The sequence below is a fragment of the Microbacterium psychrotolerans genome (assembly GCF_031085295.1).
Taxonomy (GTDB): Bacteria; Actinomycetota; Actinomycetes; order Actinomycetales; family Microbacteriaceae; genus Microbacterium; species Microbacterium psychrotolerans.
On record NZ_JAVFWO010000001.1, the window covers coordinates 910,277 to 967,443 of the forward strand.

A 57,167-nucleotide genomic window follows, 5' to 3' on the forward strand; every position below is an offset into this window, starting at 1 on the left:
AGCGAACCGGTTGCGGGCGGTTCGGCCGTTGATCGTGATCGGGGTGAAGAGGGGGTCGGGCGATGCGACGCCGTCGAGGACGGGGCTGGCGGCGGGGTTCTCCATGCGTGCTCCTGAGGGTTCAGGCGAGGACGCGAGAGGAGTCGCGGCCGGTGCCGATCTGCTTGTCGGGTTCTGCGGCGATGCTCTGGGCGGCGATGTAGCCGAAGGTCAGGTACGGACCCCATGTGCACCCGGCCGACCAGTAGGCCTGGCCGGACGCGGATGCGACGCAGTTGCCCACTCCGTAGAGGCCGGGCACGGGCCGCCCGTCTCCGTCGAGCACCTGCAGCGTCGCGTTCACCTTGGGTCCGCCCTTGGTGTCGAGAACCCCCGGTGCCAGGATGATGCCGTAGTACGGGCCCTCGTCCGAGAGCGGGTGCAGCGTCGGATCGAGCTGATCGCTGGCGCCGTCGGGATCGGCGTCGGCCGGGCGGAGCTGGTTGTCCAGTCCCATGAAGAACTGCTCGATCGCCGTCTGACCGCGATGGAAGTCGTCGTCCCGACCCTGGCGGGCGAAGACGTTGAACCGCTCGATCGAGGCCCGCAGCGTGGCGGCGAAGTCGTCGGCCAGTCTGGTGCCCACGGCGTCGTCGGGATGCAGCGCGAGCCGCTCGGTGAACCGCTCCGCCAGCTCCTCGAGGGTCTCCCCCTCGAGGAAGTACGGCGAGGTCTCGCCCACGCGGGGGATGAAGTTGCCGGCCGTGAGGTCGATGAAGCCGTCGTAGCCGTAACGGTCGCGGCAGCGCTTGTCCATCACGACGAACTGCAGGAAGTTCGGGTACTCGACGAGCGTCGGGTCCCACAGGAAGTGCGATCGCGTGCGGTCGTGATAGGTGACCTTCTCGTTGGCGATCCGGTGCCCGTACTTGTTGACCACGAGCATGCTGTCGCCCGCGCAGTTGAAGTTGGCGATGAGGGACGGATCGTGCGCGAGCGCCTGCTCCCACACGACCGGCGCCCAGAAGGCCTCGTCCATCTGGTGCAGCGGAAGTCCCAGGCTCTTGGCGATCGGCAGGAAGTCGCCGGTGTTCGTGACGGCGGCGCAGCCGCCCACGATGCGCCCGTTCATGTACTCGCGGGTGTAGGGCGTGTTGTGGGTGAAGCCGCCGCTGGCGAACACCACGGCCTTGCGGGCGCGGATCGACCTCGAATCCGTGCCGTCATGACCGCGGACCCCGACGACCTCGCCCGCGTCGTTCAGGTAGACGCCGTCGACGCGGAATCCCAGACGCACCTCGACGCCGAGCCGGTCCAGTGTGCGCATCATCCGCTCGATCGCGTTGCGCCCGTTGGACATCTCTCCCGCGTCGTCCTGCGGCACGACGTAGCGCCCCCGCGGCATCCGATCTTCCGGGACGTCGCTGTAGCTGGGCCAGCCGGCGATGTGCATGACCCGCAGCGCGCCGAGCTCCTCCAGGCGCGCGAGCGCGTCGCCGGCGTGGTCGAAGTAGGCCTCGATCAGGTCGTACTCCCACTGCGGCAGGCCGAATGTCGGGTCGGTTGCCGAGTACAGCAGGGGTCGCCCGACCCGGGCGAGGAACGCGATGAAGTCCTCTTTGGTCTCCACGTCGCCGAGCGCCCGCTGATAGCTGTTGTTGGGCACCATCATGCCGCCGCCGGACTTGGCGCTGGTCCCACCGGGAGCGACGGACTTCTCCAGCATGATCACGGATGAGCCGAGGTCGGCGCAGTGGGTGGCTGTCGTGTCGCCGGCCACGCCCGTGCCGATGACGACGACGTCGGCCTCGGCGTCCCACGTCTGGTCGTCCGCGGGTCGGAGGACGGCGGGCTCGGAAGACTGCGGTGTGCTCGCGGACATGTCGGTCTGCTCCTGGAGACGGTTCATCGGATCGCTTCGGCGGCGGTCGCGACGGCGTCCGTGGAGGACGACGCGGCGATGTGCTGTCCGGCCAGCCACGCGAACGTGATCATCGGTCCGAGTGTGCCGCCGGCTCCCCAGTACGCGTGCGCCGACGGCGAGGCCGCGCAGTTGCCGACCGCGTAGAGGCCGCGGATCGGCCGTTCGAGGTGATCGAGCACACGACCGTGGACGTCGGTCTTGGGTCCGCCCTTGGTGTCGAGCGTTCCCGGCACCAGCAGTGCGGCGTAGTAGGGACCCTCGTCCGCGAGCGGCGCGAAGGTGGCGCTCGCGAGCCCGGCACCGGGGATGCGCTCCGCGAGGCGGCCCTGCGGTGCCTCCTGCCCGTCGACCGTCCACGACTGCGACTGCAGCGACGAGTTCGCCTCCATGAAGCCGGCGCCCTCGCCGATCGACGCGGCCGCCTCCTGCAACGATTGCAGGTACTGCTCGATGGGCGCCTCGCCGCGGTGGAAGTCCTCGTCGCGGCCGTTGCGCCCGAACTCGTTGAACCGCTGGATCGTCTCGGCCAGGCGGTCCTCGAAGTCAGCGGCGGGGGCGACGCCGCCGATGTGGTCGGCGTACGTCGCGAAGCGCTCCCGGATGCCCTGTGCGAGCTCCTCCAGCGTCGCGCCAGAGATCACGTGCGCACGCTCGGCGTCGCTTGCGCCCGACGCCGGCATCATGCCGCCGTCGAGCATCAGGCCGCCGAACTCGTCGGCGTTGGTCTGGTCCCACACCGCGATTAGAGGCAGGTTCGGGTACTCGGCCCGCGTGCCGTCCCATTCGGCGAGCACGGCGCACGATTCCGAGTAGACCTGCTTCTCGTTCGCCACGCGTCTCCCGGCGCGGTTGACGAGGAGGATGCTGCGCCCGACGATCTCGAACGTGGCCACCATGATCGGGTAGTCGGTGACCGCGTGCTCGAGCAGCACCATCGAGTTCCACGCGTTGTTCATGTTGCGAAGCGGCGCGCCGAGACTCTCGGCGATCGGGATGAAGTCGCCCTCGTTCGTGGTCACCGCGCACCCGCTGAAGACCGGGTGCGGCAGGAAGTTGTCGCGCAGTTCGGCGTTGTGGGTGAATCCGCCGGAGGCGAAGACGACGCCCTGGCGCGCGCGCAGGGCGACCTCTCCTGCTGGCGTGGTCGCGATCACGCCGACCACCGCGTCGTCGTCCACGACGGCGCTCACCACCCGGTGCGCGACCCGTATCTCACCGCCGCGCTCGGTGAATGCGGCGCTCAGCTGACGGATGAGCTCGATGCCCTGGCCGGCGGCCCCGTCGGGCTGGATCGGCACCAGCACGCGGCCCGTCGTCAGGTGTCCGTCGACGAGCTGCGGGTAGTAGTCCGGGAAGGCGGGCATCCACATCGTGTGCATCGCCCCCATGTCTTCGAGCGCGTCGAAGGCCTTGCCGGCGTGGTGGGTGAAGGTGTGGAGCAGGTCGTACTCCCACTGCTCCAGGCCCAGTGTCGGGCTGGACGGTGCGAAGCGGTGCGGCCGCGACGTGCGGGCCTGGAACACCAGGCATCGATCGAGCGGGTCCTCGATGCCCGCCGCGCGCATGTGCCGGTTCGCCGGCACCCACATGCCCGCGCCCGACTTCGCCGACGTGCCGCCGATCGCGTCCGCCTTCTCGAGGAGCAGGACGCGCGATCCCGCGTCCGCGGCGACGAGTCCGGCCGTGAATCCGGAGGCCCCGCCGCCGACGACGATGACATCGGCCTCGCACGTCCAGGACTCGACCGCCGACGCGGCCACCACGGGCGGGTGGGTGGGTATGGACATGGACGACTCCTCTTCGAGTTGTTCATCGACGTGACCTGCGGCGAGGCCGCATAAGAAACGATACGTTTCGATTATATTCGTGGGCCGGCCCCGTGCGTCAACCCTCGGACTGCGAGAGGAACGCCTGGACGGCGTCGAACACATCCGTCGTCGCCGCCCCTGCGTAGACCGAGGTGGCGCCGCCGTCGACGGGCAGGACGATCCCCGTGACGAACGTCGAGGCGTCGCTCCCGAGCCAGAGCGCCGCCTCCGCGATGTCGCTGGGGAGGCCCAGCCGCCCGATGGGCTGCAGTCGCCCGTGGCGGGCGTTGAGGAACTCCGCGAACTCCTCGGCGCGCTCGAGGGGCACCCCGAAGCTGCGCGCCATGATCGGCGTGCGGATGATGCCGGGGGCGATCGCGTTGACCCGGATGCCCAGCGGTCCGAGTTCGGCGGCCGACTGGCGCGTCGCGCCGATCACGGCGTGCTTGCCGATGGTGTAGCCGGCAGTGCTCCACCCGCCCTGGAGCCCGGCCGAGCTCGCTGTGTTGATGATCGCGCCCGCCGACTCCTGCTTCTGGAACTGCTGTGCCGCGAATCGCGTCCCCAGCAGGGCCGAGCGCGCGAGCAGGGCGAGCGTGCGATCGAATCCTTCGGCGGTGAGCTCGAGCACGGGCGCGGGGTCACCGGGGGCGCCTGCATTGTTGAACATGATGTCGAGCCGCCCATACTCCGCCGCCGCGGCGTCGACCGCTGCGGCGATGGCGGCTTCGCTCGTGACATCGACATGCCGATAGCGGAGTCGGTCCCCGTGCACGCCCTCGAGCTCCGCGCCGCGCTCGTCATCGATGTCGGCGGCGATGACACGAGCCCCCTCCGCCACGAAGAGGTCGGCGGTGGCACGACCGATCCCGCTCGCCGCGCCGGTGATGACGGCGACCTTTCCCTCCAGCCTTCCGGCCATGATCTTCCCTTCCGGTCGCCGCGTCTGTACCGACGTGCCGCGGGCGACCGCGCGACACCGGGGCTTCGCACGGGACGTCAGATCCGGCAGATCTCCCGAGTGAGGATGCCGGCCGAGAACTCCGGCTCGGTGAACGTGAGCTCGTCGTCGGCGACCTTGTCGCGGTAGTGCTCGGTCGCGAACTCCTCGTCGAGCGCGTCGAGCGACGCGAAGGTGAGAGCGCCGACGCCGTCGTAGCGGCTGTGCTGGAGGCGGGTGCTCACGCCCAGGGGTGCGGGAGTGTCCTCGAGGCGGAGCAGACGCTCACGGGTGCCCGGCCCCTCGAGGGCGAGCTGCGCGTGCTGTCCTGTCCAGTGGGAGCTGAACTCGACGAATCGCATGCGGCGTCGCGACACCGGCAGCGTGAAGACCTTGACGGCGTCGGGCGGGACGGGGGCGTCGCTCTCCCACAGGACCTGCGGGGCTCCTCCGATTCCCGTCGGTCGTGCCGCCAGGATCGCCAGCCGCCGGGGCAGCCAGTCGTCGCTGAAGGCGCGGGAGACGACCCAGTCGGCGGCGTCGTTCTTGCGTGCCCACCACGTCTCGAGCGCGGCGTCGAACGGCGCCGCACCGATGTGCGAGATGGGGACGCGACCGGCCACCGGCCCGTTGAAGGCCGCAGCGAGGAGGCCGGGGGCGTCGATGGGATTCTCGAGGTCGAGTCTCGTCCAGGCGTCGATGAACGAGCCGGTGTCGTGCGTGCCGCTCGAGCGGAGGAGCAGGACCAGCTTGAATGCGGGGGTCATCGCGTGTCCTCAGTGGGTCGGGCGCGCGGGAAGCATCCGCGCGGCGGTGTCGGCGATCTTCATCAGCAGGGCGTTGCCGGATGCCCAGATGAGCGCGTTCTGGGGCAGGGTCGCGCGCGCCGCGTGCGGATCCTCCCTCCCCATCTCCCGGTTCTTGTGGCAGGCGACGGGCACGTTCGTCATGAGACGCCGTAGGCAGGAGTTGCCGTGGTCGCACCAGACGATCTCGGACAGGCGATCGCCGAGCACCTTGTTCGCGTAATCCGGATCGGCGAGCAGTTGCCGCGCCAGCATGGTGGCGTCGGCATGACCGGCCGCGATCGCGTCGGCGGCTTGCTGGGGATCGGGCGTGCTGGAGAGGAAGAGCGGGATGTCGCCCAGGGCGGCGCGGAAGATCTGCGGCTCGTGGTGATCGAGCATCGTTCCCGATCTCGAAGGGACGTTCGCCGCCATCGACTCGTAGTTGGCCTCGCTCAGCGAGACGAAGTCGAGCCCGGCCGGCACGATGTGCGCGACGACCTCGGCGAAGCCTTCGGGTCCCTGACCGCCCGGCATGTGGTCGTTGACGCTCACGCGGATGCCGATCGGATAGTGCGGACCCACGGCGACGCGCGTGGCGGCCACGGCGTCCCTCAGCGCGCGCGCCCGGTTCTCAGCGCTGCCGCCGTACCCGTCGGTGCGCTGATTCGCCAGTGGCGAGAGGAACGACGAGTAGAAATAGCACATGTGAGCGCCGATCTCGATGCCGTCGAATCCGGCCGCCCTCGCCCGCAGCGAGGCGGCGACGGTGTCGGCCTGGATCTGCGCGATGTCGGCCGCCGTGGCCTCGTCCGGCACGGGCGTGGTCCTGCCGCCGGGGACGTAGACGTGGTCGGGGAGCCCCTGCGCCCCGAGCACGACGGGCTTCGGGCTCGCGGCGATGAGTCGTGCGCCGCCCCGGGGAACCCCCATGCGGCCGAAGCTCGGGAAGATCTGCGCGAAGACCTTCGCGCCGGCCCCGTGCACCGCATCGACCAGGCGGGCGAGGTCGGGAATGTACTCGTCGCCGTCGAACCGGAGGTTCGGCGTGAACGGCGATTCGTTCCAGCCTCGTGCGCTCGCGACCGCGCCGCCCACGATCACCAGTCCCACCCCGCCCCGCGCCCGGCGCTCGAGGAAGGCGATCGACTGGTCGCTGGCGCGCCCGTCGGCGGTCGGCCGCAGCACAGCCATGGGGCCGAGGACGATGCGGTTCTTGATCGTGACCGAGTTGACCCTGAGGGGGGCTCCGAGAGTGTCGGCGATGCCGGCGGTCGTCATCACGGCTGTCCCTTCGTCGGACGCGAGATGGTCTAAGCGTACGCTACGACCCGTATCGGATCGAGGTTCGCGTGCCGGGGTGGACACGCGGGATCACCTCACCAGGCAGTCGGGGGCGCAGAGGTCGGCCAGATCGACCGCGGCAGGGAGCAGGTCGAGGTCCGACCGCACGCTCGTGAGCACCTCGAGGCCGGAAGCGGGCACGCGCAACGAGCGCGGGCGGGTCGCCCACGCCGAGCCGGCAGCCTTGCCGAACCCGGCGGCGACCAGCAACTCGATGCCCTCGGCGACCTCGAGCCGGTTCGCGATCCTCGTGGCGACCTGCAGCAGCTCGAGGTACGCCGCCAGTTCCCCCGACCCGATCGCGTCGGCGCGCGCCACGAGCCCCTGCCCGGGGTACCCCGGGATCATCTCGGGCACGCTGCCGAGCAGCATCGCCTCGTTGTCGACCGCCATCGCGTCGAACGGCGGTCCGAGCAGAGTGGCATCGGCGCGACCTTCGAGCAGGGCGTCCAGACGCTCCTTCACCCCGCCGACCTCGAGGAATCGCACGTCGTGAACGCCCGCCTGCTCGAGCAGCCAGCGGGCCGCCAGCGCGAATCCGTTGGCGGCGGCATCCACCGCGAAGCGCCGGCCCGTCAGCTCCGCCAGCGTCGTCGCATCGCCGATCCCGAAGACGCTGAGCGGCGTGGTGCTCTCGATCTGCGCCACGAGCTGCACGTCGGCTCCCGCCGGAACCCAGGCGAACAGATTGTCGATGGCGGTCACTGCGAGGTCGATCTCGCCTGCGAGCAACTCGGCGAGCTGTTGCGGGCTGCCGCTCGTGCGCCGCGTGCTCAGCGCCACGTGGTCGAGCAGACCGTACGCCTCGGCGACGATGAGGGGGACCGGGGGAACGAACTGGCTCTGCCTGAGCGTCATCGACTCGCCTGCCAGGGCGGCAGCCGGCCGCTGGGGCCGCGCACCGCGTTGCGCTGCGTGCCCAGGCCCGCGATCTCGGCCTCCATCACGTCGCCGTCGGCGAGGAAGCGTCCCCAGTGGGAGCCGTTGCCCGCGGGCGAGCCGGTGATGAGAAGGTCACCCGGCTGCAGCACGGCCATCGAAGACGCGTAGCTGAGCAGCGCAGGGATGTCGAACGCAAGGTCTGCACTCGTGGCGTCCTGCATGACCTGCCCGTTGAGCCGGAGTCGCATCGTGAGCACGCCGGGGTCGGGCACGAAGCGGGCCGGCACCAGCCAGGGCCCGGTCGGGAAGAAGCCCGGCTGGTTCTTCGCGCGGAACCAGTCGGTGCCGATCTTGGCCATGTCGTCGCGAGGCACCAGCGAGCGCACGGTGAGGTCGTTCACGATCGTGTACCCGGCGACGTGCCGCAGCGCGTCATCGGCGGCCACGAGGTGCGCAGCGCGACCGATGTAGACGCCGAGCTCGAGCTCCCAGTCCACGTCGCGTCCGACGTCGGGAAGCACCACGTCGTCGCGGGCGCCCGATACCGCCGACGGCAGACCGGTCCAGATGTACGGGTCGCCGCTGCGCACGCGCTCGTCGATCTCAGCAGCGGCGTCGGCGCGCAGCGTCTCCGGCGAAGCGCCGTCGGAGCCGAGGCCATGGGCGACGCTCATCTGGATGATGTGCTCGCGATAGTTCGCGCCCGCGGCGAGCACCGGACCTACCGGCTGCACGGGCGGCAGCATCCGTCCTGCGCGATCGGCGAGGAGCGCCTCGGCGTCGCCGACGGGGTCGGCGCCGCGCTCGAGGTGCGCGGTCAGCACGTCGAGATTGCGGTCCCAGTCGGGGAACAGGTCGGCGGTGCGCGCGACGGCGGGGAGAGCGGCACGAATGTCGAACACGCGCTCGTCGTGGACGACGCTGGGGATGACCTCCCCGTCGAGCTGGAGCGAGGCGATCGCGAAGGAGGTCATCGCTCGCGGCTCACAGCGGCGGGGCGACGAAGAGGTGACGGTCATCGGAGTCGTTGAACATCTCCTTGGTGATGAACTCGTCCATGTCGCCACCGGTTCCCCACTGGTCGGACGTCTCGGGCTGCTGCACGTCGTAGATGTGCGGGTGCCACGAGTCCTCGTCCAGCTCTTCGAGCTCGGTCGTCAGCTCCATCGTGTTGCCGTTGGGGTCGATGAAGTACGTGAACGTGTTGTCGCCGGCGCGGTGACGGCCGGGTCCCCAGATCTTCCGGTAGCCGGCACGGATCATGCGGCCGCTACCGTACATGTACTCGTCGATGCCGCGCATCTCGAACGAGGCGTGCTGCAGCGACGCGTGCGGACCGCGGGCGATGGCCATCGAGTGGTGCTGGGAGCTGCAGCGCATGAAGTAGAAGAGGTCGCCGACGTGCGGGTGGTTGAGCGTGTCGGAGAGGCGGAATCCGAGGTGCCTCTCGTACCAGGCGCGCATCTCTTCAGGTCGATTCGAGTTCAGCACGACGTGGGACAGGCGCACCGGGATCGCCTCGCGCTTCTCGATCTTGCGGTGCCGGCGAACCTCGACATCGGTGGACACCTCGACCGTGCGGCCCTCCAGATCGAAGAAGCGGAACCCGTACCCGCCGCCGAGGGTCTGCAGATCGGTCGGCTCGAAGACCAGCTTCACGCCGGCCGTGGCCAGGGTCCCGGCGAGGCCGTCCACCGCTTCACGGTCGGCGGCGCCGAAGGCGATCAGGTCGAGGCGCTTGTCGGTGGCGCGGCGCACGCGGGTGATGTACTGCTCGGGCGAGCCTTCCGCAGCGAAGTAGACGACGTCGCCGTCGTCGTGCTGCACAGTCAGTCCCCAGTGGTTCTTGTAGAACTCGATCTGCTTCTCGAAGTCGGGGACGGCGATGTCGAAGTGGCGGATGTGGGTGATGGGGCTGAACGACATGATGTGCTCCTAACGCGATTCAGCGGTGAGATCTGCGGCGCCGGCGAGCGAGGGGATCATCAGCAGGAGCCGCTCGAGCTCCGGTGCGGTCCCGGCGGTGCCGAGGGTGTAGTGGTCGGGGCGCAGGACGGCGGCGCGGGCGCCTAGCGTCGCGAGCAGGTCCGACACCTTGGCCGGATCCAGCAGGGTCACGGTCTCGGCGTCGTCCTCCAGGGCCGCGCGCAGTGCCGGCGAGAGATCGTCGAAGAGCGCGCGCTCCGTGGCGACGAGGAAGTGCGATCCGACCATGTCGTCCAGCCGGATGCCGTCTGCGAGGATCGGCTGGGGTCCGAGCTTTCCGCCCCCGCCGTGCTCGCCGGCGTGAAGGCCTGGCCCGAGCGCCGGCGGCTCGGGAACCGCCGACGAGCCCGGGTGGGCACGGATGTACTCGTCGCGACCGCGAGCGACCTCGGGATCGGTCGTCTGGATGATGACGGCCTGGTTCGCAGCAGTCTCGACCCAGAAGGTGGCGTGCGGCTTGCGTTCGCTCTCGTAGGTGTCGAGCAGGCTCTCGTCCGCTGCGCCGCGCGCGACCAGATCGAGCTTCCAGACCAGATTGGCTGCATCGCGGATGCCGGCGCACAGGCCCTGACCGAAGAGGGGAGGCGCCTGGTGGGCGGCGTCGCCTGCGAGGAAGATGTTGCCGCGCCGCCACTCGCGTGCGATGCGCCCGCGGAACGTGTAGATGGCCTGCCGGTCGGGAGTGAACTTGTCGGCCGGCAGGGCGCCCCGGCTGATGCGCTCGACCGCGGCGGGCGTGACGATCTCGGCGGGGTCGTCGTCGGGCATCAGCATGAACTCCATGCGGACGCGGTCGCCGGGCAGCCGCAGCCACAGGGCGGGGCGCGTGTAACGGCCGAACTGGATCATGTCGGGCTCGTAGCCGGGCGCGTCCACGAGCTGGCCGTCGACGACGAGCCACGGTGTGTCTTCGCCGTACTTGTCGCTCGCGATGCCCAGCCGATGGCGGATCTCGGACCGCGCGCCGTCCGCCACGATCGCCCAGCGGGCCCGCGTTGTGTGTACCTCGCCACCAGCGGTGGACGAGACGACGAGGACGCCGTCCTCGGTGCTCTCGACGTCGGTCACGGTCTCGCCGCAGCGCAGCTCGATTGCGGGGGTTTCGGCGACGACCTCGCGGAGGAGCTCTTCGATGTCAGGCTGGTGGAAGCTGATGTGGTCGTTCCACCCTTGCTCGCCGATGCGGTCGGTCGGTGCGTGGACGAGCACCTCGCCCGCTTCGTTCAGGATGGCGACGTCGCGCATCGGGATCGTGACCCGTTGGAATCGATCGGCGACACCGAGGCCCTGCAGGGTGCGCATCGTCTCGCCGTCGAAGTGCACGGCGCGGGCTGTCGGCCAGAGCTGGGCATCCTTCTCGAAGGCGATCGCGCGTAGTCCTGCACGGCCGCAGAGGGCGAGGGCGGTGGTGCCTACGGGGCCGCCGCCGACGATGACGACGTCGACATCGTGTGTCACGGAAACACTCCTTCGTGTTCAGTACGATTCGTATCGAATTATAGATACGAAGTCCTGATCTCCACTATGGAGACCGTCGCATCATCGGGGAAGAGCCCCTTGGGCATAACCGTCATCCGATAATCAGATGATTTCCGCCGCCGCTCTTGCCAGCAGTTCGCGCAGCCAGATGTGTTCGGCATCGTGCTCGCGATCAGGGAGCCACCAGAAGGCGTCGTGCACCGGCGCGAGGTCCAGCGGCGGCACGACCACGCGCAGGCGCGGGAGCATGGCGACAGCCATCGATGCCAGCCCCTCAGGCACGACCGCGACGCGATCGGTGCCGACGACGAGAGACGGGATCACGAAGAAATGCGGGGTCACAGCTGCGACGCTGATCTCGATCCCGCGGAACTGCAGCTGTCGGCGGGCCGGGTTCATGTCCTCGCGTGCGGCGAGGTTCTGCACCCAGGGGCGCGTGAGCAGTTCGTCGGCGGTTGGGAATTCGGAGATCCCGGATGCTGCGTCCACGAGGCACACCCAGCGCTCCAGTGGCAGGTCGATATGCGGCTGGTCGACCGCGTAACCGTGGGGGAGGATGACGGCGTCGAGCGTGCGCAGGGAGTCGGGGAGCCTGTTGACCAGACGAGTGTCGACAGGAGGGAACTCGAAGCGGATGTTAGGGGCTTCGCGCGACGCGAGCGCGCTCAGGGCCGGGGCGACTCGGGCCACCGCGTAGTCCACGCCGGCGATCGTGAACGTGCGCGAGCTCGTCACCGGGTCGAACCTCGACTGCAGCCGGAAGAACTGCTCGGTCTCGGCGAGCACGTGCGGGAGCGCGGCGAGCAGTCGCTCGGCCAGCGGGGTCAGGCTGTGCTGATTCCCGCGCCGCACGAGCAGCACGTCGTCGTAGTGATCGCGCAGGCGTGCGAGGTGACCCGACATCACCGGCTGCGACATGTGGAGCCGTGCCGCCGCGCGGGTCACGTTGCGCTCCTCCAGCAGCGCGCGTAACGGCTTCAGAAGGTTGTAGTCCACCGGCGCCACCACGGCCTCCACCCCCCTTTTCGTGCGAGGCGGCGTCGGCCCGCACGGGTCTTCAGGCTATGCCTTCCACACCGTCTTCAGATTGCAGAACTCGCGCTGGCCAACGGCCGCGAGTTCGCGGCCGTATCCCGACCGCTTGATACCGCCGAACGGCAGCTCTTGGTACGACACCGTCATGCCGTTGACGAACACGGCCCCGGCGTCGATCTCCGCGATGAAGCGGGCCTCCTCTTCGGCATCCGTCGTCCAAACCGCGCTGGACAGGCCGAACCCCGTCTGATTGGCCAGGCGCAGGGCGTCCTCGTCGTCGCAGGCTCGGTAGAGCGAGGCCACGGGGCCGAAGGCCTCCTCCTGGATCAGGCGCGCGTCGTCGGGAAGATCGGCGATCACCGTCGGCAGGTAGAACCAGCCGTCGACGTCGGGGGCGCTCCCGCCCGTCAGGATCGAGGCGCCCTTGGCTCGCGCGTCCTCGACGAGTTCGGCGAGTTCTGCCCGACCGGACTCGGTGGCCAGCGGTCCCACCTCCGTCGCCGCGTCGAGCGGGTCGCCCACCGTGAGGCCGACCATCAGGCGCGTGAACTCGCGCGCGAACTCGTCGTAGACGTCGGTGTGGACGATGAACCGCTTGCCGGCGATGCACGACTGCCCGTTGTTGTTGATGCGGGCGCGTACGGCCGTCCGCGCGGCCTCCGCGACGTCCGCGGAGGCGAGCACGATGAACGGGTCGGAGCCGCCGAGCTCGAGGATGGCCTTCTTGATGTGCTGACCCGCCAGCGCGGCCACCGAGCGGCCCGCTGGCTCGGACCCCGTCAGCGTCACCGCCGCGATGCGGGGGTCGGCGATCACCGGCGCGACCTCGGATCCGCCGATCAGCAGGGTGCGGAAGGAGCCGGCAGGGAAGCCAGCGTTCTCGAAGAGGGCGTCGAGCGCCATGGCGCACTGCGGCACGTTAGAGGCGTGCTTAAGCACGCCGGCGTTGCCGGCCATGAGCGCGGGCGCAGCGAACCGGACGACCTGCCACAGCGGGTAATTCCACGGCATCACCGCGAGGATGACGCCGAGAGGCTCGTAGCGGGTCCACGCGCCGCTCGCCCCGACGGTCGTCGGATCCGCCAGCGGCGCATCTGCCAGGAACTCCTCGGCGTGATCGGCGTAGAACCGCATCGCCTTGGCGCATTTCGCGACCTCGGCGACCGACTGCCCAATCGGCTTGCCCATCTCCACGGTGATCAGCTCGCCCAGCCCCTCGGCGTGCTCGTCGAGGAACGCCGCCGCGCGATGCATCCACTCGGCGCGCTGGGCGAAGGTCGTCTGGCGCAGTACGGCGGCGGCGCGGTGCGCCTCGCCGATACGGGCGTCGACCTCGCCCGGGCTATGCGGCTCGAGGACCACCTCGGTCTTGCCACTGGTGGGATTGACGGTCGCGATCGTCATGCGGGAATCTCCTCCGGTCGGGTGTATCCGCTACCGTAGCGCGAATAGATACGAAACGTACCGTGTATGATGAGTGTGCCACGACGGCGACCACGAAGGAGTGACGCAGTGAGCCACGAGTCCGAAGTCCCTGCGCGGCCAGCGCTGTTCCTGGCGGACGCCGACGTGGAGCGGCTCGCAGACCTGCCCCGCGCCATCGCCGCGCTCAGCCGCGCTTACTCGGTCCCCGTCGACGAGCAGCGCAACCCCGGCCGCATCTTCGCCGATTCGGGCCGGGAGTGGATGCGCGTCATGCCCTCCGTGCCCGCCAGCGGCCGGCTGTTCGGCGCGAAGTCGATCAACGGCTCCTTCGCGGACGGCCTGCGCGTGAGCTACCTGATCTCCCTGTTCGACAAGGAGACCGCCGAACTGGTGGCACTCGTCGACGGCAACAGGGTGACAGGGCTGCGCACCGCAGCCACGACCGCCGTGGCGACCGAGCAGCTCGTGCCCGCGCGACCGTTGCGCGTGGGCATCATCGGCTCCGGATTCGAGGCGCAGTCGCACGCCGCTGCGCTGGCGCTGGTGGCCGAGTTCGCGTCGGTGACGGTGTTCAGCCCGACACCGGCCAATCGCGAGAGATTGGCGGCGGCGCTGTCGGACAGCCTCGGAGTTCCGGCCACGGCCGTCACCTCAGCCGAGGATGCCGTCCGACGAGCCGATCTGGTGCTGTGCGCCGCGCGCTCGCGCGACGAGAGACCGACGATCGCTGCGGAGTGGGTCCACGATGACGCGACCGTGGTTTCGATCGGCTCGACCACGCCCGCCCAGCGCGAGCTGCCGGCCGAACTCATCGCACGCGCCGCCGTGATCGTCGCGGACGGCGTGGACGAGGTCGTCCACGGTAGCGGCGACCTCATCGCCGCGCGCGCTGCCGGGGTCGATGTCGACGCGCTCACCGTGTCACTCAACGAGGTGCTCCTCGGTAAGCGATCTGTCGACCGCGGTCACGGCATCCGCGTCTACAAATCCACCGGTTCCGGCCTGCAAGACATCGTGGTGGCCGAAGCGCTCGTCGATCTCGCGCGCGAGCGCGGCGTGGGCACGCTTCTCCCGGTCGGCATCGTCACCACCCGCAAGTGAAAAGGAGCAAGGCACACATGGTCGACTACACGAAGAGCGAGGCCCGCGGCTGGGCGCGCGAGCACTGGAAGGGTGCGATCGCCGTCACGATGCCGTCGTACTCGGCGGATTTCGAGCGGGTCAACGACGACGCCATCCGGCACGACGTCCTCAAGCTCAAGGAACTCGGCTTTGCCGGCACGCTGCTGGTCACCGAGGTGAACATCACCCCCGAAGAGAACGCGCGCGTCACCGCCGTCGCGCGCGAGGCGGCCGGACCCGATTTCCAGCTCTTCTTCCACGCCGCCTTCAACACGCTCGAAGAGAACATCCACGCGCTATCGCTGGCCGAGAAGGCCGGTGTCGACAGCGTCCTTCTCTCGTACCCCACCGCCTTCTGGCCTACCTCGCTCGACGAGGTGTTCGACTACACCAAGCAACTGGCCGACTCGACTGACCTCGGCGTCATGCTGTTCGGACTTCCGGCGTGGGGTTTCGAACGTATCGACAACGCGGGGATGCCGGTGCCGTGGGTGCGCACCGTGCTCGACGAGATCCCCAACATCGTCGCCATCAAGGCCGAGCAGGGAAACCCGGGAATCCCCGGCGTGATGGAGATGTACCACCACTTCCGCGACGAGGTGGTGATCTCGTGCCCGATCGAGGGCGAGACCATCCCGCTCATGTCGGTGCTCAACTTCCAGTTCTCAGGCACGAGTAACACCAACTGGATGAGCGACTACTTCCCCCGCGCGTTCGAGCTCGCCCGCACCGGTCGCTGGGAGGAAGCCATGGCGCTGTGGTGGCAGGTGGCGCCGGCGCGCGCGGCCAACACGGCGATCCTCACCGGATCCGCGATCGGCACCACGGTCATCAACCGCACCGGATGGAAGTACCAGGAGTGGCTCGCCGGGTTCAACGGTGGAGCGCTGCGCGCTCCGGCTCCGCGCATCCCGGACCGCCTCATGAAGCAAGCACGCCAGGCCCTGATCTCGTCAGGGCTGCCCGTCACCGACCTGCCCGACAGCGAGTTCGTGCGAGGGCGCACGCGCGCGTGACGCCGGGTAGCCTCGCGGACGGCCCGCGAGGCTACCCGCGCCTGGTCGCCCGCGCAGTGCCGCGGTAGATAGCTACGACGCGGTCGGCGGTGACGACCTCGACGTCGACCACGGCGCGTCGATCGTCGTGGTACGTCGTGCGTGCGCGCGCGGTGAGGAGGTCGCCCGCGCGGCTCGGTGCGAGATACTGGATCGTCGCGTCGGCGGTGGCCGCGTAGTGCAGCAGGGTGTTGGCGGCCATGGCGAACGCCTGGTCGGCGACGGCGAAGACGACGCCGCCGTGGGCCATACGGTTGCCGTTCACCTGATGCGGGTCCACGGTCAGTGTGATCGTCGCCATCCCGGCGTGGGCTTCCACGATGGTCATGCCGAACCAGTTGAGCACCGGCTCGTCCGAGGTGAGTTCCCGGATGAAGGGATCGATTCTGCCCATCGTCAGTGGAGCCGCTCGACGACGAGGGCCATACCTTGCCCGCCTCCGACGCACAACGTGGCCAGGCCGATCTGGCCGTCGCGCTCACGCAGGGCGTGGATGAGCGTGCCCGCCAGTCGCACGCCGGTTGCGCCGAAGGGGTGGCCGATGGCGATCGCGCCGCCGTGAACGTTCACCCGCTCCGGGTCCAGCCCCAGCTCGCGCACGACGGGGACGACCTGCGCGGCGAACGCTTCGTTCAGCTCCACCAGGTCCACGTCCTCGACCGTCATGCCGAGTCGCGTGAGCAGTCGTCGCGTGGCCGCGATCGGGCCGAGCCCCATGATCTCGGGCGACAGGGCGCTCGCGGAGGCGCCGAGCACGCGGGCCAGCGGGGTCAGTCCCAGGTCCTTGGCGTGTTGCGCGCTCATCACCACGGCCGCCGACGCGCCGTCGTTGAGCGGGCTGGCATTGCCTGCGGTGACGGTTCCGGTCTCGAGGAACGCCGGGCTGAGCGCCGCCAGCTTCTCGAGTGTGCTGCCAGGGCGCGGTCCGTCGTCCTGGGTGACCGGAGTGCCGTCGGCGCGGGTGTGTGGCGCGATCTCGGTCGCGAAGAACCCGGATGCGATCGCGGCAGCCGCGCGCTGCTGCGAGTGCAGCGCCCATTCGTCCTGGTCGGCGCGCGACGTGCCGGTGGAGCGGGCGACGAGTTCGGCGGTCTTTCCCATGGCCACATAGACGTCAGGTGCGAGGCCGGATTCGCGCGGGTCCCGCCACCGCGTTCCGGAGGCGAGGAACGCATCCACTCGCCCGGCCGCGGCTTCGCCGCCGGGGTAGAGGTCGTGCGACACCGGGGGAGTGCTGCTGGTCGACTCGACCCCGCCGACCAGGTACGCGTCGCCGTCGCCGGCGCGGATGGCCTGCGCGGCGGTGGCGAGCGCCTGCAGCGACGAAGCGCAGAAGCGGTTGATGGTCGCTCCCGGCAGGCTGTCGTAGCCGGCCAGGATGGCGACTCGGCGGGCGACGTTGTCGCCCTGCGCGCCCTCCGGCACGGCGGTGCCCAGGAAGAAGTCCTCGAGGGCGGTCGCATCGACCTCCGGGACGTCGGCGAGGGCACCCCGCACCGCAGCCAGAGCCAAATCCTCGGGTCTCTCCGTGGCGAAGGAGCCCTTGCGGGCACGGCCGAACGGGGTGCGCCGGTAGGCGACGATCACCGCGTCGCGCGGTGCGGGGCGGGGCATCAGCGGACCGTACCATCCAGTATCATATCCGAATCGTACCGTATCGCTATTTGCGGAAGAAGTTGAGGGTCGACCCTGGGTGGCCCCGGCTCACCAACGGGCTCCTCGCCCCGACGAGGTCTCGCGGCCTTTCATGTCGGCGCAGACCGCAGCGGCGCGGGTGCGATCACGTAATCGGCTTGGTGATCCTTGTCTCGAGAGCTTCGAGCCGCAACGAGGGAGGTGCTGTGGTGGCCATACGACGTCGTGCCGGATGGAACCCCGGGCTACGAGAGAAGCCGCCGTGGGCACGCAACACTCGCCGGGTGCACATTCGGACTTGATTGGTCCGACTATTTGGCCACGAGCGTCGTTTCGAAGCTGTACATGTCGGGTCGATAGCAGTGGTGTCCGAACTCGACTGCGCGGCCCGAAGCGTCGAAGGCGACGCGCTCCATCGTCAGTACTGGACCGCCTTTGTCGACGCCGAGGAGCTCGCTCTCGTCGCCGTGGGCACGCCGGGCACCGATCCTCTGGTTGGCGATCCGAATCGCCACGCCGCGAGCGCGAAGGATCTGGTACAGCCCTCGCGTCTGGAGCTGTTCCGTGGTGATGTCGCCGAACTCTGGGGGGAGGTAGTTCTCGAGGACCGCGACAGCCACTCCATCGGTCAGGCGCTGCCGGCGTAGGTACACGATCTCCGAGCCGACCGGCACGCCGAGATGTTCGGCGACGCCGGCCTCGGCGGGACGTGTCTCGTGCTGCAGCACCCGGGTTCCCGGTTCGTGGGCCGCTGCGTGCACTTCCGCTACACCCGCAAGGCACGCCCGTCCGCCGCTGAGCCTGCACGCCTCAGGTGAGCACCATCTTCGCTAGGGATTGTCGACCCAGGCGGAGAGGGTGGTGACGGCTTTGCGGCCCTCGCTGGTGAGGACGTGGCGGTAGGGGTCGGATGCTTCGGGACTGCCGTGGCCGGAGACTCCGGCGGCGGCGGCCCAGGGGATGCCGGCGTGTTCGGAGAGTGTGACGTAGGTGTGGCGGAGCCAGTGGGTGGTCGCAGTGGGTTCGTCAATCCCCGCTCGGGTCAGCACAGCGCGGAGGTGGTCGTTGTCGTCGGTGTTCGTTCGCGGTGCCCCGTTGGGGCGGTGCCACACCAGCCCGTAGAGGTTCGTGCCGTCGTCGGTGTCGCGGAGCTTCCGGAGTTGAGTCACCACCGCAGGGGTGAGGGGGATTTGGCGGGGTGTGTCGTTTTTGGGGCGGACCAGCACGAGCCGGCCTTCGAGGGGGATGGCTTCGAGGGAGTCGGAGATCTCCAGGATCCGCTGTGAGCAGTTCCCGGCGCGGATCTTCCCGCAGGTCCCGCCGCAGCCGTGCTGGAAGGAGGCTTCGGTGAGCGACCAGGACAGTTCGGCGACGGCGTGGTCGAAGTCGATGTCCTCCCACCGCAGCGCCATCGCCTCGCCGCTGCGCAGCCCGGTGAGTAGGCCGAGCGTGACCCGGGCGTCCTCGACCCCGAGGAGCGTCCTGGCCTGTTCGCGGGTGAACGAGTCCTTCGCCTTCCCCACCCGGCCCCGGCGGGGAGGGGCGAGCATCGCCACGTTCTCGCCGCTGACCACTCGCTCGGACTTCGCGTACTCGAGCATGGTGACCAGGGTGCGGTGGGCGCTCGCGACGCTGGAGTACCCGGCACCCGACGCGCGGATCGCGGAGTGCATCCGCCGCACATCCGCCGGCGTCAACTCCGAGACCACCCGGCGGCCGAGGGAGGGGAGAACTTTGGTGCGCACGTTGGAGCGGTAGTTCGTGAGCGTCTTCGGCTTCGCCCGCTCGGCGACATCGGCCAGCCATGCATCGGCGAGTTCGGCGACCCGGGTGGAGCGGTCCATCACCATGCCGAGGGAGTCGCGCTCCCGGATCATGGCGTTGAGCTTCTTGACCGCCTCGTCCTTGCTCTTGGACATGCGGGCCTTCTGCAGCCGTTTCCCGGTGTGCTCGTCGAAGCCGACGTCGAGCACTGCGCGCCACATTTTGCGGGATTCCACCCAGTACAGGGCGCCCTGGCCATGCTCGCGGGACTTAGGCATGGCCGTCACGATAGCAACGGTGTACACAAACGTGTACACATAAGGGCGACGCCACAGCGCGCGCTGTGAGAAACCGAACGGCGGAGAACCGCGGAAAATCAATGCTCGTGAAACGCATCGAAGCCGCAGCGGTAGCTTGGGAAGCAGAAGTTCTGCCATTGAACTACAGCCCCGGACGCCGGATCCCGGCGCGTGGCAAGGATAACAGAGCGGATGCCGCAGGCACGAAGTCGCCGCATCCGTCGATCAGAGCGCTGCCTCGATGATGCGCGCGCTGGCGACCGCGCCGTCCTCGTCGGCATACGCCCGTTGCACGTCCCGGGCGACCGCATGGATGCCCGGGTCGGAAAGCACGCGGCGCACGGCGTCGAGGAACTCGGGCGATCCGACACGCTTCGGCGGGATCGCGATGGCGTGCCCGCGCGCCTCGCACATGCGCACATGCCAGGTCTGCTCGGGCTGCAGCCCCATTCCGACGAACGGGATGCCGGTGGCGCACGCCGTCTGGACGGTCCCCTGTCCGCCGTGGAGCACGGCCGCGTCGACGAGACCACCGAGCAGGTGAGCGGGGAGGAGGCCGGTGACGTGGACGTTCGGCGGGAGGTCGTCGCCGGGCTCGAGGTAATGGGCGATCGGCGCGACGACGTTCACGGGCAGCGCGCCGAGCGCGCGGGCCGCACGCAGCGCGAGTCCGCGGTGCGCCGGCGGCCGCAAGGGTACGGTGCACGCCGGGCTCCGGCATCCGTCATCGTCGTCACGAGCGTAAGGCCCGTCACGTTCGGTCAGTGAGGATGCCGCCCGGATAGGCTGGCTGCGTGCTGCTCAGTGACCGCGACATCCGGCTCGAGATCGACGCGGGACGCATCGGGCTCGATCCGTGGGACCCGGCGATGGTGCAGCCCTCGAGCGTCGACGTGCGGCTCGACCGGTACTTCCGTCTCTTCGACAACCACAAGTACCCGTTCATCGATCCGGCCGAGGATCAGCCCGAGCTCACGCGGCTCATCGAGGTCGACCCCTCCGAGCCGTTCATCCTGCACCCCGGCGAGTTCGCGCTGGGGTCGACGTTCGAGCAGATCTCGCTGCCCGACGACATCGCGGCCCGCCTCGAGGGCAAGTCGTCGCTCGGTCGCCTCGGCCTGCTGACCCATTCGACCGCGGGCTTCATCGATCCGGGGTTCACGGGTCACGTCACGCTCGAGCTCTCGAACGTCGCGACGCTCCCGATCAAGCTGTGGCCGGGCATGAAGATCGGGCAGGTCTGCTACTTCCGGCTCACCTCGCCCGCCGAGAACCCGTATGGGTCCGGCCCATACGGCAACCGGTATCAGGGTCAGCGGGGGCCTACGGCATCCCGCTCGTTCCAGAACTTCCACCGCACGAACGTGGGGGAGACGGATGCCGGGAGCCTCGGCGCCTGAACGCTCACGGCTCCTGAATCCTCAGGGCGTCTGCTCCACGATGCTCGGCTCGCGCGCGTAGACCTGCACGGTGGACCCCTCGAGCACGAACTGCAGCGACGTGCCCAGCGGGAACCGATCGCGCAGCGCTTCGGGCGACGATCTGACGACCTCCATGGATGCCGACGCCGGATACGACCGTGCGGCACAGCTCCCCGCGCCGAAACCGTCCGGCGGGGTCAGAATATAGAGACAGGTCTGCGCGCTTCCCTGTGCGACGGCCTGGGACAACGACAGCACGATGAGGCCGTGGAAGTCCTCGAAGACCCGGGCGTCGGCCTGCCGCGCCCCGAAGAACGTGTCCGGCCACTCGGCCCCGGAATCCTCGCTCAGGACGGCGACTCTGCCCGCCTCCAGGTTCTGGATCCAGAGCGACAGCCCCGCGCCGATGATCAGGGCGGCGACGACCGAGGCCGCCCACAGCACGGGCAAGCGGCGCCACCATGGCCGGGTGGGCGCGTCCGCAGACGCATCCGACGGTGGCGCGTCCATACCCGCGACGGGAGAGTCCGCCGCCGATGCGGCGCCGGAGCGCGCGGCCCCGGCGGCAGAACCGGCGGCCGGCACTCCGGCACCGGCCGGGGCACCCTCGGCAACGTCGTCCCGGTTTCCGGCCCCGGGCGTCATCGCCGCGCCGGCCATCGGAGCGGGTGCATGGGACCCCGGCGCCGGCTCGCCCGCGGTCGGGATGTCCGGGCGCACGCCGGCCCCGGCATCCCTCCCCGCCCCATTCCTCCCGGGGACCCCGGGCCGGCGGGCAGACGTCTCAGGCGGGCCAGCCTGCGCGGCCGCCGTCGCCGGCTCCGGCCGAGGAGCGGCGTCCGCTGTCGGCGCGGTCGACCCGGTACGCGCCGCCGAAGCCCGGGCCTCCAGCTCGTGCAGCCGCGCCAGCGCCGCGGGATCGGACTCGATGTCGGCATCCCGCCCGTAGGCGCGCGCCTGAAGAGCGCGAAGCTCATCCAGCGGCGGGTCGGTCGGCGTTGACATCGAGGCCATCCTTCCTCACGCCGGGAGCGAAGGCGATCCTGCGCCGACCAGTCGCGCATCGTGTCGGGCACCACGCTGGCCGGGGGATGTGCGGCGGGCGATCCCCAGATCGCCCGCCGCGAGACGAGCGCGCGCCCCCACGTCGCGCTCGTCCTGGAAACGGTCCCTGTCCCCACACGGGATTCCGCGCCCACGCTTACTGCATTCCGCAGTATAGGCTCGTTCGCGCCCCAAGCGGGATACCCTTTACGTCCCGTGACGGGAACCGATGCGAGAGGAAGGAGCACACCGTGGCCGACCGTGAACTATCGACCACGGGATACCTCATCCTCGGGCTGCTCGCCGACCACGACTGGTCGGCGTATCAGCTCGCCGAGCAGCTCGGTCGCGGTGTCGCGGAGCTGTGGCCGTCGGCCGATCGAGGCCGCTATGCCGTGCTGAATCGCCTCAGCGACGAACGCTACGTGCAGACCCGGCGGGAGCACACCGGCAAGCGGGCCCGGACGATCTACTCGATCACGGCGGCAGGCCGCGAGGCGCTCGCCGCCTGGCTGAGCACGCCCATGCGTCCGCCGACGCTGGAGTTCGAGGGCATGGTTCGGGTCCTGCTCGCGGATCAGGGGTCCGTCGACGACCTGCGTCGCACCCTCGCGCAGACGCGAGAGCAGGCGCTCGCGAACCGCGAGATGTTCGCCCGCTACGCCGCGTACATCAGCACGACCGGCGGAACCTTCCCCGAACGCCGTCACCTCTTCGCGCTGGCGAACACGTTCATGATCGGCCACTACGAGCACATCGTGGCGTGGGCGGAGTGGGCAGAGGCGCAGATCTCGTCCTGGCCCGACACCGTGAGCCCTGCCATCACGAACGGCGACCAGGTGCGCGAGATGCTCGCCCCGGGCCGCGACGCCCTGCAGGGCGACGCCCCCGACGCCTGAGGCCGCGGCGGACCCGGTACCACGCCGACCCGGTACCGTGCGGCGCACGCGGGACGCTGCGGCGCAGCCGGTACGTCGGGGACGGTGCGGCCCGGGCGGTACTGTGCGGCCCGGGCGGTACGCCCCGGACCGGTACGACCCGGCGCCGAGGACCGACGCCTCGGTCAGGGTCTGGCAGCGACACCCCGGAGCAGCATGCGAGCGCGCGGCCGACCCTGCGACTCACGGGTCGGAGCGCAGCGGCAGCTCCAGCTCGAACACGCATCCCGCGAAAGCGTTGCGGACGGTGGCGGAGCCCGCGTGCGCGTCGGCGACGCCGCGGACGATCGCGAGGCCCAGTCCCGCGCCGGCATCCGTCGGCCGGGCCGCGCTGCCGCGCCAGCCCGTCTCGAAGACGTGCGGCAGGTCGTCCGAAGCGATGCCGCCGCACGCGTCGGCGACCGCGATGCGGAACGCGCCGTCGCGCAGCTCCACGGTCGTCTCCACCGTCGTGCCGGGCGGCGAATGACGGATGCCGTTGGCCACCAGATTCGCCACGGCCCGCCGCAGCTCGGGCGCGGCGACCCGCGCACGCACGCCGGTCTCGGCACGCCCCGCCAGCGTGACGCCGCCGGCATCGGCGAGAGGACGCAGCGACGCCACGGTGTCGGACACGAGGTCGCCGACGTCGATGTCTGTGCGCTCCAGGGCGACCGACGGCGCCTGCAGGCGGGAGAGCGTGAGGAGGTCGTCCACCATGTCGCTCATCCGCTGGGCGTTGCGCTGGATCGTGGCGGCGGCGGCGGTGGTGTCGGGCAGCACCCCGTCATGGATGCCCTCGGCGGTCGCACGGATGCCGGCGAGCGGCGTGCGCAGGTCGTGCGAGATCCACGCGACGAGGTCGCGTCGCTGCCCCTCGACCCGGCGCTCCGTCTCGGCGGCCGCGGCGGCGCGCTCGGCGGCACGCGCGGCCGACTGGATGCGGGCGGCGATCACGATGCCGGCGGCGAGGGCGGCGGGCACGCTGGCCAGCAGCACGAGCAGCAGGCCGGTCATGTCGCCGGCGGTGAGGAGCATCGACGCGGCGCCCACGACGACGCCCACCGCGATCGACAGCACGACCACGAGCGGGGCGACGATGGCGGCGGCCGCCACGCGCACGCGGGCGAGCGCGAGCACCAGCGCCGCGCCCACGATGCCGGTCGCCGCCGCCGCGCCGGCGGAGAAGAGCAGTGCGTCGGTCGAGATGCTCATGAGGCGGCATCCCATCGATACCCGACGCCGAACACCGTCACGAGCCGGCGTGGCGCGGCCGGGTCGTGCTCGATCTGTCGCGCAGCCGACTGACGTGCACGGTCACGGTCGACGGATCGCCGAAGTCCCAGCCCCACACGTCCCGCATCAGGTCATCGCGGCGCAGGGCGTCGCCCGGGTGGGCGACCAGCCACGAGAGCAGGTCGAACTCGCGCACGGTGAGCGACAGTTCGGCGCCTGCCAGGTGCACTCGGCGGGCCCGCCGATCCACCACGAGGTCTCCATCGACCGCGACGTCGGGCAGCTCGGCGGGGGCGGACGCCTCCGCGGCGAGCGAGGCGCTGCGCCGCAGCACCGACTGCACGCGCAGCACCAGTTCCCGCGGGCTGAAGGGCTTGGTCACGTAGTCGTCGGCGCCGACCTCCAGCCCGCGGATGCGGTCGTCCTCCTCGCCCCGGGCGGTCAGCATGACGATCGGGAGCTCGGGCGACCTCTGGCGGAGCCGGCGACAGACCTCGAGGCCGTCGATGCCGGGCAGCATGAGGTCGAGCACGACGATGTCGGGACGATCCGCGACGACCGCCTGGAGCGCGTCGATCCCGTCGGCGGCTCGCCGCACGGTGAGACCGGCGCTGCGGAGGTACGCGGCGACGACGTCGCCGACGTCCTCATCGTCGTCGACGACCAGCACCGTGCTCACGTGGTCAGGATAGGTCTCCGTGAAGGCGCCTGCACCGGTCGAGGCCCCTTCCCGGCGGTGCGAAAGGACTTCGTAAGGACTCGGTGAGGACGCCGTCATGGAGTGCAGCGGAGGCCGCGCGTTGACTGGGCCCGTACCGGCCACCCGGCCGGGAGGAAGGTGGAATCCGATGATTCGCAGGAAGTTCTCGCGCGGCCGGCTGGCCGCCGCGGCGGTCGCGGTCGCGATCGGCGCGGTGTCGCTCACGACGGGAGGTGCCGCGTTCGCGGCGGGATCGGGCGGCGTCACCGACGACGGCGTCATCTACGTCGACCACGTCCTCTGGCGGACGGTCGCGACCCCGACCGACCTGTCGCACACGCGCGCGCCGGCGCAGTCGTGGGACGTGATCTACAGCCTCGGCGCCCTGCAGGCGAGTGTCGCCGAGGTTGCGCCGGGCGACCCCGGCTACAACGGCGGACGCTGGCAGGTGCATGCGGTGTCGGCACCCCACGGGTACGACGCCGCGCTGGCGTCGGGCGACCTCGACGGCGATGGCGTGCTGGATGCCGCGGATGAGGTGTGGGCGGCGCTGACCGCCGGCGACCTCGTCGACAACGGAGTCGTCAAGCAGTTCGTGTGCACGCTGAACCGCGTTCCCTAGCCACGGCGCCGGGCCGACCCCGAGACCGGCGCACCGTTCGACGCGGTGCGCCGGTCGTGCACTCCGCGGCACGCGGAGCACCAGCGTCAGGGTGCCGGGACGCGGAAGGCCGTCAGTGGGCGGTGCGGACGCCGACGAGGTCGTGCACGAGCACCGCGGCGGCGCGGGCACCCTGGCCGGCGGCGACGATGAGCTGCTGCGGACCCGGCGAGGCGGCATCCCCTGCGGCGTACAACCCCGAGACAGACGTGCGCCCGGAGCGATCGGTGACGAGATTGCCGAACTCATCGCGGTCGAGCTCGATGCCGCCGATGAAATCGAGTGCCGGATGCCACTGCGGCCGCACGAAGCCGCCGTCGATCTCGACGCGTGTGCCGTCGACGAGCCGCACGGCCGACACTGCGCCGCGGTCGCCTTCGAGGTCGTCGATCGCCCGTCTCTCGACCACGATCCCGGATGCCGCGAGCTCCGCCTCTTCGACCGTGTCGACGGCATCCGACCCGTTGGTGAAGACGGTGAGCCGGTCGGTCCAGCGGGCGATCAGCCGGGCGCGCGCGGCGAGATCGGGCGTCTCGCCGATCAGTGCCAGCGGACGGTCCTGCAGCTCCCAGGCGTCGCACGCGGCGCAGCTGAAGATCGTCATGCCGTAGAACGCGCGCAGGCCCGGGATATCGGGCAGGGTCTCACGGAGCCCTGTGGCCACGAGCACGGATCGGGCCGCGACGGCGGGCGGGATGCCGGAGCCCCGGCCGTGCAGGGCGGCGATGAAGCGCAGCCCGTCATCGCCCGCGTTCTCCAGCAGCGCCGTGACGACGGTGCGATCGAGCACGCGCACGTTCGGGTAGGCGGCGAGCTCGGCGCGGGCGAGCTTGCGCAGCTCGAGCGGCGAGACGCCGTCGCGGGTGAGGAAGCCGTGCGAGCGCAGCGTGGCGGCGTTGCGCGGACGCCCGGCGTCGACCAGCACGACCGAGGCGCGAGCGCGTCCGAGGTTGAGGGCGGCCGAGAGTCCGGCGGGTCCCCCGCCGATGATGACGACGTCGACCTCGGTGCTCGATGGCACCGTCGAGTCCGCCGCGGGAAGGGGGTCAGTCATGGCCGTCTCCTTGGGGAGGAAGCGCCGCGACGACCGGGTGGTCCTTCGCGATGACGCCGGTCTTGGCCGCACCGCCGGGCGACCCGATGTCGTCGAAGAACTCGACGTTCGCGGTGTAGTAGTCCTGCCATTCCTCGGGCAGGTCGTCCTCGTAGTAGATCGCCTCGACCGGGCACACCGGCTCGCAGGCGCCGCAGTCGACGCACTCGTCGGGGTGGATGTACAGCGACCGCTCGCCCTCGTAGATGCAGTCCACCGGGCACTCGTCGATGCAGGCGCGGTCCTTCACATCGACGCACGGCAGGGCGATCACATACGTCACCGGACGAGCACTCCCCGTGAGATGCCGACCTGCTCGTCGCGCGGCACGACTTTGACGCGCTCGCGCGTGTGCTCGTGGTTCGCGCCGAGGTCGCGCTCGTGCGCGTCGAGGGCGAGCCAGCCGTCCCACGTCGTGTACGCGACCTCGCGCTCGTCGAGCACCTCGAGCACGTCGCCGTCCACGGTCGGGGCCGAGAGGCGCCCGGCCTCGACGTCCGACACGAGGTGCGCGATCGTCTCCATCGCGTCGGACTTCGTGTGGCCGATGAGGCCGACCGGCCCGCGCTTGATCCAGCCGGTGGCGTAGAGGCCTGGAATCACCGGGGCCTCGATGTCGCCCGTGGTCGCGGCGTCCGTCACCCGTCCTTCGACGTTCGAGACGACGCCGGCCTTCTCGTCGAACGGGGCGTCGATCACCGGGGTGCCGTAGTAGCCGACGGCGCGGTAGACCTGCTGCACCGCGATCTCGCGGAACTCGCCGGTGCCGCGCACACGGCCGTCGCCGACGGGTTCGGTGCGCTCGAAGCGCACACCCTCCACGCGGCCGTCGCCGAGGACCTCGACGGGCGAGTGGTAGAAGTGCAGGTGCAGCCGGCGGCTCGCACCGGTCGACGGCCGCGTGCGCCAGCTGTTCAGGACCCGCAGCATGACCTTGAGCTGGTTGTTGGCCGCGTTCGCCGGGTCGGCGTCGACGAAGTCCTCGTCGTGCACGACGATGTCGACGTTCGGCACCTCGCCGAGTTCACGCAGCTCGATGGGCGTGAACTTGATGTGGGCGGGGCCTCGCCGGCCGAAGACGTGGACGTCGGTGACGGCGGATGCTTCGAGGCCGGCCAGTACGTTGTCGGCGATCTCGGTGGAGCGCAGGTCGACGGCGTGCTTCGCGAGCACGCGGGCGACGTCGAGCGCGACGTTGCCGTTTCCTATGACGGCGACCTCGCGCTGATCGAGGGTCCACTCGGTCGGCACGTCGGGGTGGCCGTCGAACCAGGCCACGAAGTCGGCGGCGCCGTACGAGCCCGGCAGGTCGATGCCGGGGATGTCGAGGGCGGCGTCGCGGATGGCGCCGGTCGCGATGATCACGGCGTCGTAGCGCTCCTGCAGCTCGGCGAGCGAGATGTCGCGGCCGACCTCGACGTTGCCGATAAACCGCGTGGTGCCGGCGTCGAGCATCTCGTGCAGCGAGTTGACGATGCCCTTGATGCGCGGGTGGTCGGGAGCGACGCCGTAGCGGATGAGGCCGTACGGCGCGGGCAGCGACTCGAACAGGTCGATCGACACGGATCCGCCGGCCTCGACGACCGAGTTCGTGAGGATGTTGCCGGCGTAGATCCCGGCGGGGCCGGCGCCGACGATGGCGACGCGGAGGTTCTGGAGGCTCGAAGAAGTCACAGTGGGGTTCTTTCGGGTCAGGCGGAGGGAGCGCGGGCGCGGTCGGTCAGGTGCGCGGGCTGCGCTCGGGAGTGAGCGGGTCGTACGAGGAGAGATCGAGCGTGGCCAGCGCCGCAGGTGCGTACGGGCTGAGCCGAACGACGTCGCCGACCACCACGACGGCGGGGGAGCGGATGCCGCGGGCCGCCGCCTGGTGGGCGATCGTGGAGAGCGTTCCCACCGTCACCCGCTGACGCGGGCCGAAGCCGTCCTCGACGACGGCGACGGGGCAGTCGCCGCCGCGCTCGCCACGGGCCAGCGTGATCGCGGAGTTCGCGAGCGTCGCGATCCCCATCAGCAGCACGACGGTGTGGTCGCGGCCGCCGCTGAGCGACTCGATCTGGTCGTGGGCGGTTGCGACGGTGAACGCGGTCGCCACACCGCGGTGGGTGAGCGGGATGCCGGCGATCGCGGGCACCGAGATGGCGCTCGTGATGCCGGGGACGACCTCGACGGACACTCCCGCGTCCTGGCAGGCGGCCAGCTCTTCGCCGCCGCGGCCGAACACGTACGGGTCGCCGCCCTTGAGGCGGACGACGGTCTTGCCGTCGTGGGCGAGCTGGACGAGGAGGGCGTTGATGGCGTCCTGGGGCACGGCGTGGTGGCCCGGCTGCTTGCCGACGTCGACGACCTCGCCGCGCAGCACCACGCCGTCGGCGGTGAGGCCGTCGAGCACGGCGCGGGCGCCCAGCCGGTCGGCCACGATGACGTCGGCGGCCTCGAGGGCGCGGAGCCCCTTGATGGTGAGGAGCCCCGCGTCGCCGGGTCCGGCGCCCACGAGCCACACCTTGCCGGCGGTGTCCGACGTGGGCTCTCCAGGCTTCGCAGAATCGCGTCGGGCTCGCAGGTTCTCGGCAGATTTCTCCGAGGTTCGTGCGGATCTGCGAGATTCGGATGCGGGAACCCGCCCGTCGAAGCCCGTCATCGCGCGCCTCCCGTGACGAGCAAGCCTCGGCGCTTCAGCATCCGTCGCTCCAGCGGTCCGAAGAAGACCAGCTCGATGAGCACGCCGATCGCGAGGATCACCAGGATCGTGCCGAGGACTCCGGCGAGGTCGGCGAGCTCGCGGCTGTTCTGCAGCATCGTGCCCAGGCCGAAGCCGATCGTGCCGCCGACGGTGATGATCTCGGCGGCCATCAGCGAGCGCCACGAGAAGGCCCAGCCCTGCTTGAGCCCGGCGAGGTAGCCGGGGAGCGCGGCGGGCAGGATCACCGCGGTCGCGAGCTGCCACCGCGAGGCGCCCAGCACGGTGCCGACCCGGCGCAGCTGCGGCGGCACCTGCTCGATGCCGGCGATCAGCCCGTTGACGATCGAAGGGATCGCGCCCATCAGGATGACGAAGTAGACGGTGGCGTCCGACAGGCCGAACCAGATGATGGCGGCCGGCACCCATGCGACCGAGGGCAGCACCTGCAGCCCGGAGATGATGGGGCCGACGGCGCGGCGGATGGGACGCACCTCGGCGAGCAGCAGGCCGATGGGCGTGCCGACGACGATGGCGATGAGGAAGCCGATGACACCGCGCTCGAGGCTGGTCGCGACGGCCTCCTGCAGGCGACCGGATTCCCAGGCCAGGCCGAGTGCGTTCCAAACGTCCACGGGGCCGGGCACGATGTCGGGCCGCGGCTGCGCGATGACGACGTAGAGCTGCCACGCGACGATGAGGATGATGACGAAGAGGATCGGCGGCACGACGCTCGTCGCGAACCGGCGCCATGGGCCGGGCCCGCGCTCGGCATCCGTCTGGAGGCTGTCGAGACCGGCGGCGAGGCTGCGCAGGTCATCGGGGATCACGGTGGTCTGGTCGCCGGACCCTCGTGCGAGGGTGGTTGTGGTGTCACGCGGCATTGCGGCGGATCTCCTTCCGCAGCTGGTCGGTGATCTCCACCGACAGGGCGGCGACCTCGGGCGACTCGATGCGGCGGCCGGTCGTCTTCGCGATGGTCCACTCCTGAACGATGCGGCCGGGGCGGCTGCCCATCAGCACGACGCGCTGGCCGAGTCGCGCGGCCTCGCGCACGTTGTGCGTGACGAAGACGATGGTGCGGCCGGTGGCCCGCCAGACGCGCTCGAGCTCCTCGTGCAGGAGGTCGCGGGTGATCGCGTCGAGCGCGGCGAACGGCTCGTCCATGAGCAGCACCGGACGGTCCTGGGCGAGAGCCCGGGCCAGCGCCACGCGCTGGCGCATGCCGCCCGACAGCTCGTGCGGGCGCTTCTCGGCGGCGTCGGCCAGGTTGACGGCGTCCAGCAGCGTCAGCGCCTTCTCGCGGCGTTCCCCGCGGGGGACGCCGCGCAGGCGCAGCGCCAGCTCGACGTTGCGGCGCGCGGTGAGCCACGGCATGAGCGCCGACTCCTGGAACATGACGGCCGCGCCCTCGGCCGGCGTCTCGATGCGTCCGGCGGTGGGCTTGTCGAGGTCCGCGATGAGGTTGAGGAGAGTCGACTTGCCGCATCCGGATGCGCCCAGCAGGCAGACGAACTCGCCCGGCGCGATGTCGAGCGACACGTCCTCGAGGACGACGGGTCCGGAGCCGAAGCGCTTGGAGACGCCGTCGATGCGCACCGCGGGTGCGGGTGCGGGTGCCGCTGCGGGCACGGGCGTGACGCTGTCGAAGCTGGGGCCGAGAGGGCTGCGGGGCGTCTCGCGGGCCTGCGCGCCGGCTTGCTCACGGGCCTGCGCGCCGGCTTGCCCGTGGGCAGGCGCGCCCGCCTCCGGGGTCGCCTGCGCGGCCCCGGAGGCGGATGCGGGAGCGGTGCTCATGTCAATCCTCGCCGAGCCCTGACGCCGAGACGGTGTCTTCGCCTTCGGCCTCGAGCTGCTTGTTCAGGAGGCGCAGATCGAAGAGGCCCTCGATCGAGCCCTGCTTCTGGGTGCCCGCTTCGATGCCGTTCTCGACGAGCGTCTCGAACGTGTCGGCGTGGGGGTCGACCGAGAACGTGACGTGCTCGAGCGCCCGCTGGATCACGGCTTCGTCCAGCGGCTTGCCGGTCTCCTTCTCGATGGCGCCGTTGATGACGCCCGGCGCCTCGTCGGGATTGTCGGCGATCCACTGCACAGCGGCCTCGTGACCCTTCAGCAGGTCGGCGACCACATCGGGGTGCTCGTCGAGGAACTCCTTGCGCACGAGGAGCACGGTGGTCGGGAACTCGCCGTCCTCCCACAGGTCGGCCTCGTCCTGCAGCACGTGAGCACCGGCGTCGAGCACCAGGCGCGACACCCACGGCTCGGGCAGCCACGCCCCGTCGAGCTCACCCTGCTGGAAGAGAGTCAGGGTCTGCGCGTTCTCGGTGGGCGTGACCTGCACGTCGCCGCCGCCGGAGGTGTCGGTCTCGAAGCCCTCGTCGGCCAGCCACTTGCGCAACGCGACGTCCTGCGTGTTGCCCAGCTGCGGCGACGCGAGCGTCGTGCCCGCGAGGTCGTCCGGCGAATCGATGCCCTCGCGCACGACGAGCGCCGCGCCGCCGGTAGCCGCTCCCGCGACGATGCGTGCGGACTCGCCGCCCGACTGGATGAACGTGTTGATCGACGGGTTCGGCCCGATGTACGTGGCGTCGATCGCGCCGGCCGACAGCGCCTCGATGGCGGCGGGACCGGCGTTGAACACCTGCGTGGTCACGTCGACGTCGCCCAGGGCGTCTTCGAACAGACCCTCTTCGAGGCCGACGAGAGCTGGCGCGTGGGTCACGTTGGCGAAGTAGCCGAGGCGCAATTCGTCGACCGGCGCGGCGGTCTCGCCGGTGCCGGCGTCCGCCGCGGCGGAGGCGCAGCCGGCCATCATGGCCGCCACGAGTCCCAGGGTTGTGATTGCGGTCGCGGTGCGGATTTTGTTCACGGTGTCGCCTCCTTCGGTTCGGGTGTTGCTCGGTGGGGTGGTGTGCGCGGCGGGAGAGCCCGCAGGCTCAGTCGCGCACGATGCCGGCGGCGAGTGTGGCGCCGTCGGACGGATGGATCACGAGGAACGAGCCCCCGTGGCGGCTGGTGCGGTACGGCTCGAGCGGCAGGTCGGCCGCCACTCGCAGCCGCACGCGGCCGATGTCGTTGGTTTCGAGCGTCTGCGCAGGCTCGTGCGTGAGCGCGTCGAGGTCGTAGCGGGACTCGATCTGCGCGACGATGGCCTGCACCGTCGCGGTGCCGTGCTTGATGAGGACACGGATGCCGGGGGTCAGCGCCCGCGCGTCGAGCTGGAACAGCTCGGCGTCGAACTCCCGCCGCGCCGCCGGCAGCGAGCCGGCCGCGACCACCAGTGCACCGCGCGCGGTGTCGATGTCGTCCTCGAACTCGAGCGAGACGGCCTGCGGGGCGGTCGCCTCTTCGACCTCGACGCCGGCGGAGCGGATGCCGGTGACAGTCGTCTCCCGGCCCGCCGGGAACACCTCCACCCGGTCGCCCACGCGGACGACGCCGCTCGAGATGCGGCCGGCGACGGCGCGGTAGTCGCGCAGTCGCTCGGCCTCGGCGGCATCGATGCCCGGGGCCAGTCCGCCCTGCGGACGCAGCACGAGCTGCACCGGAAGCCGCAGCGGCTCGAGCCTCTGCTCGAGCGCTTCGGCCGCAGGGAGCGTCTCGAGCAGCTCGAGCAGCGCCGGACCGTCGTACCAGGGCGTCCGCTCGGAGCGGTCCACGATGTTGTCGCCCTCGAGCGCCGAGACGGGCAGCACGTGCAGATCCTCGATGCCGAGCTCGGTCGCGACGGCGCGCGCCTGTGCGGCGACGTCGGCGAAGGCATCCGCCGAAAAGCCGATGAGGTCGATCTTGTTGACCGCGACGATCACGTGGGGCACGCGCAGCAGCGCCACGACGGCGAGGTGCCGCTTGGTCTGCTCGAGCACGCCCTTGCGGCCGTCGACCAGCACGATGACGGCGTCGGCGGTCGTCGCTCCGGTGACCATGTTGCGCGTGTACTGCACGTGTCCCGGGCAGTCGGCGAGGATGAACGACCGCGTGCCGGTCGAGAAATAGCGGTAGGCGACGTCGATCGTGATGCCCTGCTCGCGCTCGGCGCGCAGGCCGTCGGTCAGGAGGGCGAAGTCGAAGTCGCCGTGCGCGAAGCCGCGGTCGGCGGACGTGCGGGCGACCTGCTCGAGCTGATCGGCGAGGATCGCCTTCGAGTCGTGCAGCAGCCGGCCGACCAGCGTCGACTTGCCGTCGTCGACCGAACCCGCGGTCGCGAACCGGAACAGCGTGCCGGAGTCCGGTCGCCGCGCTTGCCGAAGGGCCCCTTCGACAAGCTCAGGCACCGAGCCATGGGCGGTGAGAACAGTCATCAGAAGTACCCGTCCTTCTTGCGGTCCTCCATGGCCGCCTCGCTGAGGCGGTCGTCGGCGCGGGTCGCGCCGCGCTCGGTGAGGGTGGAGACGGCGACCTCGGCGACGATCGCGGCGAGGTCCGCGGCATCCGATTCCACCGCTCCGGTGCAGCTCATGTCGCCGACGGTGCGGTAGCGCACGGTGCGGCGCTCGACGCGCTCGTTCTCGCGGGGCGGCGAGAACGGGCCGACGGGGCGCCACATGCCGTCGCGGGCGTAGACGTCGCGCTCGTGCGCGAAGTACAGCGGCGGCAGCGCGATGCCCTCGCGCTCGATGTAGCGCCAGACGTCGAGCTCGGTCCAGTTCGAGATCGGGAAGGCCCGCACGTGCTGGCCGGGCGTGTGGCGCCCGTTGTAGAGGCTCCACAGCTCGGGGCGCTGGTTGCGGGGATCCCACTGCCCGAACTCGTCGCGCAGCGAGATGATGCGCTCCTTGGCGCGGGCCTTGTCCTCGTCGCGGCGGGCGCCGCCGAACACGGCGTCGTGGCGGCCGGCGGCGATGGCGTCGAGCAGCGGCACCGTCTGCAGCGGGTTGCGGGTGCCGTCGGCGCGCTCCTGCAGGCGGCCGTCGTCGATGTAGTCCTGCACGCGGGCGACTTCCAGTCGGATGCCGAGCCGCTCCACGGTCTCGTCGCGGAAGGCCAGCACCTCGGGGAAGTTGTGCCCGGTGTCGACGTGCAGCACGGGGAACGGCACGCGGCCCGGCGCGAAGGCCTTGGTGGCCAGGTGCAGCACGACGACCGAGTCCTTGCCGCCGGAGAACAGCAGCACGGGGCGCTCGAACTCGGCCACGACCTCGCGGATGACGTGGATCGCCTCGGCCTCCAGCAGGTCGAGGGTCGAGAGCGCGGCTTCCGGTCGCTGCCCGTCGACAAGCTCGGGGACCGGTCGGGTGACGGTGGTGATGTCGGTCATTCGTGGAGCCCGCATTCGGTCTTCGAGAGCCCGGCCCAGCGGCCGGATCGGGGGTCTTCGCCGGCGGCGACCGGCTTCGTGCACGGCTCGCAGCCGATGGAGGGGTAGCCGAACCCGACGAGCAGGTTCACCGGCGCCTTGTGCGCGGCGGCGTAGGCGAGCACGTCGTCGAAGCTCCACGCCGCGACCGGGTTGACCTTGACGAGGCCGTTGCGCTCGTCCCACGTCACGAGGGGCGTGTTCGTGCGCGTGGGCGCCTCGTCGCGGCGGACGCCGGTGAACCACACCTCGTAACCGCCCAGGGCGTCCTGCAGCGGGGCGACCTTGCGGCGCGCGCAGCAGAGGCCCGGGTCGCGCGCGAAGAGCTGCGCGCCGAACTCGGCGTCCTGCTCGGCGACGGTCTGGTCAGGCGTGATGTCGACGATCCGCACGTCGAGTGCGCGCTGCACCTCGTCGCGCGTCGCGTAGGTCTCGGTGAAGTGGTAGCCGGTGTCGAGGAACAGCACGTCCACGCCGGGCAGCTGCTCGGCGACGAGGTGGGGGAGCGCGGCGTCGGCCATGGAGCAGGCGACGGCGGCGGCATCCGTCCCGAAGTTGCGCGCGACCCACGCGACGACCTCGGCGGCGGATGCCTCGTGGTCGGTGAGACTGCCGAGTTCCAGGTTGCCCTGCTCGGCGAGGGCCTTCAGCTCTTCGCGCGTGCGCTTGACGGCGACGCGGGGGGCGAGTGAGACGGTCACTGTCCCACCCCCTTTCCGCGAGAGAACACCGGGTGGACGAGGGGAAGGGAGCCACCCACCCCTTCGGCGACCCGCTGTACTCTCGCCGACCACGGGGCTGCCGCGCCGGGACGCGAGGGGAAACGGCGGGCGCTCACTGCAGCGCCTCCTCTTCGGCGCGGTGCGCCCACTGGGCGAACGTCTCGTCGGCCTCGCGGTCGGCGAGGAAGCGGGTCACGACGCGCTCGACGTAGTCGGCGATGCCGTCGGCGGCCACCTTGAGGCCGCGCACGGTACGACCGAGGCCGGGCTCGTCGCGGTCCTGCGAGGCGAGGCCGCCGCCCAGGTGCACCTGGTAGCCGGGCACCTGCTCGCCGTCGATGGTGACGAGCTGGCCCTTGAGTCCGATGTCGGCGGTCTGGATGCGCGCGCACGAGTTCGGGCATCCGTTGACGTGGAGCGAGATCGGATGCGGCAGCTCGAAGCCGTTGAGACGCTCTTCGAGGTCGAGCACGGCGGCGGTCGCGTTGACCTTGGTCTCGACGATCGCCAGCTTGCAGAACTCGATGCCGGTGCAGGCGATCGTGCCGCGGCGGATGAGGCTGGGACGCGCCTGCAGGCCGAGCGCGTCGAGCTCGGCGATCAACGGTTCGACGTTCTCGGCGGGCACGTCGAGGATCACGAGTTTCTGATGCGGCGTCGTGCGCAGTCGGCTCGAGCCGTGTGCCTCTATGACGTCGGCGAGCTTCGCGAGCGTCGGGCCCGAGACGCGGCCGACGATCGGCGTGACGCCGATGTAGAAGCGGCCGTCCTTCTGCTCGTGCACGCCGACGTGGTCGCCGGGGGTCGCGGGGGTCGGCGCGGCGGGGCCGTCGGGGAGCGCATAGCCGAGGTACTCGTCCTGCAGCACCTGCCGGAACTTCTCCGTGCCCCACTCGGCGAGGAGGAACTTCAGGCGCGCCTTGTTGCGCAGGCGCCGGTAGCCGTAGTCGCGGAAGATCTGCGTGACGCCGTGCCAGGCATCCGCCACCTGATCGGGCCGCACGAACGCGCCGAGGCGCTCGCCGAGACGCGGGGTGGTCGACAGCGCGCCGCCGACCCACAGGTCGTAGCCGACACCCAGCTCGGGGTGCTCGACCCCGACGAACGCGATGTCGTTGATCTCGTGGACGACATCCTGGCTCGGGTGCCCGGTGATCGCCGACTTGAACTTGCGCGGCAGGTTGGCCAGGGTCTCGTCGCCCAGGAAGCGGGCGGTGATCTCGTGGATCTGCGGCGTCGGATCGATGAGCTCGTCGGCGGCGATGCCCGCGACCGGCGAGCCGAGGATCACGCGCGGCACGTCGCCGCACGCCTCGGTGGTCTGCAGGCCCACGGCCTCGAGGCGGCGCCAGATCTCGGGCACGTCCTCGACGCGGATCCAGTGCAGCTGGATGTTCTGGCGGTCGGTGATGTCGGCGGTGTCGCGGCCGAACTCGGTCGAGATGCCGGCGATCACGCGCAGCTGCGCAGTGGTCAGCTGGCCGCCGTCGATGCGCACCCGCAGCATGAAGAACTCGTCCTCGAGCTCTTCGGGGGTCAGGGTCGCGGTGCGGCCGCCGTCGATCCCGGGCTTGCGCTGGGTGTACAGACCCCACACGCGGAACCGGCCGTGCAGGTCGGTCGGGTCGATGGAGGCGAAGCCGCCCTTCGAGTAGGTCTGCTCGATGCGGTCGCGAACGCTGAGGCCGTTGTCGACCTGCTTCCACTCCTCGTTGCCGTTGAGCGGCGCGGTGCCGTCGATCTTCCACTGGCCGTTCGGCTTGGACGACGCCCGCGGCGGTCGCACGGCGGCGCGCGGGCGGTCCGACGCAGCGTGCGCTTCGGTTTCGCTGATGGTCACGGTGGCCTCCGGGTGATCCCGGGCGTCCCCGGGGCGGACTCTAACGAGTCCATTCCGTGAGGCTAGAAGCGAGCGGCCCGGGGGCCTATCCGAACGTCAAGAGCCGTTAACCGGCGTAACGGGGCGTCACACAGTTGCGGGTCGGCGCGTTTGTGGACTCAGTCCGACAAGCCGGCGGCCGCGCGGTAGCGATCGACGACGATGTCGACGAGGGATGCCGGTGGCTCGTCGTCGCCGAGGAGCGGCGGCGCCACCGGGGCACCGGCCGCCATCCGCACGGCCAGATCGTGGAAGTAGCCCGGCGCGAGGAGGTAGTCCGCCACCACGGTGCGCGCACCCGGTGCCGCAGCGGCCTCCGCCACCGCGACATCGAGGCGCGGTTCGGCGGCCGCGAGGAAGCCGACCGACACCTCGCGCCCGAGGCGTTCGCCGAGCATCCTCGCGGTGACGCGGCAGTCCTCGTTCGCGCGGTCGTCGCTGGAACCCGCGACGGCGAGCACGAGAGCGTCGTCGGCCGTCGGGGCAAGCGGCGCGAGGCGTGCCAGGAGCGCATCCACGAGCCGGGGGTCGGGGCCGAGCGCCGGGGCGATGACGACGCCCTCCCGGCCCGCGGTCTGGGCGATGAGATCGACGCGGACGTGGTAGCCGGCAGACAGCAGCAGGGGCACGATCACGACGGGCGTGCCCTGCGGGATCGCGTCGAGGGATGCCGCGACATCGGGCTGCTGAACGTCCACGTGCCCGAGGCGCACGGTGACATCGGGGAGCCGTCGTGCGACGGCATCCACCAGCCCTGCGACGGCCGCCTGGCCGGCGGGCGAGGCCGTGCCGTGCGAGATGGCGAGGAGCGCGGGGGTCGGTGTCACGCCCCCATTGTGCCCGCCGCGTGTGACGCGCGTGTATCGCGCCGCCGGTCTCGCCGCCTTCTCACCGCCCCCCTCGCCCCCGTGTGCAAGAACCGCGAAAGGGTGGATTTCCGCACGTTCGGATGTGCGGAAACCTACCCTCTCGCGGTTCCGGATGCCGGGCCTCAGGCGGCGCCGGCCTCCCGGCCTCGTGCGAAACCGGCGTCGAAGCCGCGCTCGTACGCGTGCTGCGTACGGCGGCCGCCGTGGCCGTGGCCCCGACCGTGGTCGCCATGGTGGCGGGGATCGCCGTGGTGACGGTGGTCGCCCTGGTCGTCGCCCTCGTGGTCGCGGTGGCTGTCGCCGGCGTGCGGTTGGTGGCCGGCGCAATCGTGCTCGCCGTAGCCGCGCATCGGCTCGTCGAAGCGCTCGGCCGGGCGGCCGGGGCGCCCGGGAGCGAAGCCGCGGTGGCGATTGTGCCCGTAGCCGTCGTGGATGTCGGGATCGAACGGGCGCGGACGTCCGCCGAACCCCGGCCCCCAGCCCGGTCCGAAGCCGTGGCCGCGGAACTCCGGTCCGAAGGCCGGGGCGCCGCGGCGGCCGAGGCCCGGCCGTCCGAAGCCGCCGAAACCTCCGAAGCCGCGCTCGCGTCCGGCCGTGCTCTCATCCCAGCCGAGCCCGCGGGCGACCGCCTCGAGCGAGGCCGTCAGCGCGGCATACGCCTCGTCGTCGCCGACCGCGGTGACGACCCGCGAGCGGATGCCGTCGACGATGGCGCCGATGCGCTCCTTCTCGGAGCGGCCGAGGTCGGTGAGCGCCCACGTTCCGTCGCCCTGCTCGACGGCCCAGCCGCGCTCCTCGAGGCCGCGCAGGCGCTTGCCCTTGCGGGCGAGGCGCTCACGGAACCCGGGAGCGTCGACGTCGCCCGAGAGCACGTTCAGCAGCATCCAGTCACGGCGGGTGACGCCTTCTGCCTCGAGCGCTGTCGCGAACTCGCGCGTCAGCAGTCCGTCGACCACACGCAGCCAGTAGCCCAGCGGGCGGCGGTCGGCGGGGCGGGGAGCCCCGGTCTCGTTCTCGTTGTCGTTCTCTTCGTTGTCAGTGATGTCGTTCATGTATGAAGTCCTTTGGGGAGGGGCGGCATGAGAAGCCGCCGCGTTTTACATGTCGAAGTGCATGTACATGCAGTGTGACATGTACTTGGGATGCATGTCAAGTCACATGTAAGTTGGATGCATGCCGTCCACTCCCGACGACCCCTCCGACGCCATCGCGGCCGCTCTCGCCCGGCTGCGCGGGCGGCGCATGCCCCGCCCACCCTGGGCCGATGCTGCGGGCCCGCACAGCGGGGGGCCGCATTCCCACGGTCATGCGGGACCTCACGGCGCCCACGGGCACGGCGGACCGCACGGCGTCGACGCCGATCACGGCGAGCACGCCCCGGATCACGGTCACGGCGACGACATCCGAGGCTTCGCAGGCCGCGGGGGGCGCGGCGGTCCGTGGGGCCGCGGTGGCGTCCCGGGGTTCGGCGGACCGCCCGGGTTCGGGGGACCGCCGTGGGGCGGCGCCGGCCGCATCGGCGGGCCCGCACGCCTGCGCCTGCTCGAGGCGCTGGCCGCGGCATCCCACCCGCTCTCGGTGGGTGAGATCGCCGACGCGGTGGGTGTCGATCAGCCCCGCGCGTCGCGCCTGGTGCAGCAGGCGGTCGAGCTCGAGCTCGCCCGTCGCGAAGCAGACCCCGACGACGCCCGCCGCACGCGGGTGGCGCTGACGGATGCCGGCACCCGGCTCGTGCGCGGCTTCCGCGGGGAGCGGCGCGAGGCCATGGACGCGGCACTCGCGGCGTTCACCGACGACGAGCGCGCCGAGCTCGCCCGCCTGCTCACCAAGCTTGCCGACTCCTGGCCCGGGGCGTCGTAGCCGCGGGCCAGGGCGGTCGGGTCAGAAGCTCGTGACGAGATCGCCGAGGACGGCTTCGAGCTTGGACGGGTCGGTCGCGTCGTAGTAGTGCGCGCCGGTCGCGCTGGAGATCGACTGCAGGGTCGCCACGTCGGCATCGGCTCCGTAGGCGAGCGTGAAGATCAGCACCGGTGTCGCGTGGTGCATGTCCTTGAGGTTCGCCAGCATCTGGTCGGCGCCGATGGTCGGGGCGTTGGGCGTGTCGTTCTCACCGTCGCTGAGCAGCACGATCGCGTTGATGTGGTCGCTCGTCCAGGAGGCCGCCTGCTGTGCGGCGAACGTGTCGACCGCCTGGTACAGGGGCGTGTCGCCCATCGAGCTGAGTCCGCCCAGGGCGCCGAGGAACCCGTCGCGGGACGTTCCGATGTCGGCGACCGGCGAGACCAGGCCCGGCAGCATCGCACCGTCCGGCCCTTGCGCGAACGCGGCGAGGCCGACGTCGTCGCCGGTGGTGAAGTGCCCGAGCGCCGCCTCGATGGCCTTGCGAGCCTGAGCGAGCTTCGTGTCGCCCGCGGGGATGGGCTCGTCCATCGATCCCGAGACGTCGAGCAGGAACAGCACGTTCGCGCGCTTGCGCACCTCGGGGAACGACGCCTGCACGGCCGTCACGACGTCGGCGGCGGGGAACGCCAGCGTGCCGCGCTGCGCGGCCTCCAGCTGGCCGACCTTCTCGACGCTCTCGTCGAGCGCGCGGTTGAGGTCGCGGTAGCCGGCGGCGCGTACGGCCGACTGGCCCTGCGCGGTGTGCGTGAAGCGGATGAAGTCGGCAGCGGCCTCCGCCTCGACCGGATCGATCCATTCGCCGGTGAGACGCATCACCGGGTTGTCGGCGGAGTAGTAGCCGTCGGCCGGGTAGATCGGCACGAGCTGCTCCGACGGCGGCTCGCCCTGCGTCCGGGTGATGCCGTCACGGCTGGTGATGCCGCGGTTGTAGTCCCACACCGACTTCTCGTCGACGATGACCGCCGAGAGGAAGTCGGCGGTGGAACCGGAGGCCTCGGCCTGGCGCGCGTGCCACAGGAAGTGCTCGGGGGTGGCCATGTAGTGGCTGGTGGCCGTCTCGTTCTGGTGCACCTCGGCCTGCACGGCGGGATCCTGCACCTGAGCGGCGGTGAGCTCGGCCAGCGACCCTGCGGCCGTGCCGTACGAGGCGTACATCGCGGCCTCGCCCGAGGTGGCCATCAGCGGGCTGGTCTTGCCGAGCTTGAATGCTCCCCATTCGGGATGGCCGAGACCGCTCCACAGGTCGGGGTCGCCGGCGGCCTCGAAGATGGCGCTCCACGTCGGGGCCTCGGCATCCCATCCGATGGTCTCGGCCAGGTTCTCGGGCATGGCGATCACGACGTCCGAGATGGCGACGCTGGTGCCTTCGGCGCGCAGGTTGGTGGCGCCCTGCGACTGGGCGACATCCACCCATGTCGACGAATCCGGCAGCCACACGGTGGGCTTCTGGTCGCCGGGCAGGCTCGGGAACCCGGTGGCCACCGCCGCGGCGGCCACGCCCGACTTGTCCTTCGTGGTCGTCACCGTCACGCACGAGCCCGCGACATTGCGGGGCTGGCTGTTGTAGGCGGCGGCGAGGCCCTCCACCATCTCGGCGTTCTCGAACGATGACAGCACGCTCACGGTCGCGCACGGCTGAGCGCCCGCGGTCGCGGCAGGCTCATCCTGCGGGAACTCGATCGGCTCGACGACGGCGGGTGCCGCCGGCGCGGGGTCCTCCGCCGCAGGCTCGGCGTCGGCGAGGTTCGAGACGATCGCGTACGACACGGTGCTGATCGAACCGACCAGCACGACGATGCCGACGACGGTGGTCCACATCAGCATCTGGCGGCGGCGCTTGCGGCGGCGCTCACGGCGCTGCTCGATCGCCGACGGCGCCGTCGGCTGGGACGGCTTCGTCGCCGAGGGGGCTGCGGAGAAGGCGGGACTGGAAGCGGTGGGCGACGCTGCCGGAAGGGCGGCGGTCGTCGGTTGGGAGGACTGGCCACGGCGGGGTCCGGGCGCGTCCTCGTCGCCGCGCGTGCGATCGCGCATGGGCATCCTCGAGGTCGATGCGGCCGTGAGGCCGGGCGGGGGGTCACCGGCCGGGTAGTCCGGTAAGGCTTGAGCCTAACCCGCTCGCGGTTGCGAGGCGAGGGTGAGGACGCCGAGAGATCACCGTGAGGCGGTGTTCAGCATCCCGATCAGCACCGCGGTCCACCACGCCGACTGCGACACGACCGCACTCCACACACACCATGCCTGCAGCTTCCGCGGGAGCGCCGCGAACCGCACGCCGCTGGGAAGCCGGGCCAGTTCATCGGTCAGTCGCGTCATCCCGACCCCGTTCATCGCGGCGACGAGGACGGCGATCATCTTGATCGCCGTGAGCGGCTGGCCGAGATCCGGCTGCAGGAAGGCACCGGTGCCGAGCAGCCCGACGATGCCGAGCCACGCGAGCCCGCTCACCGTGCGCTCCACGCGGCGGAGGTCGTCCAGCCCGGCGCGGCGCAGCATCCAGAGCAGTCCGCTCATCTCGAGGAGCACCGCGGCGCCGAGCCCGACGATCACCGACGCGAGGTGGCCGAAGAGCGCAGGAGCGTGCAGCCACGCGGGGGGAGCGACGGTGGTGCCGATCCACAGCGAGACGAGCATCGCCAGCAGCACGCCCCAGTACCCGACCGCGCGGCGATGACGTGCGGCGCGTCGGCGCTCGGCGAGTCGTCGGGGGGTGCGAGGGATCGACACGGTGCCTCTCGGGATTCGGCTGCAGCGCGGGAAAGCGCGACGGCCCCCCAGTCGCACCGGTGAATTCTCACCGAATGCGAGGGTATCCGATGCGGCGGTGGTTCCGATCTGTCGCGGATGCGCCGACTCAGCGAGAGCTGCGCGTCGGCGTCGCGGCGATGTCGGCAGGCCTCACCTTCACGGGCAGCAGCAGGAGGAGTCCCGCGAGCAGCACGATCACGATCCCGAGGATGCCGTAGTGCGTCGCACCGAACCAGCCGATGAACGCGGCCCACAGCAGCGGCGAGAGGAAGCTCATCACGCGGCCGGTGGTGGCGTAGAGGCCGAACACCTCGCCCTGCATGCCGGCGGGGGTGACTCGGGCGAGCAGCGATCGGCTCGATGCCTGGGCAGGGCCGACCGCGGCCGACAGCAGGATGCCGCCCACCCAGAACACCGGCTTGCCGCCCTCGCGCAGGACGAAGACGAACAGCGCGCTCACGATGAGGATGGTGAGCGCCGTGATGATGACCGCACGGGCACCGAACCGGTCGTCGAGGCGGCCGGCGATGATCGTCGACACACCGGCGACGAGGTTCAGTGCGATGCCGAACGCGATGACCTCGGTCGCGCTGAAGCCGAACGACACGGCGGCGAGCACCCCGCCGAAGGCGAAGACGCCCGCCAGGCCGTCGCGGTAGACGGCGCTCGCGATCAGGAACCAGAAAGTCGGCCGGTGCTCACGGAAGAGGGCCACGATGTCGTGCACGAGCACGACGTAGCCCTCGAAGAAGCCGACGCGGCGTCGGTCGGGACTTGCCGGCGACTCCGGCACGAGGAAGACGAAGGGGAGTGCGAACAGCACGGTCCAGATCGCGGCGCCGACCGCGATGAGGCGGTACGCCAGCCCGTCCGACACGTCGAGCCCGAACCAGTCGAAGGTGTTGAGCACCACGACGAGAGCGAGGGCGAGGATGCCGCCGATGTACCCGAGTCCCCAGCCCAGACCGCTGACGCGGCCGATCGTCTTCGGAGTCGAGACCTGCACCAGCATGGCGTTGTAGTTGACCCCCGCGATCTCGGAGGCGACCGATCCGAGTGCGACGAGGATCGCGCCGAGCCAGAAGAACTGGGGCTCGGCGTAGACGAAGAAGAGCGCGAACTGCAGCATGGCCAGCACTGCGGTCGCACCGACCACCCAGCGCTTCTTGGTGCCCGCCGCGTCGGCGCGCTGCCCGAGCACGGGCGCCAGCAGCAGGATCAGGATGCCGGCGGCGAACGTGACCCAGCCGTACCACTCGGCGAGATCCGAGAGGGCGCCGCAGTACTCCGTCGCCGCGTCGGCGGCGCGCGAGCAGACCATCTCGCCGTCGGCGTTCTGCGCGGCGACGCCGGCGGGGAGGAACGCGTCCGACACCAGGTACAGCGAGACGAAGACGAACGTGAGGATGACCGAGTTGAAGGGCTGGGTCGCCCAGTCCCACAGCGCCCAGGCGAACACCCGTCGCCGGGGGACGGGCATGTCGTCCAGCCCGTCGGTGTTGAGCGCCGCGGTCGACAGGACGTGCTCCGCGGGAGTGCCCGCGCCGGAGGCGCCGGCGGGCTGCGCGGGGGCGCCGGGTTCGTCCGATCCGGGGGCAGGGGAGCTCATGTCGGCCAAGGTAGGACCCTTCGATGAACGGCTGGTGCGCACTCAACGTAGCGCTGAAGGGGCGGCGGATGGTTGGCTTCGTCCATGACTGGGGAAACCCCGCCCGCGCCGGCTTTCAATGGGCGCCTGGCCATCCTTCTCGCCATGGCGATGTTCGTGCTCGTGGTGGACACCTCGATCATGAACGTCTCGATATCGGCGGTGGTCACCGAACTCGGCACGACCGCCAGCGGCGTGCAGGGCGCGATCGCGCTTGAGGCCCTGGTGTCGGCCGCCTTCATCCTGATCGGCGGCAAGACCGGCGACCTCATCGGTCGCAAACTCGCCTACACCCTCGGTCTCCTCGGCTACGCGGTCGGCGCAGTGGCGATGACCTTCGCGCAGAACCTCACCACGGTCATCATCTTCTGGGCGGTGATCGGCGGCATCGGCGCATCCCTCCTTCTGCCCTCGATGCAGTCGCTCATCCACGGCAACTTCGCCGGCGATCATCAGAAGCGCGTCTACGCGCTCGTGGGCGCATCCGCCGCGATCGCGGCGGCGGTCGGTCCGCTGCTCGGCGGATTCATCACGACGTTCTGGTCGTATCGGGTCGCGTTCGCCCTCGAGGCCGTCATCATCGCCGTGGTGCTCCTCGGCCTCGGCCTGGTGAAAGACGTCAAGTACCACGGAGACCGCTCCATCGACCTCGTCGGCGCGGGCCTGTCGGTCGTCGGCATGGGCGGCGTCGTTCTCGGCATCCTCGTCTGGCAGGAGGGCGGCGGCTATGTCGGACTGCTCATCGGGCTCGGCGTCGTCGCGCTCGGCGGGCTCGCGTGGTGGCTCAACGCGCGCAAGAAGCGGGGCAGGCCGGTGCTGCTCGACCCGGCGCTGTTCTCCTCGAAGCCGTTCCGCACCGGGGTCAGCGGGCAGCTCCTTCAGCAGATTGCGCTCGGCGGCACGATGATCGTGCTGCCGCTCTACCTGCAGATGGTGCTCGAGTACAACGCGCTGCAGGCCGGACTGTCGATCGCGCCGCTGTCGCTCAGCATGTTCGCGGTGGCGATCTGGGCGGGACGGCGCGGCAAGGGGCGCCCGGCGAACCTCATCCTCATGGGGTTCTCGCTCGCCTTCGTCGGTCTTGTCGCGATCGTTCCCCTCGTCCCGATCGCCGAGTCGGGCTGGTACCTCGCCGTGCCGCTCGTCATCGCCGGATCGGGCCTGGGGCTGCTCGTCTCGCAGCTCAACAACTACACGCTCTCGCCGATCTCTGACGAGCGGGTCAGCGAGGCCGCGGGAGTCAACTCCGCCGCAGGATCGTTCGGGCTCTCCTTCGGCCTCGCGTTCGCCGGCGCCATCATGCTGGCGACCCTCGCCGCGTCTTTCACCGCGCTCGCCGATGCGAGCACCGTGCTCACCACGGAGCAGCAGCAGCAGGTCTCCACGGTCCTCGAGGAGGATGCCGAGCTGATGTCGAACACCGGCCTCGAGGAGCTGCTCGCGGACGAACCCCCGGCAGCCGCCGACGAGGTCGTCCGCATCAACACCGAGGCGCGCCACATCGCGCTCCAGGTGGCGCTGCTGATCCCCATCCTCGCCGCCCTGCTGGGCGCGCTGAACGCGCTCCGCATGCGGCGGCTGCCGGATCCGCAGCCGAACGCCGCCGCGGAGGGCACGATGCTCGGATGACGCTCGGCGGGCATCCGCTCGCGCGCTCGATCTCGCGCGCGGGCCGCTCCCAGGCATGACTGCGAGACTTCCCCCCATGGCGCGATCCGTCCCCTCACGAGCCGGCGCGCGCCGCCCTGCTCCCGCGAAGAAGCGAAGCGCGCCGACCCGCGCGCCGGGCGGCCGACGCCGGTCCGCCGCCGCGCGCAAGCGCGCCGCCGCAGCCCGTGCGCGGCGGCTGCGGACCGCGCTGATCGTCTCGATCGTGACCATCGCGATCGTCACGGTCGCGGGCATCGCCGCCGTCTTCACGGTCGTCGGAAGCGCGGCCCGGGGCTTCGGGGACTGTGCGGGCTTCGCCCTCGCGCCCGGTCAGGTCGCGGCATCCGCATCGCAATGGAACGACGAGCAGCTCGGCAACGCCGCCGTCATCATGGGGGCGGGCAGCGACCTCGGTCTGTCGGCGCGCGACCAGGCGATCGGGGTCATGACCGCCATGGGCGAGTCGTCGCTGCGCAACCTCGATCACGGGGACTGGGAGACCAGCGGCGTCACCAATCCGGACGGCAGCCGCACCACCTCGATCGGCCTGTTCCAGCAGCAGGACAGCTGGGGCAGCCGCGAGCAGCGGATGGACCCGTACACCGCCGCCACGCTGTTCTACCGTGCGATGGCGAAGGCCGTCCCCGACGGCGAGCGGCTCGGGCTCGCGCCGACGCTCGTCGCCCACCGCACCCAGGTCAACGCCGACCCGCAGCACTACGCGCGCTACTGGCCCGCCGCGGTGCGCGTCGTCGAGAAGCTGTCCGGCGCCGACACCGGTCTCGCCGAAGCCGACGCCGACGACCCGAGCGGGTGCCGGTCGGAGGGCTGAACGCCGACCGCTAACTTGAGCCGGTTCGTATCAACTTTGATTTGACGGATGCCGCACCCCGGCGTATGGTTGAGCCATCGCGACTCAACCTCCACGAGTGGGGGCGGGGACGCGAGCAGACTTCCCATCAACCCCGGGCGCCGGCATCCGTTCTGCGTCCATATGAAGGAGAGATACACATGGCACGTGCTGTTGGAATCGACCTCGGTACGACCAACTCGGTCGTGAGCGTCCTCGAGGGCGGCGAGCCCAAGGTCATCGCGAACGCCGAGGGCTTCCGCACGACCCCGTCGGTCGTCGCATTCACGAAGGACGGCGAGGTGCTCGTCGGCGAGACCGCCAAGCGCCAGGCCGTCACCAACGTCGACCGCACCGTCTCGTCGGTCAAGCGCCACATGGGCACCGACTGGAGCTTCGACGTCGACGGCAAGAAGTGGACGCCGCAGGAGATCTCCGCGCGCATCCTCCAGAAGCTCAAGCGCGACGCGGAGCAGTACCTCGGCGACACGGTGACGGATGCGGTCATCACGGTCCCCGCCTACTTCAACGACGCCGAGCGCCAGGCCACCAAGGAGGCCGGCGAGATCGCGGGTCTCAACGTCCTGCGCATCATCAACGAGCCCACCGCAGCCGCACTCGCGTACGGTCTCGACAAGGGCAAGGAGGACGAGCTGATCCTCGTCTTCGACCTCGGTGGCGGCACGTTCGACGTCTCGCTCCTCGAGGTGGGCAAGGACGACGACTTCTCGACCATCCAGGTGCGCGCGACCGCCGGTGACAACCGCCTCGGCGGCGACGACTGGGACCAGCGCCTCGTCGACTACTTCATCAAGCAGTTCAAGGACACCACCGGTGTCGACGTCTCGGGCGACAAGATCGCGCTGCAGCGCCTCAAGGAGGCCGCCGAGCAGGCGAAGAAGGAGCTCTCGAGCTCGACCTCGACCTCAGTGAACCTTCCTTACCTGTCGCTCACCGACTCGGGCCCCGTCTCGCTGTCGGAGACCATCACGCGCGCCAAGTTCGAGGACCTCACCAAGGACCTCCTCGACCGCACCAAGAAGCCGTTCGAGGATGTCATCCGCGAGGCCGGCATCAAGGTCGGCGACATCGACCACGTCGTGCTCGTCGGCGGCTCGACCCGCATGCCCGCGGTGTCGGAGCTCGTCAAGCGCGAGACCGGCAAGGAGCCCAACAAGGGCGTGAACCCGGACGAGGTCGTCGCCGTCGGCGCAGCCCTCCAGGCCGGCGTCCTCAAGGGCGAGCGCAAGGACGTCCTTCTCATCGACGTCACCCCCCTGAGTCTCGGCATCGAGACCAAGGGCGGCATCATGACGAAGCTCATCGAGCGCAACACCGCCATCCCGACCAAGCGCAGCGAGACCTTCACGACCGCCGACGACAACCAGCCGTCGGTCGCCATCCAGGTCTTCCAGGGCGAGCGCGAGTTCACCCGCGACAACAAGCCGCTGGGCACGTTCGAGCTGACCGGCATCGCGCCGGCTCCGCGCGGCATCCCGCAGGTCGAGGTCACCTTCGACATCGACGCGAACGGCATCGTCCACGTCTCGGCGAAGGACAAGGGCACCGGCAAGGAGCAGTCGATGACGATCACCGGCGGCTCGTCGCTGCCGAAGGACGACATCGAGCGCATGGTGCGCGAGGCCGAGGAGCACGCCGCCGAAGACAAGAAGCGCCGCGAGGCCGCCGAGGTGCGCAACCAGGCCGAGACCCTGTCGTACTCGATCGAGAAGCTCATCAAGGAGAACGAGGACAAGCTTCCCGAGGACGTGAAGAACGAGGTCCAGGGCGACGTCGATGCTCTCAAGACCGCACTCGCGGGCGAGGACGACGAGGCCGTGAAGACCGCGTTCGACAAGCTCAACCAGAGCCAGGGCAAGCTCGGCGAGGCGATCTACGCCTCGGGCCAGGCCGCCCAGTCGGCTCCGGATGCCGCAGCCGGCGAGCCCGGTGACAGCCAGGGCGCGACGAACTCCGACGAGGACGTCGTCGACGCCGAGGTCATCGACGAAGACGAAGAGAAGAAGTAACCATGGCCGACAAGGACCACGACCCCACGGCCGGCTCGGGAGCCGGCGACGAGGAAGAGGTCCGTCCTGACGAGGAGGGGTCGGAGGCACAGGCCTCCGGCCCCGTCCCGCAGGACGGAGAAGAGCTGGACGAGGGCGACGACCTGACGGTGGACGACATCCTCGGCTCGGCGCAGAACGCCGACGCCGCGGCAGAGGACGCCGTGTTGGCCGACCTGGAGTCGGCGCTGCTGAACGACCTCAAGCGGCTGCAGGCGGAGTACGCCAACTACCGCCGCCGCACCGAGGAGCAGCGCGAGGTCGAGATCGAGCGCGCGCAGGGCGCGGTCGCGAAGGGCCTGCTGCCGGTGCTCGACGACCTCGACCGCGCTGAGAAGCACGGCGACCTCGAAGAGGGCTCGCCGTTCGCGGCGATCGCCGTCAAGCTGCGTGGCGTCGCCGAGAAGATGGGCATCACGACCTACGGCGAGGCGGGCGAGCTCTTCGACCCTCAGCATCACGAGGCGATCTTCCAGGTGCCGACGCCCGGCGCGACCGAGACCACGATCCTCGAGGTCGTCGAGATCGGCTACCGTCTCGGCTCGGTCGAGCTGCGTCCGGCGAAGGTCGTCGTCGCGGTTCCTGCCGACTAGTCCGAAGGAGCACGATGGCCAGTCAGGACTGGTTCGACAAGGACTTCTACTCGGTGCTCGGCGTCTCGAAGGACGTCAGCGAGGCTGACCTCAAGAAGACGTATCGCAAGCTCGCGCGGAAGTACCACCCCGACTCCAACCAGGGTGACGCTGCCGCCGAAGCGAAGTTCAAGGAGGTCAGCGAGGCGTACTCGGTGCTCTCCGATGCGGAGCAGCGCAAGGAGTACGACCAGATCCGCGCGATGGGCTCGGGCGCCCGCTTCACCGCGGGCGGCCAGGGTGGAGCCGGGGGCTTCGAAGACGTCTTCTCGATGTTCAATCAGGGCCGCGGTGCGCGGTACCAGAACGCCGAGGACTTCGACGACATCTTCGCGATGTTCAACCAGCAGCAGGGTGCGGGCTTCGGCTCGGGCCGGTTCGGGCAGTCGACCGGCGGCTACCGCGGCTACGGCGGTCCCACCCGCGGGGCCGACGTCACGGCGCGCACGACGATCGACTTCGTCACGGCGACCAAGGGCGAGACCATCACGCTGCAGGGCGAGGATGGCAAGCCGTTCAAGGTCAAGATCCCCGCCGGCGTGTCGGACGGGCAGAAGATCCGGCTGCGCGGTCGCGGGCGCCCGTCGCCCGACGGCGGCGAGAACGGCGACATCGTCGTGCAGGTCGCCGTGCGCCCGCATCCGGTGTTCACCCGCGACGGTCTCAACCTGCGTGTCACCGTGCCGGTCACGTTCACCGAGGCGGCGCTCGGCGCCACCATCGAGGTGCCCACGCTCGGCGGAGACCCGGTGCGGCTGCGCGTCGCGCCGGGGACGCCGTCCGGCCGCGTGCTGCGCGTCAAGGGCAGGGGTGTCGAGACCGCCAAGGGCACCGGCGACCTCCTCGCCGAGGTGCAGGTCGCGGTGCCGTCGCACCTCGACGACGCCGCGCGCGAGGCGCTCGAGCGCTTCCAGAGCCTCGAGCCGAAGGAGAACCCGCGCGCCGACCTCATGGCGAAGGCGCAGGGCTGAGCCAGGGAGGTGACGAGGATGGGTGAGAACGACATCGACGAGGATGCCCCGATCTTCGCGATCGCCGTCGCCGCAGAGCTGTCGGGCATGCACCCGCAGACCCTCCGCCAGTACGACCGGCTGGGGCTCGTCGTGCCCGCCCGCACTCAGGGCGGTTCGCGGCGCTACTCGCTGCGGCACGTCGAGCAGCTGCGCGAGGTCGCGCGCATGTCGGCCGACGGCATCGGCCTGCCCGCCATCGTGCGGATCCTGGAGCTCGAGAACCGCGTGCAGGAGCTGCACGGGCGGGTTCGCGACCTCGAGGACCGCATGCGCGCCGAGCTGGAGAAGCGCCCCGGCGCCCGGGTCTTCGCCGCCGGCTCCACCGGCAACGTCGTGACCCTGCGTCACGGCACGCGCGTGCGACGCGCCACCGAGGTCGTGGTGTGGCGGCCGCGCACGCCGATCGCGCCGGTGACCGACGATCGCGATCAGACTTCCGACGACTGACGAGTCGTCTCGTCCCGCTCTGTTTCCGCGGATGGCGCAGCCGCTCGTCGCGCGCTGTTTGTGCTCGTCCGCGATCCCCGGTCGAGGTTTCGCGGGGATGAAATCGATTTCGTGATTACCCTTGTCGGACGTATCGTGGCACTCGACGATCGAGGAGGATCATGTCTCTGCCGCGTTCATGCGTTCGCCTCCGCCGGGTCGCCGGCGTCGCGGCGTCCGTCTGCCTCGCCGTAGGCCTCGCGTCGTGCGGCGCGCCGGCGACCCCCGCCGTCGACGACGACCAGGACAAGCCCTTCGTGCTCGAGGGTGTGTCGGGCCTCACCGAGATCGCGCAGCTCACCGGACCGGACGCCATGAACGACACCGCATCGGCGGCCGTGTCCGGCACCGACCTGGGCTCCATGGTCAACCTCGGCGATCGCACCTACTTCTTCTTCGGCGACACGTTCGGCGAACGCGAGCCGGCATCGGTCGGCGGTCAGGGAGGCATCTGGCGGTCCAACGTCTCGGCCTGGACGACGGACGACGACCCCTCCGACGGCATCCGGTTCGACGGGTGGGCGCCCGCCGACGACCTGGGCTGGGCGGAGGCGCTCGTGGAGGGCGAGCACGACTCCAACGACGGCGAGGGCGAGGTCACGAAGATCCCCACGCACGGCTTCGCCGTCGGCGACACCCTCTACATCTCGTGCATGTCGGTGGCGCACTGGGGTGAGCCGGGCGCCTGGGATGCCAACTACGCGGGGCTCGCCAAGTCCACGGATCGGGGCGAGACCTGGACCCCGCTCGACGCACCGAGGTGGCCAGGGGACTCGAACTTCGTCCAGGTGGCGCCCGTGGGCGTCTCGGACGACGGCACCGACTACATCTACTTCTGGTCCATCCCATCAGGCCGGTTCGGGGGCGTGGCGCTCATGCGCGTGCCCGCAACGGAGGAGGCGGTCGAGGACGCCGGCGCGTACTCCTACTTCGCGGGGACGGATGCCGACGGTACGCCGCAGTGGGACACCGACATGGGTGCCGCCGAGCTCGTGCTCGAGGGGACGATCGGTGAGCTCTCCGTGATGTGGTCGGACTATCTGAGCAGGTGGCTGATGACCTACTCCGACGGCGGCGACGCCTACATCCGCGAAGGCGTGACCCCATGGGGGCCGTGGAACGACCCGATCCTCCTGGCCTCCGGTGCGGAATACCCGGGCCTCTACGCGCCGTACATGAACCCGCGCTACGTCACCGACGCCGGCAGCCGGGTCCACTTCTCGATGTCGCTCTGGGGACCGTACAACGTCTTCTGGTTTTCTGTGGACCTCGAGCGGGCTTCGTGAGGTCGGCTCGGGTGGCGGGTTGTGAAATCGATACAACGGCGCCTGGATGCCGCTCGCGTCGGTCTAGCAACGGTGTTTCCGCACCTTCCACGGCGGATCCGCTGCCGTGGGACGTGTGGCGGGGGCACGCGATCCCGCAGAATCGGTCTCCGAGCCCGTTGCGCATGAAATCGATTTCGTCTAGCCTGACCCGAGACGAGATCAGTGGCGATCCGCGCACGACGGCGGACGGCGCTCGATCGGTCAGACCGGGCTCCCCTGACCGGCCACAGCTCCGACTCACCGAAGAGTCGTGTTCCTGAGGAGGGACGAATGCACAAGAGAAACAGCAGGCTCTTGCTGGTCGTCGCGGCGGCTGCGGCCGCCGGCATGGCGCTCGCCGGCTGCGGCGCCGGCGGCGGCGACGCTGGCGATGACGGCGTGGCGACCATCCAGTTCTGGCACCGCACCTTCACCCCGGTCGAGAACGAGTGGTACGCGGGCATCGTCAAGCAGTTCAACGAGTCGCAGGACGAGATCAAGGTCGTCGACACGGAGGTCCCGGCGGACGCCTGGGACCAGAAGATGAAGTCGGCGCAGGCGGCCGGGAAGGCCCCCGACATCTACACGTTCTCGGCCAGCATCACGGATGCCGTCAACGCCGGGCAGCTCCACGAGCTCAACGACCTCGTCCCTCAGGACAAGCTCGAAGAGATCATCGAGCCGGCGCAGCCCATCTCGCAGATCGACGACAAGTACTACGCGTACCCGCTTCTGCTCGAGCCGCAGACGGTGCTGTTCTGGAACAAGGACCTGCTGTCGGCCGCAGGGCTGGACCCCGAGACCGGTCCGACCACCTGGGACGAGATGCTCGACATGTGCGCGGCGATCAAGCCCACCCTCGCCGAGGGGCAGTACTGCATCTCGCCGGCGAGCGACGCCGTTACCTTCGCGTGGTCGTCCGTCGGCCAGCAGTACAACTTCGCCGGCCACACCGCGCTGAACGACGACTGGACCGCACCCGACATCGACGATCCCGGGTACCGGGAGCTCATGGCGAACTACAAGACGCTGTGGGATGAGGGCTACATGCCCCAGCAGGCGCTCGACGTCTACGTCGGAGGCAAGGACTTCGGCGAGGAGAAGGTCGCCTTCAAGGTGTCGGGCTCGTGGATGATGTCGGAGATCGGGTCGGACTACTCCGACGTGCTGCCCAAGACGGGGATCGGCCCGTTCCCGAATGCGGCGGATGCCGACGGTCGCGGCGCGAGCACGCTCGGCAACTTCCGCTGGGTGATCGACGCCAAGTCCAAGAACGCGCAAGCGGCCGCCGACTTCCTGACGTGGGCGCTCGCGGGCGACCCCGAACTGCTCGTGCCGTTCTTCGTCGACACGCAGTTCACCAAGGTGCCCGTGCGCGAGTCGGTGCAGGAGGCCGTCTCGGCCGACGAGGCCAGCGCGAACGCGCCGTGGTCATCGATCGTCATGAACGACATCGTGCCGACCGCGATCCCCGAGCCCACCTACCCCTGGGACGTCTCGCTCGCCGTCGGCACCGCGATGGAGTCGGTGATGAAGGGCGCGGCCTCGGCCGACGATGCCATCAAGACGGCGGAGGATGCCATCAACACGGTGATCCAGCGCGACGATCTGCCCAGCAAGGCGCCGACGTCCTAGCGAAGGATCGGATCCGGGGGTCGATGCCATCGGCCCCCGGACGTGTGCCCCGGCCCACAGCGAGGTGAGGAAATGACCGCGACGCAGACGATGATGGCCGAGACGGAGACGATGGTGCTCCCCGGTCGCCGGCACGACAAGCACCGTCACAACAGATTCCGGTACCGCGACGGGAGGATCGCGTACCTGCTCATCCTTCCGGCCGTTGTGCTCCTCGGGATCTTCGTGGTCTGGCCGGCCATCTACGCCGGGTACCTCTCGTTCCAGGACTGGAGCTTCTACAAGGACCCCGAGTTCGTGGGGTGGCGCAACTACACCAACGTCCTGAGCGACCCGCTGTTCTGGGAGTCGATCGGCCGCGGCTTCGTGTTCGTGGCGATGACGGTGCCGCCGATGCTGATCCTCGCGTTCTTCTTCTCGAGCCTCGTCGTCAGCGTGTCCCGCTGGTTCGCCGGCGTGCTGAAGGTGAGCATCTACATCCCGACGATCATCTCCGCGGTGATCACGTCGATCATCTTCGTGCTGATCTACAACTACTCGGGCGGCATCCTGAACGCGATGCTCGGAGGGTTCGGCATCGATCCCATCGCCTGGATCGGCGACCCCGCGTGGGCGCTGCTGGCCATCGCGATCCCCGCCATCTGGCTCGGGATCGGCCTCACCTCGCTCATCATGGTCGCCGCGATGATCGACATCCCCACCGAGTACTACGAGGCCGCCGCGATGGAGGGCGCCAACTGGTGGGAGAAGACGCGGTACATCACGCTCCCGCAGATGAAGAACGTCTTCCTGTACCTGCTCATCACCGGCTTCGTCGCGGCGATCCAGCAGTTCGAGCTGCCGCTCGTCATGACCGGCGGCGGGCCGCTGAACTCGACGACCCTGCCGAACCTGTTCATCTTCAACCACTTCCGCAACGACATCAACGTCGGCTATTCGATCGCGGCGGCGCTGCTGCTGTTCGTGGTGCTCGGCACGGTGTCGGCGCTCGTGTTCCGCTTCGTCAACTCCGAGAGGCTGGTGGACTGACATGACTGCCGTTCAGCACGCCCCCGTCGCGACAACGGTCGTCCAGCGGCGTCCGCGCCGTGATGCGACGTGGTGGTTCTACGTGATCGGCAAGGCGATCGTGGGGATCGTCTTCGTCGCCGCCGCGCTCTTCCCCCTGGCCTGGATGGTGATCGCCGGCTTCAAGTCGAAGACCGAAGTGATCGAGACGCCTTTCCAGTTCTTCCCCGAGGTGTGGCGATGGGAGAACTACGCCCAGATCCTCGCCGACCCCACGTTCACCCGCACGATGCTCTGGACCTTCCTCGGCGCGGTGCTCTTCACGCTGCTCGCCCTCACCGTCAACTCGCTCGCGGCCTACGCGTTCGCCCGCCTGGACTTCCGCTTCAAGCGCACCCTCTGGGTCATCGTCATCACCACGATGTTCATCCCCGGCATGACCATCCTGCTCACGAGCTTCATCGTCGTGACCAACCTCCAGATGCTCGACACCTTGGCGGTGCTGGTGATCCCGGGCGCGGCCAGCGCGGGGATGATCTTCTTCATCCGGCAGTTCTATCTGAGCATCCCGTCCAGTCTCGAAGAGGCGGCCATGCTCGACGGCTGCGGGCGGATGCGGATCTTCACGAAGCTGTTCCTGCCGCTGTCGAAGCCGCCGTTCGTCGTGATGGGGATCACTGCGTTCCTCGCGTACTGGAATTCCTACGTGTGGCCGATCATGACGATCACCACGCCTGACCAGTTCGTCGTGCAGCAGTACCTGGCGACCTTCCGCTCGGAGCGCAGCACCGAGCTCGGGCTGCTGATCGCGGGATCGGTGCTTGCTGCGGCGCCCGTGATCATCCTGTTCCTCGTCTTCCAGCGCCAGATCATCGGCAACATCAAGATGGCCGGCCTCAAGTAGGCCGACCTCGTCTGTGGAAAGGACTCGCGAAGATGCGACGACTGCGAACGAACACCGCCCTCATCGCCGCCGTCGGCGCGCTCGTCATCGGGGTCGTCGCCCCGGTCGGCGCCGCGGCGGCACCCGCACCGGCCGAGACGGAGGTCGCCGCCGCGGCGGCGTTCCCCGACCATTCCCCGGCCGTGGTCGTCGGCAAGATGACCGGCCCCAAGTCGACGAGTGCGACCGACGCCGCCTGGCGAGTGACGGGCACCGATCTCGGCATCATGTGGGACAACGGCCAGGGCCGGATCCTCACCGCGTTCGGCGACACGTTCGGCGACTGGACCGGACCGGGCGGAGGCGGCGGCGACTGGCGCTCCAACGTGCTGCTGCGCAGCTCAGACACCGACCTCTCCGACGGCATGACCTTCGACTCGGCAGTCGAGGACGCCCCCGGCCACGCGGGCGAGATCATCCCCTCGCTGAAGATCAACGGTGAGGAGATCACCACGATCCCCACCGCCGGCATCGCCGTGGGCTCGCGGCAGTATCTGGCGTTCATGTCTGTGCGGCAGTGGGGTGCGCCCGGTGCGTGGGACACGAATTACAGCCGCATCGCCTACTCCGACGACAACGGCGAGACGTGGAACTCGACGGACGGCCCGCAGTGGACGAACACGCCTGACGGGCAGCATCCGTTCCAGATGGTCGCCTTCGAGCGGCACGACGGGTACGTCTACATGTTCGGCACGCCCAACGGCCGCTTCGGCGCAGCGCACGTCGCGCGCGTACCGGAGGCGCAGCTGCTCGACAAGTCGGCCTACTCGTACTGGAACGGGTCGAGCTGGATCGTCGGCGACGACACCGCAGCCGTCGCCATCGTGCCGCCGAACGTGGCCGAGCTGTCGGTGCAGTACAGCGATCACACCGGCGGGTGGCTCATGGCGTACCTCGACGAGAACCTCGACCTCGTGCTGCGCACCGCGCCCTCGCCCGAGGGCCCATGGAGCGATCGGCAGCGACTCGCCAGCTTCGCCGACTTCCCCGGACTCTACGGCGGCTACATTCATCCATGGTCGGAAGGTGGCGACCTCTATCTCTCGCTCTCGCAGTGGGAGCCGTACAACACGTACCTGCTGCGCGCCGAGATCGATGCGAACGGCACGGTGGTGAACCCGAACCTGATCCAGGACCCCGGTTTCGAGCGCGCCGTGGACGGCGCGATGCCTGCGCCGTGGGCATGCACGGGCAACTGCGGCGTCGACATCAACCACACGTGGGCCCACGGCGGCACGAAGCAGGGGTGGATGCGGTTCAACTCCGGCTGGATCGACGTGCATCAGGACGTGGCGGTCG

At 70.2% G+C, this 57,167-nt stretch carries 53 protein-coding genes (2 of these 53 running past the window's edge); 17 read left to right on the forward strand and 36 right to left on the reverse strand.

Features of this window, described 5'->3' with window-relative positions; translation table 11 throughout:
- The 12 genes from Q9R08_RS03955 to Q9R08_RS04010 all read right to left on the reverse strand — a co-directional run.
- Nucleotides 1-105: the 5' end (the start) of an oxidoreductase gene (locus tag Q9R08_RS03955; protein WP_308866525.1), read on the reverse strand. The gene continues 1,113 nt to the left of window position 1, outside the view; only the first 105 of its 1,218 coding nucleotides appear in the window; its start codon is at nt 103-105; its stop codon lies beyond the left edge, outside the window.
- A gap of 16 nt (nt 106-121) precedes the next feature.
- Nucleotides 122-1,861 carry an FAD-dependent oxidoreductase gene (locus Q9R08_RS03960; protein WP_308866526.1) on the reverse strand — a complete coding sequence of 580 codons (1,740 nt, stop codon included), beginning with the start codon at nt 1,859-1,861 and terminating at the stop codon, nt 122-124.
- 23 nt (nt 1,862-1,884) lie between these two features.
- Nucleotides 1,885-3,690, reverse strand: a complete 1,806-nt coding sequence (locus Q9R08_RS03965) for an FAD-dependent oxidoreductase (RefSeq protein WP_308866527.1) — start codon at nt 3,688-3,690, stop codon at nt 1,885-1,887.
- Nucleotides 3,691-3,787: 97 nt separating this feature from the next.
- Nucleotides 3,788-4,633: an SDR family NAD(P)-dependent oxidoreductase gene (locus Q9R08_RS03970; protein ID WP_308866528.1), complete on the reverse strand. Its 846-nt coding sequence runs from the start codon at nt 4,631-4,633 to the stop codon at nt 3,788-3,790.
- 77 nt (nt 4,634-4,710) lie between these two features.
- Nucleotides 4,711-5,418 carry an EthD domain-containing protein gene (locus tag Q9R08_RS03975; RefSeq protein ID WP_308866529.1) on the reverse strand — a complete coding sequence of 236 codons (708 nt, stop codon included), beginning with the start codon at nt 5,416-5,418 and terminating at the stop codon, nt 4,711-4,713.
- A gap of 9 nt (nt 5,419-5,427) precedes the next feature.
- Complete coding sequence (locus tag Q9R08_RS03980; RefSeq protein ID WP_308866657.1) at nt 5,428-6,717, reverse strand: oxidoreductase; 1,290 nt, start codon at nt 6,715-6,717, stop codon at nt 5,428-5,430.
- A 93-nt stretch (nt 6,718-6,810) separates the two neighbouring features.
- Entirely contained in the window at nt 6,811-7,638 is an 828-nt protein-coding gene (locus Q9R08_RS03985) for an ABC transporter substrate-binding protein (protein WP_308866530.1), read from the reverse strand.
- Complete coding sequence (locus Q9R08_RS03990) at nt 7,635-8,636, reverse strand: fumarylacetoacetate hydrolase family protein (RefSeq protein WP_308866531.1); 1,002 nt, start codon at nt 8,634-8,636, stop codon at nt 7,635-7,637. Before Q9R08_RS03990 ends, Q9R08_RS03985 begins: the two co-directional genes overlap by 4 nt.
- Before the next feature lie 10 nt (nt 8,637-8,646).
- Nucleotides 8,647-9,588, reverse strand: a complete 942-nt coding sequence (locus Q9R08_RS03995; RefSeq protein ID WP_308866533.1) for a VOC family protein — start codon at nt 9,586-9,588, stop codon at nt 8,647-8,649.
- Between the two features lie 9 nt (nt 9,589-9,597).
- Nucleotides 9,598-11,106, reverse strand: a complete 1,509-nt coding sequence (locus Q9R08_RS04000) for a bifunctional 3-(3-hydroxy-phenyl)propionate/3-hydroxycinnamic acid hydroxylase (RefSeq protein WP_308866534.1) — start codon at nt 11,104-11,106, stop codon at nt 9,598-9,600.
- Between the two features lie 123 nt (nt 11,107-11,229).
- Nucleotides 11,230-12,123 (reverse strand): LysR family transcriptional regulator, encoded by an 894-nt coding sequence (locus Q9R08_RS04005; RefSeq protein ID WP_308866535.1) that lies wholly within the window; start codon nt 12,121-12,123, stop codon nt 11,230-11,232.
- Between the two features lie 66 nt (nt 12,124-12,189).
- Nucleotides 12,190-13,566 carry an aldehyde dehydrogenase family protein gene (locus Q9R08_RS04010; protein ID WP_308866536.1) on the reverse strand — a complete coding sequence of 459 codons (1,377 nt, stop codon included), beginning with the start codon at nt 13,564-13,566 and terminating at the stop codon, nt 12,190-12,192.
- Nucleotides 13,567-13,674: 108 nt separating this feature from the next.
- Between Q9R08_RS04010 and Q9R08_RS04015 the strand changes: the two genes are divergently transcribed.
- Nucleotides 13,675-14,688: an ornithine cyclodeaminase family protein gene (locus Q9R08_RS04015; protein ID WP_308866537.1), complete on the forward strand. Its 1,014-nt coding sequence runs from the start codon at nt 13,675-13,677 to the stop codon at nt 14,686-14,688.
- A 17-nt stretch (nt 14,689-14,705) separates the two neighbouring features.
- A complete protein-coding gene (locus Q9R08_RS04020; RefSeq protein WP_308866538.1) occupies nt 14,706-15,725 on the forward strand; it encodes a dihydrodipicolinate synthase family protein in 1,020 nt (339 codons plus the stop codon).
- Nucleotides 15,726-15,756: 31 nt separating this feature from the next.
- Here the strand turns inward: Q9R08_RS04020 and Q9R08_RS04025 are convergent, their stop codons facing one another.
- The 5 genes from Q9R08_RS04025 to Q9R08_RS04045 form a co-directional block, all read right to left on the reverse strand.
- Entirely contained in the window at nt 15,757-16,158 is a 402-nt protein-coding gene (locus Q9R08_RS04025) for a PaaI family thioesterase (protein WP_308866539.1), read from the reverse strand.
- Between the two features lie 2 nt (nt 16,159-16,160).
- Nucleotides 16,161-17,378, reverse strand: a complete 1,218-nt coding sequence (locus Q9R08_RS04030) for an acetyl-CoA C-acyltransferase (protein WP_308866540.1) — start codon at nt 17,376-17,378, stop codon at nt 16,161-16,163.
- A gap of 332 nt (nt 17,379-17,710) precedes the next feature.
- Nucleotides 17,711-18,160 carry a GntR family transcriptional regulator gene (locus tag Q9R08_RS04035; protein WP_308866542.1) on the reverse strand — a complete coding sequence of 150 codons (450 nt, stop codon included), beginning with the start codon at nt 18,158-18,160 and terminating at the stop codon, nt 17,711-17,713.
- 69 nt (nt 18,161-18,229) lie between these two features.
- Nucleotides 18,230-19,441 carry a tyrosine-type recombinase/integrase gene (locus tag Q9R08_RS04040; RefSeq protein ID WP_308866543.1) on the reverse strand — a complete coding sequence of 404 codons (1,212 nt, stop codon included), beginning with the start codon at nt 19,439-19,441 and terminating at the stop codon, nt 18,230-18,232.
- Nucleotides 19,442-19,687: 246 nt separating this feature from the next.
- A complete protein-coding gene (locus Q9R08_RS04045; protein WP_308866545.1) occupies nt 19,688-20,155 on the reverse strand; it encodes a nucleotide disphospho-sugar-binding domain-containing protein in 468 nt (155 codons plus the stop codon).
- A gap of 101 nt (nt 20,156-20,256) precedes the next feature.
- Between Q9R08_RS04045 and dcd the strand changes: the two genes are divergently transcribed.
- The gene (dcd, locus tag Q9R08_RS04050) at nt 20,257-20,862 is read left to right on the forward strand and encodes a dCTP deaminase (protein WP_308866546.1); all 606 of its coding nucleotides are present in this window, start codon (nt 20,257-20,259) and stop codon (nt 20,860-20,862) included.
- A 21-nt stretch (nt 20,863-20,883) separates the two neighbouring features.
- Here the strand turns inward: dcd and Q9R08_RS04055 are convergent, their stop codons facing one another.
- Nucleotides 20,884-21,888, reverse strand: a complete 1,005-nt coding sequence (locus Q9R08_RS04055; RefSeq protein WP_308866547.1) for a hypothetical protein — start codon at nt 21,886-21,888, stop codon at nt 20,884-20,886.
- A gap of 290 nt (nt 21,889-22,178) precedes the next feature.
- Between Q9R08_RS04055 and Q9R08_RS04060 the strand changes: the two genes are divergently transcribed.
- Nucleotides 22,179-22,826, forward strand: coding sequence for a PadR family transcriptional regulator (locus Q9R08_RS04060; RefSeq protein WP_308866548.1), 648 nt, complete (start codon nt 22,179-22,181; stop codon nt 22,824-22,826).
- A 222-nt stretch (nt 22,827-23,048) separates the two neighbouring features.
- Here the strand turns inward: Q9R08_RS04060 and Q9R08_RS04065 are convergent, their stop codons facing one another.
- Together Q9R08_RS04065 and Q9R08_RS04070 are read right to left on the reverse strand one after the other, a co-directional pair.
- Nucleotides 23,049-24,059, reverse strand: coding sequence for a sensor histidine kinase (locus Q9R08_RS04065; protein WP_308866549.1), 1,011 nt, complete (start codon nt 24,057-24,059; stop codon nt 23,049-23,051).
- Between the two features lie 37 nt (nt 24,060-24,096).
- Nucleotides 24,097-24,759, reverse strand: coding sequence for a response regulator transcription factor (locus Q9R08_RS04070; RefSeq protein WP_308866550.1), 663 nt, complete (start codon nt 24,757-24,759; stop codon nt 24,097-24,099).
- A gap of 169 nt (nt 24,760-24,928) precedes the next feature.
- On the opposite strand from Q9R08_RS04070, the gene Q9R08_RS04075 reads away from it, so the two are divergent.
- On the forward strand, nt 24,929-25,402 hold the full coding sequence (locus Q9R08_RS04075) for a hypothetical protein (protein WP_308866551.1): 474 nt from the start codon (nt 24,929-24,931) through the stop codon (nt 25,400-25,402).
- Nucleotides 25,403-25,514: 112 nt separating this feature from the next.
- Here Q9R08_RS04075 and Q9R08_RS04080 read toward each other — a convergent pair whose 3' ends face one another.
- The 13 genes from Q9R08_RS04080 to Q9R08_RS04140 all read right to left on the reverse strand — a co-directional run bounded on the left by Q9R08_RS04080 (nt 25,515) and on the right by Q9R08_RS04140 (nt 39,029).
- Entirely contained in the window at nt 25,515-26,495 is a 981-nt protein-coding gene (locus Q9R08_RS04080; protein WP_308866552.1) for an NAD(P)/FAD-dependent oxidoreductase, read from the reverse strand.
- Entirely contained in the window at nt 26,488-26,817 is a 330-nt protein-coding gene (fdxA, locus tag Q9R08_RS04085) for a ferredoxin (protein ID WP_308866553.1), read from the reverse strand. Before fdxA ends, Q9R08_RS04080 begins: the two co-directional genes overlap by 8 nt.
- Nucleotides 26,814-28,208, reverse strand: a complete 1,395-nt coding sequence (locus tag Q9R08_RS04090) for an FAD-dependent oxidoreductase (RefSeq protein ID WP_308866554.1) — start codon at nt 28,206-28,208, stop codon at nt 26,814-26,816. The genes fdxA and Q9R08_RS04090 overlap by 4 nt, the downstream gene beginning before the upstream one ends.
- Before the next feature lie 46 nt (nt 28,209-28,254).
- Complete coding sequence (gene cobA / locus Q9R08_RS04095; RefSeq protein ID WP_308866555.1) at nt 28,255-29,034, reverse strand: uroporphyrinogen-III C-methyltransferase; 780 nt, start codon at nt 29,032-29,034, stop codon at nt 28,255-28,257.
- A 134-nt stretch (nt 29,035-29,168) separates the two neighbouring features.
- Entirely contained in the window at nt 29,169-30,095 is a 927-nt protein-coding gene (locus Q9R08_RS04100) for an ABC transporter permease (RefSeq protein ID WP_308866556.1), read from the reverse strand.
- A complete protein-coding gene (locus tag Q9R08_RS04105) occupies nt 30,085-30,810 on the reverse strand; it encodes an ABC transporter ATP-binding protein (protein WP_308866658.1) in 726 nt (241 codons plus the stop codon). Before Q9R08_RS04105 ends, Q9R08_RS04100 begins: the two co-directional genes overlap by 11 nt.
- Before the next feature lie 199 nt (nt 30,811-31,009).
- A complete protein-coding gene (locus Q9R08_RS04110) occupies nt 31,010-32,080 on the reverse strand; it encodes an ABC transporter substrate-binding protein (RefSeq protein ID WP_308866557.1) in 1,071 nt (356 codons plus the stop codon).
- A gap of 67 nt (nt 32,081-32,147) precedes the next feature.
- Entirely contained in the window at nt 32,148-33,512 is a 1,365-nt protein-coding gene (locus tag Q9R08_RS04115; protein ID WP_308866558.1) for a sulfate adenylyltransferase subunit 1, read from the reverse strand.
- On the reverse strand, nt 33,512-34,468 hold the full coding sequence (gene cysD, locus Q9R08_RS04120; protein WP_308866560.1) for a sulfate adenylyltransferase subunit CysD: 957 nt from the start codon (nt 34,466-34,468) through the stop codon (nt 33,512-33,514). The genes Q9R08_RS04115 and cysD overlap by 1 nt, the downstream gene beginning before the upstream one ends.
- Complete coding sequence (locus tag Q9R08_RS04125; protein ID WP_308866561.1) at nt 34,465-35,208, reverse strand: phosphoadenylyl-sulfate reductase; 744 nt, start codon at nt 35,206-35,208, stop codon at nt 34,465-34,467. Before Q9R08_RS04125 ends, cysD begins: the two co-directional genes overlap by 4 nt.
- A gap of 133 nt (nt 35,209-35,341) precedes the next feature.
- The gene (locus Q9R08_RS04130; RefSeq protein ID WP_418001309.1) at nt 35,342-37,069 is read right to left on the reverse strand and encodes a nitrite/sulfite reductase; all 1,728 of its coding nucleotides are present in this window, start codon (nt 37,067-37,069) and stop codon (nt 35,342-35,344) included.
- 158 nt (nt 37,070-37,227) lie between these two features.
- Entirely contained in the window at nt 37,228-37,935 is a 708-nt protein-coding gene (locus tag Q9R08_RS04135) for a sirohydrochlorin chelatase (RefSeq protein WP_308866562.1), read from the reverse strand.
- Nucleotides 37,936-38,099: 164 nt separating this feature from the next.
- Nucleotides 38,100-39,029 (reverse strand): hypothetical protein, encoded by a 930-nt coding sequence (locus Q9R08_RS04140; protein WP_308866563.1) that lies wholly within the window; start codon nt 39,027-39,029, stop codon nt 38,100-38,102.
- Nucleotides 39,030-39,150: 121 nt separating this feature from the next.
- Here Q9R08_RS04140 and Q9R08_RS04145 point away from each other — a divergent pair, with 121 nt between their 5' ends.
- Entirely contained in the window at nt 39,151-39,837 is a 687-nt protein-coding gene (locus Q9R08_RS04145) for a MarR family winged helix-turn-helix transcriptional regulator (RefSeq protein ID WP_308866564.1), read from the forward strand.
- Nucleotides 39,838-39,858: 21 nt separating this feature from the next.
- Here the strand turns inward: Q9R08_RS04145 and Q9R08_RS04150 are convergent, their stop codons facing one another.
- From Q9R08_RS04150 to Q9R08_RS04160, 3 genes are all read right to left on the reverse strand, one after another.
- On the reverse strand, nt 39,859-41,913 hold the full coding sequence (locus Q9R08_RS04150; protein WP_308866565.1) for a vWA domain-containing protein: 2,055 nt from the start codon (nt 41,911-41,913) through the stop codon (nt 39,859-39,861).
- Between the two features lie 120 nt (nt 41,914-42,033).
- A complete protein-coding gene (locus Q9R08_RS04155; RefSeq protein ID WP_308866566.1) occupies nt 42,034-42,606 on the reverse strand; it encodes a hypothetical protein in 573 nt (190 codons plus the stop codon).
- 127 nt (nt 42,607-42,733) lie between these two features.
- Nucleotides 42,734-44,236 carry an MFS transporter gene (locus tag Q9R08_RS04160; RefSeq protein ID WP_308866567.1) on the reverse strand — a complete coding sequence of 501 codons (1,503 nt, stop codon included), beginning with the start codon at nt 44,234-44,236 and terminating at the stop codon, nt 42,734-42,736.
- Nucleotides 44,237-44,320: 84 nt separating this feature from the next.
- Between Q9R08_RS04160 and Q9R08_RS04165 the strand changes: the two genes are divergently transcribed.
- From Q9R08_RS04165 to Q9R08_RS04215, 11 genes are all read left to right on the forward strand, one after another.
- A complete protein-coding gene (locus Q9R08_RS04165; RefSeq protein WP_308866568.1) occupies nt 44,321-45,904 on the forward strand; it encodes an MFS transporter in 1,584 nt (527 codons plus the stop codon).
- Between the two features lie 76 nt (nt 45,905-45,980).
- Nucleotides 45,981-46,757, forward strand: a complete 777-nt coding sequence (locus Q9R08_RS04170) for a peptidase M23 (protein WP_308866569.1) — start codon at nt 45,981-45,983, stop codon at nt 46,755-46,757.
- A gap of 179 nt (nt 46,758-46,936) precedes the next feature.
- Nucleotides 46,937-48,805 carry a molecular chaperone DnaK gene (dnaK, locus tag Q9R08_RS04175; RefSeq protein ID WP_308866571.1) on the forward strand — a complete coding sequence of 623 codons (1,869 nt, stop codon included), beginning with the start codon at nt 46,937-46,939 and terminating at the stop codon, nt 48,803-48,805.
- Nucleotides 48,806-48,807: 2 nt separating this feature from the next.
- Nucleotides 48,808-49,437 (forward strand): nucleotide exchange factor GrpE, encoded by a 630-nt coding sequence (locus tag Q9R08_RS04180; RefSeq protein WP_308866572.1) that lies wholly within the window; start codon nt 48,808-48,810, stop codon nt 49,435-49,437.
- 14 nt (nt 49,438-49,451) lie between these two features.
- Nucleotides 49,452-50,447, forward strand: a complete 996-nt coding sequence (locus tag Q9R08_RS04185) for a DnaJ C-terminal domain-containing protein (RefSeq protein ID WP_308866573.1) — start codon at nt 49,452-49,454, stop codon at nt 50,445-50,447.
- 18 nt (nt 50,448-50,465) lie between these two features.
- Nucleotides 50,466-50,936, forward strand: coding sequence for a heat shock protein transcriptional repressor HspR (locus Q9R08_RS04190; RefSeq protein WP_308866574.1), 471 nt, complete (start codon nt 50,466-50,468; stop codon nt 50,934-50,936).
- A gap of 161 nt (nt 50,937-51,097) precedes the next feature.
- Nucleotides 51,098-52,261 carry a DUF4185 domain-containing protein gene (locus tag Q9R08_RS04195; protein WP_308866575.1) on the forward strand — a complete coding sequence of 388 codons (1,164 nt, stop codon included), beginning with the start codon at nt 51,098-51,100 and terminating at the stop codon, nt 52,259-52,261.
- A 312-nt stretch (nt 52,262-52,573) separates the two neighbouring features.
- Entirely contained in the window at nt 52,574-53,917 is a 1,344-nt protein-coding gene (locus Q9R08_RS04200; protein WP_308866576.1) for an extracellular solute-binding protein, read from the forward strand.
- Between the two features lie 72 nt (nt 53,918-53,989).
- Nucleotides 53,990-54,946, forward strand: a complete 957-nt coding sequence (locus Q9R08_RS04205) for a carbohydrate ABC transporter permease (protein WP_308866577.1) — start codon at nt 53,990-53,992, stop codon at nt 54,944-54,946.
- A gap of 1 nt (nt 54,947) precedes the next feature.
- Nucleotides 54,948-55,829, forward strand: coding sequence for a carbohydrate ABC transporter permease (locus Q9R08_RS04210; protein ID WP_308866578.1), 882 nt, complete (start codon nt 54,948-54,950; stop codon nt 55,827-55,829).
- Nucleotides 55,830-55,861: 32 nt separating this feature from the next.
- Nucleotides 55,862-57,167, forward strand: partial view of a DUF4185 domain-containing protein gene (locus Q9R08_RS04215; protein ID WP_308866579.1) — the 5' portion only. Its footprint extends 740 nt past the window's final position; only the first 1,306 of its 2,046 coding nucleotides appear in the window; the start codon lies at nt 55,862-55,864; the stop codon falls past the right edge of the window.

Bases quoted from the DNA above. Each gene is read 5' to 3' on its own strand.
- Q9R08_RS03960 (WP_308866526.1), bottom strand. From the start codon at position 1,861: ATGTCCGCGAGCACACCGCAGTCTTCCGAGCCCGCCGTCCTCCGACCC.
- Q9R08_RS03965 (WP_308866527.1), bottom strand. From the start codon at position 3,690: ATGTCCATACCCACCCACCCGCCCGTGGTGGCCGCGTCGGCGGTCGAG.
- Q9R08_RS03970 (WP_308866528.1), bottom strand. From the start codon at position 4,633: ATGGCCGGAAGGCTGGAGGGAAAGGTCGCCGTCATCACCGGCGCGGCG.
- Q9R08_RS03975 (WP_308866529.1), bottom strand. From the start codon at position 5,418: ATGACCCCCGCATTCAAGCTGGTCCTGCTCCTCCGCTCGAGCGGCACG.
- Q9R08_RS03980 (WP_308866657.1), bottom strand. From the start codon at position 6,717: ATGACGACCGCCGGCATCGCCGACACTCTCGGAGCCCCCCTCAGGGTC.
- Q9R08_RS03985 (WP_308866530.1), bottom strand. From the start codon at position 7,638: ATGACGCTCAGGCAGAGCCAGTTCGTTCCCCCGGTCCCCCTCATCGTC.
- Q9R08_RS03990 (WP_308866531.1), bottom strand. From the start codon at position 8,636: ATGACCTCCTTCGCGATCGCCTCGCTCCAGCTCGACGGGGAGGTCATC.
- Q9R08_RS03995 (WP_308866533.1), bottom strand. From the start codon at position 9,588: ATGTCGTTCAGCCCCATCACCCACATCCGCCACTTCGACATCGCCGTC.
- Q9R08_RS04010 (WP_308866536.1), bottom strand. From the start codon at position 13,566: ATGACGATCGCGACCGTCAATCCCACCAGTGGCAAGACCGAGGTGGTC.
- Q9R08_RS04020 (WP_308866538.1), top strand. From the start codon at position 14,706: ATGGTCGACTACACGAAGAGCGAGGCCCGCGGCTGGGCGCGCGAGCAC.
- Q9R08_RS04025 (WP_308866539.1), bottom strand. From the start codon at position 16,158: ATGGGCAGAATCGATCCCTTCATCCGGGAACTCACCTCGGACGAGCCG.
- Q9R08_RS04030 (WP_308866540.1), bottom strand. From the start codon at position 17,378: ATGCCCCGCCCCGCACCGCGCGACGCGGTGATCGTCGCCTACCGGCGC.
- Q9R08_RS04040 (WP_308866543.1), bottom strand. From the start codon at position 19,441: ATGCCTAAGTCCCGCGAGCATGGCCAGGGCGCCCTGTACTGGGTGGAA.
- Q9R08_RS04055 (WP_308866547.1), bottom strand. From the start codon at position 21,888: ATGTCAACGCCGACCGACCCGCCGCTGGATGAGCTTCGCGCTCTTCAG.
- Q9R08_RS04065 (WP_308866549.1), bottom strand. From the start codon at position 24,059: ATGAGCATCTCGACCGACGCACTGCTCTTCTCCGCCGGCGCGGCGGCG.
- Q9R08_RS04075 (WP_308866551.1), top strand. From the start codon at position 24,929: ATGATTCGCAGGAAGTTCTCGCGCGGCCGGCTGGCCGCCGCGGCGGTC.
- Q9R08_RS04080 (WP_308866552.1), bottom strand. From the start codon at position 26,495: ATGACTGACCCCCTTCCCGCGGCGGACTCGACGGTGCCATCGAGCACC.
- Q9R08_RS04100 (WP_308866556.1), bottom strand. From the start codon at position 30,095: ATGCCGCGTGACACCACAACCACCCTCGCACGAGGGTCCGGCGACCAG.
- Q9R08_RS04115 (WP_308866558.1), bottom strand. From the start codon at position 33,512: ATGACTGTTCTCACCGCCCATGGCTCGGTGCCTGAGCTTGTCGAAGGG.
- cysD (WP_308866560.1), bottom strand. From the start codon at position 34,468: ATGACCGACATCACCACCGTCACCCGACCGGTCCCCGAGCTTGTCGAC.
- Q9R08_RS04140 (WP_308866563.1), bottom strand. From the start codon at position 39,029: ATGAACGACATCACTGACAACGAAGAGAACGACAACGAGAACGAGACC.
- Q9R08_RS04145 (WP_308866564.1), top strand. From the start codon at position 39,151: ATGCCGTCCACTCCCGACGACCCCTCCGACGCCATCGCGGCCGCTCTC.
- Q9R08_RS04150 (WP_308866565.1), bottom strand. From the start codon at position 41,913: ATGCGCGATCGCACGCGCGGCGACGAGGACGCGCCCGGACCCCGCCGT.
- Q9R08_RS04160 (WP_308866567.1), bottom strand. From the start codon at position 44,236: ATGAGCTCCCCTGCCCCCGGATCGGACGAACCCGGCGCCCCCGCGCAG.
- Q9R08_RS04165 (WP_308866568.1), top strand. From the start codon at position 44,321: ATGACTGGGGAAACCCCGCCCGCGCCGGCTTTCAATGGGCGCCTGGCC.
- Q9R08_RS04170 (WP_308866569.1), top strand. From the start codon at position 45,981: ATGGCGCGATCCGTCCCCTCACGAGCCGGCGCGCGCCGCCCTGCTCCC.
- dnaK (WP_308866571.1), top strand. From the start codon at position 46,937: ATGGCACGTGCTGTTGGAATCGACCTCGGTACGACCAACTCGGTCGTG.
- Q9R08_RS04180 (WP_308866572.1), top strand. From the start codon at position 48,808: ATGGCCGACAAGGACCACGACCCCACGGCCGGCTCGGGAGCCGGCGAC.
- Q9R08_RS04185 (WP_308866573.1), top strand. From the start codon at position 49,452: ATGGCCAGTCAGGACTGGTTCGACAAGGACTTCTACTCGGTGCTCGGC.
- Q9R08_RS04190 (WP_308866574.1), top strand. From the start codon at position 50,466: ATGGGTGAGAACGACATCGACGAGGATGCCCCGATCTTCGCGATCGCC.
- Q9R08_RS04195 (WP_308866575.1), top strand. From the start codon at position 51,098: ATGTCTCTGCCGCGTTCATGCGTTCGCCTCCGCCGGGTCGCCGGCGTC.
- Q9R08_RS04200 (WP_308866576.1), top strand. From the start codon at position 52,574: ATGCACAAGAGAAACAGCAGGCTCTTGCTGGTCGTCGCGGCGGCTGCG.
- Q9R08_RS04205 (WP_308866577.1), top strand. From the start codon at position 53,990: ATGACCGCGACGCAGACGATGATGGCCGAGACGGAGACGATGGTGCTC.
- Q9R08_RS04210 (WP_308866578.1), top strand. From the start codon at position 54,948: ATGACTGCCGTTCAGCACGCCCCCGTCGCGACAACGGTCGTCCAGCGG.